The 56,658-nt window shown below is 63.4% G+C and carries 53 protein-coding genes and 1 tRNA gene (1 of these 54 cut by a window edge); 15 read left to right on the forward strand and 39 right to left on the reverse strand.

Annotated features, from left to right (window positions below; genetic code table 11):
- The 6 genes from N7E70_RS19940 to N7E70_RS19965 all read right to left on the reverse strand — a co-directional run.
- Positions 1-54: the 5' portion of a MerR family transcriptional regulator gene (locus tag N7E70_RS19940; RefSeq protein WP_067966704.1), read on the reverse strand. The gene continues 486 nt to the left of window position 1, outside the view; the window shows 54 of its 540 coding nt (coding positions 1-54); the start codon lies at positions 52-54; its stop codon lies beyond the left edge, outside the window.
- Between the two features lie 117 nt (positions 55-171).
- Complete coding sequence (locus tag N7E70_RS19945) at positions 172-495, reverse strand: integration host factor subunit alpha (RefSeq protein ID WP_067962942.1); 324 nt, start codon at positions 493-495, stop codon at positions 172-174.
- A 128-nt stretch (positions 496-623) separates the two neighbouring features.
- Positions 624-1,595 (reverse strand): beta-ketoacyl-ACP synthase III, encoded by a 972-nt coding sequence (locus N7E70_RS19950; RefSeq protein ID WP_182575608.1) that lies wholly within the window; start codon positions 1,593-1,595, stop codon positions 624-626.
- An 11-nt stretch (positions 1,596-1,606) separates the two neighbouring features.
- Positions 1,607-2,674: a phosphate acyltransferase PlsX gene (plsX, locus tag N7E70_RS19955; protein ID WP_182575607.1), complete on the reverse strand. Its 1,068-nt coding sequence runs from the start codon at positions 2,672-2,674 to the stop codon at positions 1,607-1,609.
- 105 nt (positions 2,675-2,779) lie between these two features.
- Positions 2,780-3,334: a YceD family protein gene (locus N7E70_RS19960; RefSeq protein ID WP_067962952.1), complete on the reverse strand. Its 555-nt coding sequence runs from the start codon at positions 3,332-3,334 to the stop codon at positions 2,780-2,782.
- A 13-nt stretch (positions 3,335-3,347) separates the two neighbouring features.
- The gene (locus tag N7E70_RS19965; protein ID WP_067962955.1) at positions 3,348-3,890 is read right to left on the reverse strand and encodes a ubiquinol-cytochrome C chaperone family protein; all 543 of its coding nucleotides are present in this window, start codon (positions 3,888-3,890) and stop codon (positions 3,348-3,350) included.
- Between the two features lie 113 nt (positions 3,891-4,003).
- Between N7E70_RS19965 and N7E70_RS19970 the strand changes: the two genes are divergently transcribed.
- A complete protein-coding gene (locus N7E70_RS19970; RefSeq protein ID WP_185910153.1) occupies positions 4,004-4,534 on the forward strand; it encodes an outer membrane protein assembly factor BamE in 531 nt (176 codons plus the stop codon).
- Between the two features lie 159 nt (positions 4,535-4,693).
- On the opposite strand, the gene N7E70_RS19975 is transcribed toward N7E70_RS19970, so the two are convergent.
- On the reverse strand, positions 4,694-6,841 hold the full coding sequence (locus tag N7E70_RS19975) for a sodium-translocating pyrophosphatase (protein WP_067962958.1): 2,148 nt from the start codon (positions 6,839-6,841) through the stop codon (positions 4,694-4,696).
- A 278-nt stretch (positions 6,842-7,119) separates the two neighbouring features.
- Positions 7,120-7,614, reverse strand: coding sequence for a DUF2165 family protein (locus N7E70_RS19980; protein ID WP_067962961.1), 495 nt, complete (start codon positions 7,612-7,614; stop codon positions 7,120-7,122).
- Positions 7,615-7,702: 88 nt separating this feature from the next.
- Here N7E70_RS19980 and N7E70_RS19985 point away from each other — a divergent pair, with 88 nt between their 5' ends.
- Positions 7,703-7,924 carry a hypothetical protein gene (locus tag N7E70_RS19985; RefSeq protein ID WP_263007373.1) on the forward strand — a complete coding sequence of 74 codons (222 nt, stop codon included), beginning with the start codon at positions 7,703-7,705 and terminating at the stop codon, positions 7,922-7,924.
- 5 nt (positions 7,925-7,929) lie between these two features.
- Here the strand turns inward: N7E70_RS19985 and N7E70_RS19990 are convergent, their stop codons facing one another.
- From N7E70_RS19990 to glyA, 11 genes are all read right to left on the reverse strand, one after another.
- Positions 7,930-8,676, reverse strand: a complete 747-nt coding sequence (locus N7E70_RS19990) for an ABC transporter permease (RefSeq protein ID WP_263007374.1) — start codon at positions 8,674-8,676, stop codon at positions 7,930-7,932.
- A complete protein-coding gene (locus N7E70_RS19995) occupies positions 8,673-9,611 on the reverse strand; it encodes an ABC transporter ATP-binding protein (RefSeq protein ID WP_263007375.1) in 939 nt (312 codons plus the stop codon). Before N7E70_RS19995 ends, N7E70_RS19990 begins: the two co-directional genes overlap by 4 nt.
- The gene (locus N7E70_RS20000; RefSeq protein WP_263007376.1) at positions 9,608-10,819 is read right to left on the reverse strand and encodes an ABC transporter permease; all 1,212 of its coding nucleotides are present in this window, start codon (positions 10,817-10,819) and stop codon (positions 9,608-9,610) included. Before N7E70_RS20000 ends, N7E70_RS19995 begins: the two co-directional genes overlap by 4 nt.
- Before the next feature lie 114 nt (positions 10,820-10,933).
- Positions 10,934-11,842: a glycine betaine ABC transporter substrate-binding protein OsmF gene (osmF, locus tag N7E70_RS20005; RefSeq protein ID WP_263007377.1), complete on the reverse strand. Its 909-nt coding sequence runs from the start codon at positions 11,840-11,842 to the stop codon at positions 10,934-10,936.
- A 173-nt stretch (positions 11,843-12,015) separates the two neighbouring features.
- Entirely contained in the window at positions 12,016-13,218 is a 1,203-nt protein-coding gene (locus N7E70_RS20010) for an MFS transporter (protein WP_263007378.1), read from the reverse strand.
- Complete coding sequence (nusB, locus tag N7E70_RS20015; RefSeq protein WP_331461944.1) at positions 13,215-13,622, reverse strand: transcription antitermination factor NusB; 408 nt, start codon at positions 13,620-13,622, stop codon at positions 13,215-13,217. The genes N7E70_RS20010 and nusB overlap by 4 nt, the downstream gene beginning before the upstream one ends.
- Before the next feature lie 89 nt (positions 13,623-13,711).
- Positions 13,712-14,176, reverse strand: a complete 465-nt coding sequence (gene ribH, locus N7E70_RS20020; RefSeq protein WP_067962980.1) for a 6,7-dimethyl-8-ribityllumazine synthase — start codon at positions 14,174-14,176, stop codon at positions 13,712-13,714.
- A gap of 127 nt (positions 14,177-14,303) precedes the next feature.
- Positions 14,304-14,921 carry a riboflavin synthase gene (locus N7E70_RS20025; protein ID WP_067962983.1) on the reverse strand — a complete coding sequence of 206 codons (618 nt, stop codon included), beginning with the start codon at positions 14,919-14,921 and terminating at the stop codon, positions 14,304-14,306.
- Positions 14,921-15,997: a bifunctional diaminohydroxyphosphoribosylaminopyrimidine deaminase/5-amino-6-(5-phosphoribosylamino)uracil reductase RibD gene (gene ribD / locus N7E70_RS20030; protein WP_269441410.1), complete on the reverse strand. Its 1,077-nt coding sequence runs from the start codon at positions 15,995-15,997 to the stop codon at positions 14,921-14,923. Before ribD ends, N7E70_RS20025 begins: the two co-directional genes overlap by 1 nt.
- 51 nt (positions 15,998-16,048) lie before the next feature.
- Positions 16,049-16,513, reverse strand: coding sequence for a transcriptional regulator NrdR (nrdR, locus tag N7E70_RS20035; RefSeq protein WP_067962991.1), 465 nt, complete (start codon positions 16,511-16,513; stop codon positions 16,049-16,051).
- A gap of 126 nt (positions 16,514-16,639) precedes the next feature.
- On the reverse strand, positions 16,640-17,941 hold the full coding sequence (gene glyA / locus N7E70_RS20040; RefSeq protein ID WP_067962994.1) for a serine hydroxymethyltransferase: 1,302 nt from the start codon (positions 17,939-17,941) through the stop codon (positions 16,640-16,642).
- 238 nt (positions 17,942-18,179) lie between these two features.
- Here glyA and N7E70_RS20045 point away from each other — a divergent pair, with 238 nt between their 5' ends.
- A complete protein-coding gene (locus N7E70_RS20045; RefSeq protein WP_263007380.1) occupies positions 18,180-18,623 on the forward strand; it encodes a hypothetical protein in 444 nt (147 codons plus the stop codon).
- Between the two features lie 114 nt (positions 18,624-18,737).
- Here the strand turns inward: N7E70_RS20045 and N7E70_RS20050 are convergent, their stop codons facing one another.
- From N7E70_RS20050 to N7E70_RS20065, 4 genes are all read right to left on the reverse strand, one after another.
- Positions 18,738-19,991 (reverse strand): L,D-transpeptidase family protein, encoded by a 1,254-nt coding sequence (locus N7E70_RS20050; RefSeq protein WP_192317024.1) that lies wholly within the window; start codon positions 19,989-19,991, stop codon positions 18,738-18,740.
- Between the two features lie 313 nt (positions 19,992-20,304).
- The gene (ldtR, locus tag N7E70_RS20055; protein ID WP_154385581.1) at positions 20,305-20,820 is read right to left on the reverse strand and encodes a transcriptional regulator LdtR; all 516 of its coding nucleotides are present in this window, start codon (positions 20,818-20,820) and stop codon (positions 20,305-20,307) included.
- 318 nt (positions 20,821-21,138) lie between these two features.
- Positions 21,139-21,531, reverse strand: a complete 393-nt coding sequence (locus N7E70_RS20060; protein WP_442866522.1) for a DUF6163 family protein — start codon at positions 21,529-21,531, stop codon at positions 21,139-21,141.
- Between the two features lie 26 nt (positions 21,532-21,557).
- A complete protein-coding gene (locus tag N7E70_RS20065; protein WP_263007410.1) occupies positions 21,558-22,595 on the reverse strand; it encodes an enoyl-CoA hydratase/isomerase family protein in 1,038 nt (345 codons plus the stop codon).
- Between the two features lie 143 nt (positions 22,596-22,738).
- On the opposite strand from N7E70_RS20065, the gene hemB reads away from it, so the two are divergent.
- The 4 genes from hemB (at position 22,739) to N7E70_RS20085 (ending at position 26,202) form a co-directional block, all read left to right on the forward strand.
- On the forward strand, positions 22,739-23,770 hold the full coding sequence (hemB, locus tag N7E70_RS20070) for a porphobilinogen synthase (RefSeq protein WP_263007382.1): 1,032 nt from the start codon (positions 22,739-22,741) through the stop codon (positions 23,768-23,770).
- Positions 23,771-23,886: 116 nt separating this feature from the next.
- Entirely contained in the window at positions 23,887-24,357 is a 471-nt protein-coding gene (locus N7E70_RS20075; RefSeq protein ID WP_154385584.1) for an RDD family protein, read from the forward strand.
- A gap of 140 nt (positions 24,358-24,497) precedes the next feature.
- Complete coding sequence (locus tag N7E70_RS20080; protein WP_067963014.1) at positions 24,498-25,253, forward strand: arginyltransferase; 756 nt, start codon at positions 24,498-24,500, stop codon at positions 25,251-25,253.
- Between the two features lie 52 nt (positions 25,254-25,305).
- Positions 25,306-26,202, forward strand: coding sequence for a DMT family transporter (locus tag N7E70_RS20085; RefSeq protein ID WP_263007383.1), 897 nt, complete (start codon positions 25,306-25,308; stop codon positions 26,200-26,202).
- A 44-nt stretch (positions 26,203-26,246) separates the two neighbouring features.
- Here N7E70_RS20085 and N7E70_RS20090 read toward each other — a convergent pair whose 3' ends face one another.
- Positions 26,247-27,407 (reverse strand): AI-2E family transporter, encoded by a 1,161-nt coding sequence (locus N7E70_RS20090; RefSeq protein ID WP_154385618.1) that lies wholly within the window; start codon positions 27,405-27,407, stop codon positions 26,247-26,249.
- 264 nt (positions 27,408-27,671) lie between these two features.
- Complete coding sequence (parC, locus tag N7E70_RS20095) at positions 27,672-29,978, reverse strand: DNA topoisomerase IV subunit A (RefSeq protein ID WP_263007384.1); 2,307 nt, start codon at positions 29,976-29,978, stop codon at positions 27,672-27,674.
- Positions 29,979-30,240: 262 nt separating this feature from the next.
- Between parC and N7E70_RS20100 the strand changes: the two genes are divergently transcribed.
- Positions 30,241-31,434: a hypothetical protein gene (locus N7E70_RS20100; protein WP_067966715.1), complete on the forward strand. Its 1,194-nt coding sequence runs from the start codon at positions 30,241-30,243 to the stop codon at positions 31,432-31,434.
- A gap of 232 nt (positions 31,435-31,666) precedes the next feature.
- Here N7E70_RS20100 and aspS read toward each other — a convergent pair whose 3' ends face one another.
- Together aspS and N7E70_RS20110 are read right to left on the reverse strand one after the other, a co-directional pair.
- The gene (gene aspS / locus N7E70_RS20105) at positions 31,667-33,457 is read right to left on the reverse strand and encodes an aspartate--tRNA ligase (protein WP_067963025.1); all 1,791 of its coding nucleotides are present in this window, start codon (positions 33,455-33,457) and stop codon (positions 31,667-31,669) included.
- Between the two features lie 138 nt (positions 33,458-33,595).
- Entirely contained in the window at positions 33,596-34,012 is a 417-nt protein-coding gene (locus N7E70_RS20110) for a GNAT family N-acetyltransferase (protein ID WP_263007385.1), read from the reverse strand.
- A gap of 193 nt (positions 34,013-34,205) precedes the next feature.
- Between N7E70_RS20110 and N7E70_RS20115 the strand changes: the two genes are divergently transcribed.
- Positions 34,206-35,450 (forward strand): MFS transporter, encoded by a 1,245-nt coding sequence (locus tag N7E70_RS20115; RefSeq protein WP_067963033.1) that lies wholly within the window; start codon positions 34,206-34,208, stop codon positions 35,448-35,450.
- 84 nt (positions 35,451-35,534) lie between these two features.
- Positions 35,535-36,692: a ribonuclease D gene (rnd, locus tag N7E70_RS20120; RefSeq protein WP_192317032.1), complete on the forward strand. Its 1,158-nt coding sequence runs from the start codon at positions 35,535-35,537 to the stop codon at positions 36,690-36,692.
- An 18-nt stretch (positions 36,693-36,710) separates the two neighbouring features.
- On the opposite strand, the gene N7E70_RS20125 is transcribed toward rnd, so the two are convergent.
- The 3 genes from N7E70_RS20125 to guaB form a co-directional block, all read right to left on the reverse strand.
- Complete coding sequence (locus tag N7E70_RS20125; RefSeq protein WP_192317034.1) at positions 36,711-37,130, reverse strand: MAPEG family protein; 420 nt, start codon at positions 37,128-37,130, stop codon at positions 36,711-36,713.
- 327 nt (positions 37,131-37,457) lie between these two features.
- Positions 37,458-37,967, reverse strand: a complete 510-nt coding sequence (locus tag N7E70_RS20130) for a hypothetical protein (protein ID WP_331461841.1) — start codon at positions 37,965-37,967, stop codon at positions 37,458-37,460.
- A gap of 70 nt (positions 37,968-38,037) precedes the next feature.
- Positions 38,038-39,540 (reverse strand): IMP dehydrogenase, encoded by a 1,503-nt coding sequence (gene guaB / locus N7E70_RS20135; RefSeq protein WP_263007386.1) that lies wholly within the window; start codon positions 39,538-39,540, stop codon positions 38,038-38,040.
- Positions 39,541-39,943: 403 nt separating this feature from the next.
- Between guaB and N7E70_RS20140 the strand changes: the two genes are divergently transcribed.
- Positions 39,944-41,353: an MFS transporter gene (locus N7E70_RS20140; RefSeq protein WP_263007387.1), complete on the forward strand. Its 1,410-nt coding sequence runs from the start codon at positions 39,944-39,946 to the stop codon at positions 41,351-41,353.
- On the opposite strand, the gene N7E70_RS20145 is transcribed toward N7E70_RS20140, so the two are convergent.
- Both N7E70_RS20145 and N7E70_RS20150 read right to left on the reverse strand, forming a co-directional pair.
- Positions 41,348-42,070 (reverse strand): RlmE family RNA methyltransferase, encoded by a 723-nt coding sequence (locus N7E70_RS20145; RefSeq protein ID WP_154385590.1) that lies wholly within the window; start codon positions 42,068-42,070, stop codon positions 41,348-41,350. The genes N7E70_RS20140 and N7E70_RS20145 overlap by 6 nt on opposite strands.
- Positions 42,067-43,485, reverse strand: coding sequence for a Ppx/GppA phosphatase family protein (locus N7E70_RS20150; protein ID WP_442866468.1), 1,419 nt, complete (start codon positions 43,483-43,485; stop codon positions 42,067-42,069). Before N7E70_RS20150 ends, N7E70_RS20145 begins: the two co-directional genes overlap by 4 nt.
- A gap of 236 nt (positions 43,486-43,721) precedes the next feature.
- Between N7E70_RS20150 and N7E70_RS20155 the strand changes: the two genes are divergently transcribed.
- From N7E70_RS20155 to N7E70_RS20170, 4 genes are all read left to right on the forward strand, one after another.
- Entirely contained in the window at positions 43,722-44,666 is a 945-nt protein-coding gene (locus tag N7E70_RS20155) for a lysylphosphatidylglycerol synthase transmembrane domain-containing protein (protein WP_263007389.1), read from the forward strand.
- 109 nt (positions 44,667-44,775) lie between these two features.
- Positions 44,776-44,849, forward strand: a tRNA-Gln gene (locus N7E70_RS20160).
- Between the two features lie 889 nt (positions 44,850-45,738).
- Complete coding sequence (locus N7E70_RS20165) at positions 45,739-47,334, forward strand: AAA family ATPase (RefSeq protein WP_263007390.1); 1,596 nt, start codon at positions 45,739-45,741, stop codon at positions 47,332-47,334.
- Between the two features lie 3 nt (positions 47,335-47,337).
- Entirely contained in the window at positions 47,338-48,297 is a 960-nt protein-coding gene (locus N7E70_RS20170; protein ID WP_263007391.1) for a hypothetical protein, read from the forward strand.
- 335 nt (positions 48,298-48,632) lie between these two features.
- On the opposite strand, the gene N7E70_RS20175 is transcribed toward N7E70_RS20170, so the two are convergent.
- From N7E70_RS20175 to N7E70_RS20205, 7 genes are all read right to left on the reverse strand, one after another.
- Positions 48,633-49,733, reverse strand: coding sequence for a helix-turn-helix domain-containing protein (locus N7E70_RS20175; RefSeq protein WP_263007392.1), 1,101 nt, complete (start codon positions 49,731-49,733; stop codon positions 48,633-48,635).
- A 250-nt stretch (positions 49,734-49,983) separates the two neighbouring features.
- Positions 49,984-51,009, reverse strand: a complete 1,026-nt coding sequence (locus N7E70_RS20180) for an AI-2E family transporter (RefSeq protein ID WP_263007393.1) — start codon at positions 51,007-51,009, stop codon at positions 49,984-49,986.
- 64 nt (positions 51,010-51,073) lie between these two features.
- Positions 51,074-51,439: a Kazal-type serine protease inhibitor family protein gene (locus N7E70_RS20185; RefSeq protein WP_263007394.1), complete on the reverse strand. Its 366-nt coding sequence runs from the start codon at positions 51,437-51,439 to the stop codon at positions 51,074-51,076.
- A gap of 109 nt (positions 51,440-51,548) precedes the next feature.
- Positions 51,549-52,052 carry a DUF1269 domain-containing protein gene (locus N7E70_RS20190; RefSeq protein ID WP_263007395.1) on the reverse strand — a complete coding sequence of 168 codons (504 nt, stop codon included), beginning with the start codon at positions 52,050-52,052 and terminating at the stop codon, positions 51,549-51,551.
- Positions 52,053-52,122: 70 nt separating this feature from the next.
- Positions 52,123-53,367, reverse strand: a complete 1,245-nt coding sequence (locus tag N7E70_RS20195; protein WP_263007396.1) for an arginine deiminase — start codon at positions 53,365-53,367, stop codon at positions 52,123-52,125.
- Between the two features lie 19 nt (positions 53,368-53,386).
- Positions 53,387-54,820: a basic amino acid/polyamine antiporter gene (locus N7E70_RS20200; protein WP_263007397.1), complete on the reverse strand. Its 1,434-nt coding sequence runs from the start codon at positions 54,818-54,820 to the stop codon at positions 53,387-53,389.
- A 316-nt stretch (positions 54,821-55,136) separates the two neighbouring features.
- Positions 55,137-56,567, reverse strand: a complete 1,431-nt coding sequence (locus N7E70_RS20205) for a basic amino acid/polyamine antiporter (RefSeq protein WP_263007398.1) — start codon at positions 56,565-56,567, stop codon at positions 55,137-55,139.
- Between the last annotated feature and the right edge of the window lie 91 nt (positions 56,568-56,658).

The following is a 56,658-nucleotide window of genomic DNA, read 5'->3' on the forward strand; positions in this document are numbered from 1 at the left end:
AAGGTCTTCGGCAACTTCGCTGATGGTGCGGAAGGCGTCGGGGCTCTTGTCCATGGTCGCCACTTTCGCAAAAAACGATTCGTGATCCATTTCAGCGCTTTGGGCAACAACATTCAAGCCCGGTGCGAATCACGCACCAGGCTATCAACCGGATTATCGGGAGCTGGCTGCCTACTTCGAGGCCTTGGACTTGCCGTTCTGGTGAGCCCGCAGGATGCGGCTCTTGAGCACGTTGGATGCCTTGAAGGTCATCACCCGGCGCGGCAGGATCGGCACTTCTTCACCCGTCTTGGGGTTGCGGCCGACACGTTCGTTCTTGTCGCGAACGTGGAAGGTGGCGAAAGACGACAATTTCACCGTCTCGCCACGCACGATTGCTTCGCAGATTTCGTCGAGAACGGTTTCGACCAGCTGCGCCGATTCCGTGCGCGACAGGCCGACTTTCCGATAGACGGATTCAGCGAGGTCGGCACGTGTCAGTGTCTTTCCCCCCATGCGACGGGCCCCATCCTCAATATCTGAAATCCAGCAACGCGCCGGAGGTTAAGTAATTGATCCGTCAAGGTCAAGGACCGATCCGATGACCTTTTCAAGACACCGCGCGGAGGCCTGAGCCTGCGCGCTCACCACCTCACGAGCACGGCGCCCCAGGTGAAACCGCCGCCCATCGCCTCAAGCATGACAAGGTCGCCCTTCTTGATGCGTCCGTCGGCAACGGCAGCCGAAAGCGCCAGCGGCACCGAGGCGGCCGACGTGTTCCCGTGCAGATGCACCGTCACGACGGCCTTTTCCTCGGCAATGCCGAGCTTCTTGGCCGAGGCATCGATGATGCGCTTGTTGGCCTGGTGCGGCACGAACCAGTCAAGTGTGTCGGCTGATACACCGGTCTGGGCGAAGACGTCCTCGATCACGTCGGTGATCATGCCCACCGCATGCTTGAAGACCTCGCGGCCTTCCATCTTGAGATGGCCGACAGTGCCGGTGGTGGACGGACCGCCATCGACATAAAGCTTGTCCTTGTGCGTTCCGTCGGAGCGCAGGCTGGCGGCCAGCACGCCGCGGTCGGCGATGGTGCCCGCACTTTCTTCAGCTTCCAGCACCAGCGCTCCGGCGCCGTCGCCAAACAGCACGCAGGTCGAGCGGTCGGTCCAGTCGAGAATGCGCGAAAACGTCTCGGAGCCGATCACCAGCACGCGCCTGGCAAGGCCGCCCTTGATGTAGAGGTCGGCGGTGGTGACGGCGTAGACGAAGCCACTGCACACGGCCTGCATGTCGAAGGCGAAGCCATGGCGCATGCCGAGCCGGTTCTGGATCTCGACGGCTGTGGCGGGAAAGGTGTTGTTCGGCGTCGAGGTGGCGAGCACGATCAGGTCGATGTCGTCAGGCGTCAGGCCGGCATTGTCGAGCGCTGCGCGGGCCGCAGCCTCACCGAGCGAGGCCGTCGTCTCGTCGTCGGCGGCGATGTGGCGCTGGCGGATGCCGGTGCGCTGGGCGATCCACTCGTCCGAGGTCTCGACCATGCCTTCGAAATCGGCGTTCTTCATGATGCGGCGGGGCAGCGCCGAACCAATGCCGCGCACAACTGATCTGATCACGTTGAAAAATCCTATTCCTGATCTTCGACCGCGGCCGCGGGGCGACCCATTGCAGCATGCGGGTTGCGTGCATGAAACAGGTCGAGGTCTGCTTCGATACGGTCGAGCAGCCGGTTCCGGACCATATCATAGGCCATTTCGATGGCAGCGGCGAAGCCGTCGGCGTCAGCGCCGCCATGGCTTTTCACCACGATACCGTTGAGGCCGAGGAAGACGCCGCCATTGGCGCGGCGCACGTCCATCTTCTCGCGCAGCCGGTCGAAAGCGCCCTTGGCAAAGAGATAGCCGATCTTGGCCATCAGCGTGCGGCTCATCGCTTCGCGCAGATAGCCGGCGATCTGGCGTGCCGTGCCTTCGGCGGTCTTGAGCGCGATGTTGCCGGAAAAGCCCTCGGTGACGACCACGTCGGTGGTGCCCTTGCCGATGTCGTCGCCTTCGACGAAACCCTGGTAGTTCATCGAGGCCATGTTGGCCTCGCGCAGCATGCGCCCGGCTTCCTTGACCTCTTCCTGGCCCTTGATCTCTTCGACGCCGACATTGAGCAAGCCGACAGTCGGCCGATCGATGCCGAACAGGGCGCGCGCCATGCCGGTGCCCAGAATGGCGAAATCGGTGAGCTGGTGCGCATCCGCGCCAATGGTGGCGCCGACGTCGAGCACGACGCTCTCGCCGCGCGCCGTCGGCCACAGGGCGGCGATTGCCGGGCGGTCGATCGTCGCCATGGTGCGCAGGCAGAATTTCGACATCGCCATCAGCGCGCCGGTGTTGCCGGCGGAGACGCAGGCGTCCGACGTGCCCGACTTGACCGCTTCGATCGCCTTCCACATCGACGACTTCCAGCGCCCCTGGCGCAGCGCCTGGCTCGGCTTGTCGTCCATGCGCACGGCGACCTCGCAGTGCACGAACTCGCTGACGGCAGCAAGCTTGGGATACTTGGCCAGCTCGGGACGGACCACTTCTTCGCGGCCATAGATGATGAAGCGAATATCGGTGCGCCTGATGGCGACCTTGGCCAGGGCAGGAATGATCACGGAAGGGCCGTGATCGCCACCCATGGCATCAATGGAAATCTTGATCACGCGTCGGTCATCTCACTGTTGGCGTAGCTGGGCACGCAAAAGTCCGGCGAAAGTAACGGTTTTGGGCAACCGCACAACCGGGATTACGCGAAACGGCAGGCGTTTTCAAAGCTTCTTGGATATTAGGCGGAGCTTTTTCTGGAATTCGCTCTCGACTGGCTCGACATCGTCATCGTCAGTACTGGCGACCGCGACGCCGGTCTTGCGCGGATAAGGGTCGATGGCGAGGCCGAAGAACTCCTCGGCCAGCGCGCCCGCATCGATGGTGTCGCCGGTGAAGGTTTCGGGCGCGTCGGGGCCCTCGGCGTCGAGCAGGATTTCGCCGGCCGCGTTGAAGCCCTGCCTGGCAAGCTTGGAGTCCTCGGGCAGGAAAACGCCCTCGACATCCTCGTCGATCACCGCCTCGACAGGCTCAAGCGTGACGACGCAGGCCTGGGTGATCGCTGCCTGGACCCGACCGCGGACCTTGACGCCATTGCGCTTCCACTTGGTGACAAGCAGGTCCGCCTTGTAGCGTTCGACCGACGTCAGGCCATGCACCTCAGCCAATGCGGCACGCTGGGCGGCATCGGCATCGACTGTTACAGCCATGCCCTTCTGCGGCAGCCTGGCGACATTGACCTTGAAGGAAACCGGACTCTGGGTCTCGTCAGGCATCATGGGGTGGCCTCCTTCAGGCTGCCTGTGGCGCCGGATATGACAATTTGCCGGCACATATGTCTTCCGATGGCTGCTCGGCAAGAGCGCGATTCGCCGCAAAGACATATTCGGCGAGTGCTGCGGCTTCCGGCCAGTCCTGCACCTCGGGGCGGACATTGCGCAAAAGTGCTGCGGCAAGCGCCGGATGATCATCGCCTTCGAGCGCGTTCTTGTAGGATTCTGTGCGGCCGTAAAACATCTTGGCCAGCTTCTTCATGCGCTTGGGCACGCCGACGTCGCTGATGCCGAGCTCGCGCAGCGAATGGTCGACATCGAGGAAGAACTCGTCGATCAGGCGCTGGGCGATGTCGGCCGCAGCCCCCGGCTCGCCGCGCAAACGATGCTGAAACAGGAACATGTGCAGCGAAAGCATCTCGAAACGGCCAAGCGGCGTGTCGGGAACATTCCATGCGGAATAAAAAGGTTCCTGCCGCGCGGCTGCCACGATTCGTGTATAGAGCGCCTCGGTGATGGCGCGATTGGCCTGGCGTTCACGGCCAAACAGACGCTTAAACATTTTGAGGGCGGTCTCCCGGGGACCCGTTTCGCTTAGTGGCCTTGTTGCATCGGCGCGCAAGCTGGTTTACCGGTTTTGCGGCTTCGCGCAAGCAGGGGCTCTGGCACGACAGGATGGAGTTGTTGTTGCACTCGCTGAAATTCAAGATGCCATTTTCGTTGCGTCCGGCTGGCGCCGTGTCGCTGATCGTGGCCGCTGCCGCGCTGTCGGCATGCAACACCTCGAAGACGTTCGGTGACCTGACCCCCAGCGAGACGCTGACCCAGGGCTATGTCATCGACCAGCAGTCGATCGACTCCGTGCCGGTGGGCTCGAGCCGCGAGCAGGTGCTGCTCGCTCTCGGCACGCCGTCGACGACGGCGACCTTCGACAATGAGGTGTTCTACTACATCTCCCAGACGCGCCGGCGCGCCGTCGCCTTCGCCAAGCCGAAGCTGATCGAACAGCGCGTGCTGGCCGTCTATTTCGGCGCCGACGGCCGCGTCTCGAACATCGCCAATTACGGCCTGCAGGAAGGCAAGGTGTTCGACTTCATCTCGCGCACGACGCCGACCGGCGGCAAGGACCAGAACTTCCTCGGCCAGCTGCTTTCGGGCGCGGGCAAGATGGGGTCGAGTGCTGCCAGCAGCATCTTCGGCAACTGATCCGCCCACTGAGGTTCAGAAATCTCAGGCAACAGGACCCGCGGAAGCAATTCCGCGGGTTTTTCTTTGGGCTGGACAAGGCCTACGAAAAACCCCGCCCGCAGAGGCTGCGGACGGGATCAATGGTTCTGCCTCAGAGAGGCAAGCAGTTCGAAAGGATCAGCCGCCGCTGTGCGCGAGCACGGCAAGCAGCAGAAGGGCGACGATGTTGGTGATCTTGATCGCCGGGTTCACTGCCGGGCCGGCAGTGTCCTTGTAGGGATCGCCGACGGTATCGCCTGTCACAGAGGCCTTGTGGGCCTCGGAGCCCTTCAGGTGCTTGACGCCGTCCTTGTCGGTGAAGCCGTCCTCGAACGACTTTTTGGCGTTGTCCCAGGCACCGCCGCCTGAAGTCATCGAAATCGCAACGAACAGGCCGTTGACGATGACGCCGAGCAGCGAGGCACCGAGGGCGGCAAAGGCCGAGGCCTTGGAGCCCGAGATCAGCAGCACGCCGAAATAGACGACGAGCGGCGCCAGCACCGGCAGCAGCGACGGAATGATCATTTCCTTGATCGCCGCCTTGGTCAGAAGGTCGACGGCGCGGGCGTAATTGGGCTTCGAGGTGCCCTTCATGATGCCCGGATCCTCGCGGAACTGCTTGCGCACCTCCTCGACGATCGAGCCTGCGGCACGGCCGACGGCGGTCATTGCGATGCCGCCGAACAGATAAGGAATGAGGCCGCCGAAGATCAGGCCGGCGACGACGTAGGGGTTGGACAGATCGAACGACACCGTGCCGATGTCGGCGAAATACGGGAACTGCGCGCTGTTGGCGGCAAAGTACTGCAGGTCGTAGCTGTAGGCGGCAAACAGCACCAGAGCGCCGAGACCGGCCGAGCCGATGGCGTAGCCCTTGGTGACGGCCTTGGTGGTGTTGCCGACCGCATCAAGCGCGTCGGTCGAATGACGCACTTCCTTGGGCAGGCCGGCCATTTCGGCAATGCCGCCGGCATTGTCGGTGACCGGGCCGAAGGCATCGAGCGCCACGATCATGCCGGCAAGGCCGAGCATGGTGGTGACGGCAATGGCCGTGCCGAACAGGCCGGCAAGCTGAAAGGTGGCGATGATGCCGCCGACGATGACGATGGCCGGCAGCGCCGTCGATTCGAGCGATACGGCCAGGCCCTGGATCACGTTGGTGCCGTGACCGGTGACCGACGCCTGGGCGATCGAATTGACCGGGCGCTTGTTGGTACCGGTGTAGTATTCGGTGATGACGACGATCAGCCCTGTTACCACCAGGCCGATCAGGCCGCAGATGAACAGGTTCTGACCCGTGATCACGACACCACCCCCGGTGCCGATTTCACCCCAGCCGACAGTCAGCGAGGTCGCCGCCCCCAGGCCGACGATCGAGAGAAGGCCGGTGACGATCAGCCCCTTGTAGAGCGCGCCCATGATCGAGCCGTTGGAGCCGAGCTTGACGAAGAACGTGCCGACGATCGAGGTGATGATGCAGGCGCCGCAGATGGCGAGCGGGTAGAGCATCACGTTGGAGAGAACCTCGGTTCCGCCGAAGAAGATGGCGCCGAGCACCATGGTGGCGACGACGGTCACGGCATAGGTTTCGAACAGATCGGCGGCCATGCCGGCGCAGTCGCCGACATTGTCGCCGACATTGTCGGCGATGGTTGCGGGGTTGCGCGGATCATCCTCGGGGATGCCGGCTTCCACCTTGCCGACGAGATCGCCGCCGACATCGGCACCCTTGGTGAAGATGCCGCCGCCGAGACGGGCAAAGATCGAGATCAGGGAAGCGCCGAAACCGAGCGCCACCAGCGAATCGATGACGACGCGGTCGGCAGGCGCATGGCCCATCGGGCCGGTCAGAACGAGATAGTAGACGGAGACGCCAAGCAGAGCGAGGCCGGCCACCAGCATGCCGGTGATCGCACCCGACTTGAAGGCGATGTCGAGGCCGGCGGCGAGGCTGTTGGAGGCGGCCTGCGCAGTGCGCACATTGGCCCGGACCGAAACATGCATGCCGATGAAGCCGGCAGCACCTGAAAGCACTGCACCAATCAAAAAGCCGATCGCCGCGGTCGCGGAAAGCAGCCACCATGCGAGCAGGAACACGACGACGCCGACGATGGCGATGGTGGTGTATTGGCGCGCCAGATATGCCTGCGCACCTTCTCGGATGGCGGCGGAGATTTCCTGCATGCGCGCATTGCCCTGGTCGGATGCAAGCACCGACTGAGTCGCCCAGATGGCGTACAGGACAGATAGCAGGCCGCAGGCGATGACGACGTAAAGCATTGTCATTGCCAATTTCTCTTCCCTGATTGTGCCCGGAATTCCCCTCCCCGGGCTAGTGAACGAGACCGGCAGCCTCTCATTGGTTTCCGGCCCCTGGCGAACAATCCGAAACAGGGCAGCGCACGTCAAGATATCGAAAAGGTGTTTCTCGGCTTTCGCCGCCCCGTTATTGCCGACAACAGAGCTTTGGAGCGCCGTGCGTCCGGATAGACGCACAAACAACGCGCCAACTCATCAGCTCTGCGCATCATGCTTTCCGAACATCGATTCCGATTTTCGGAGCATCAGGCCAGATCACGATCCGGCTGATTGACGAAGATCAGCACCGCCAGCATGGTCATGTAGAATTTGAAGGCGGCGTCCTGGCCGTTCCATGTGCTTGACTGCCACATGGCGAACCATTCGCCGCCAACGACCATGAAGCCCAGGAACCAGACCAGGAAACCCATGGTGGCGCCGATGACGACGAAGCCCTTGGCGTCATCGAACTGCCGGCCCGAACCCTTGCGTGCCTGCCAGAGTTGCAGTGCGGCGATCAGGAACAGCACGCAGGTCAGCGCCTCGCCGAAGATGATCAACCAGTAGCCGACGGTCCACAATGTCGGACTGGTGATCGAGCGATACATCAGCGCGTTGCCCGGGAAAGTGGTGTCCATGCTCAGGACGTGCTGGACGAAGGCGAAGTTGGAGCCGTAGTCGGTGATATTGCCGAACGCCACCAGAAAGGCGAAAGCTGCAAGACAAAGACACATCACGATCTTAGAGAGACGCCAAACCATGGCAAAAACTCCTTCAAATGGCAGACCGGGGCATCAGCCAGATCAATCACCGAGTCTCGGCGGCGGCGCAACTGCCGAGACGATCGAGGTGACGTTGACCGGCTCGGCGCGGATCCATGCCGGCAAGGCGGGGTTGGAGGGTGTGCTCGGCACGCTTGCGCTTTCGCCACAGTGCCAGACGGGCGACGTGGTGACGGTGTCGGCAGACGGCGCCAGTCACGACTTTGCCGTGCTGCGCCGCCGCTGGATCGTTGGTGCAGCGGGCAACCGGCTCGAGATCAAGCTCGACTATCCGGCGCGTGGCCGGTAGGCCGCTCAGGCCACCTGCCCCATGCGCCGCGCCGCCATGCGCTCCAGCGCCGACAGCGCGTCATAGATCAGAACGGCAAGGGCCGCGACGATCAGCCCGCCCTGCAGGACGAAGGCCAGATTGTTGGATTGCAGCCCGGCGATGATGACCTCGCCGAGGGTCTTTGCGGCAACGGTCGAGCCGATGGTGGCAGTGGCGAGACTGATGACGACCGACAGCCGGATGCCGGCGAGCATGACCGGCAGGCAAAGCGGCAGCTCGACCTTGCTGAGGCGCTGCCAGCCGGTCATGCCGGCGCCGCGGGCCGCCTCGACGATGCTGGGCGGCGTGGTGGTGAGGCCGGTCAGCGTGTTTTCGAAGATCGGCAGCAGGCCGTAGAGGAACAGCGCAATCAGCGTCGGCTTCTCGCCGAAGCCGACGGCGGGAACGGCAAGCGCCAGCACCGCGACCGGCGGAAATGTCTGGCCGATATTCACCAGGCTGCGCGACAGGGGCAGGAATTCGGCGCCGATTGGCCGGGTGACAAGGATGGCGAGCGCAACCGCAACGACGATCGCCGCAGCGGTGGCGATGGCGACGGTGCGCAGGTGCAGCAGCGCCAGCGACAGCAGGCTGCCCTGGTTGTAGATCGCCGGTGCGCCATTCTGGGTCAGCGGCCTGAGCAGCGGCTCGAACCACAGCGGATTGCTCAGGAACGCCACCAGCAGTGCCAGCAGGCACAGCCGCAGCAGCAGCGGAAGCCAGGCCTTCATTGCGGCCTCGCGGCACGTTTCACAAGGCCTTCGACCGTCACGCGGCCAAGGGCAGCACCATTTTCGCCCGTCACCGGCATGGCGGGGCGTCCCGACCACAACAGCTCGGCGAGCGCATCTCGCTGGCTTGCCCCGGCACGGATGCCCTCGCCTGCCGCCGGTCCCGGCTCGACGGCATCACCGACGGTGCCGAGCGACAGAAGCTTGAACGGACGGTCGAAGGCACCGATTAGCGTCTCGACGAAATCGCTGGCGGGATTGGCCAGGATCTCGGCCGGTGTCGCATACTGGACGAGCTTGCCGGCATCCATGACGGCGATGCGGTCGCCGAGGTGAACCGCCTCCTCCATGTCGTGGGTGACGAGGATGATGGTGGTGCCGAAGCGCTTCTGGATCGCGAGCAGGTCTTCCTGCGCCTTGGTGCGGATGATCGGGTCGAGCGCGCCGAAAGGTTCGTCCATCAGAAGCACGTTGGGCTCGGCGGCGAGCGCGCGGGCGACGCCGACACGCTGCTGCTGGCCACCCGACAACTCATGCGGATAACGCGGGCCAAAGGCTGCGGGATCGAGTTGCAGCAAGGCCAGCAACTCGTCGACCCGCGCCTTGATGCGCGCGGCGTCCCAGCCGAGCAGCGCGGGAACGGTGGCGATGTTCTGCGCCACGGTACGGTGCGGAAACAGACCATTGCCCTGGATGGCGTAGCCGATGGAGCGGCGAAGCTCATGGCCCGGCACCGAGCGGTTGTCGATGCCGTCGAGCCTGATCGTGCCGGAGCTCGGTTCGACCAGACGGTTGATCATGCGCAACAGCGTCGTCTTGCCCGAACCGGAGGTGCCGACGATCACGGTGACCGTGCGCGGCTCGATGACCATCGAGACGTCGTCGACGACAGTGGTCTCGCCGTAGCGCTTGGTGATGTGGTCGATTTCGATCATGCGGCAGCCACTTCGGTGGATTTGCGGGTCGCAACGGTTTCGACCACTGCGTCGAGAATGATGGCGGCGGCAAAGGCCAGCGCCACGGTCGGCACGGCGCCGAGCAGGACAAGATCCATCGCCGTCTGGCCGACGCCCTGGAAAACGAAGACCCCGAAACCGCCGCCGCCGATCAGCGCGGCGATGGTGGCAAGGCCGATGTTCTGGACCAGCACGATTCGGATACCGGTCAGAATGACGGGAAAGGCGAGCGGAAACTCGACGCTGCTGAGCCGCTGCCAGCCGGTCATGCCCATGCCGCGCGCCGCGTCATTGGCTGCACGCGGCACGCCGGCAAGACCGACGACGGTGTTGGCGACCACCGGCAGCAGCGAATAGAGAAACAGCGCGACGAAGGCCGGTGCAGCACCTATGCCGCGAATGCCGAGTACTGAGGCGCCGGGAACATTGGCGGCGACCCAGCCGAGCGGCGCGATCAGGATGCCGAACAGCGCAATCGACGGAATGGTCTGTATGATGTTGAGCACGTTGAGCACGCCGTCCCGCAGCGCCTGGACACGGTGACACAGGATGCCGAGCGGCAGGCCGACAAGGGTGGCGGCAAAAAGCGAGCCGAGTGCCAGTTCGACATGACGCCGCGCCTCGTTCCAGAAACTGTCGGCGCGATTGGCGTATTCCCTGAGGATCGACAGACTGTCCCATTGGCCCGAGGCGAGCAGAAGCCAGATTGCCGCGGCGGCGATGCCGAGCACGACGACGCGCCCGACCGGCGACAGCCGCAAGCGGGTCAGGACATCGGCGAGCAGAAGCGTGAAGGCAAAGATCAGGAGCCAGAAGCCGGAAGCCGGCGATATCCGGGCGAAGCTGTTGCCTTCGGGCGTCAGGTGGCTGCCGGCGACGCCGATCAGCAGGGCGAGCGACGCAAGCGCCACGACAGCAGCACCAAGCCGTGCCGCCAGAGGCGTCCTGAACAGCGCAACGAGGCCGGCGGCAACCAGAATGGCAAGCAGTATCGCGCCGAGCGGCTGCGGCAGGGCCTCGATGATCGAACGCGGCTCGCCAGCGACGATGCGGTTGGCGCGGAAAATGGCAAATGGCGCCCAGAAGGCGCCATGACAGGCGATCAGGGCGATCACCACGCCAAGCTTGTCGAACCTGATGCTCACGACTGCGATGCGTCCCCTCTTCCCTTGGCGCCCCCGATGCATGCCCCCGTCAATCCTGCGATTGTCTCACGGGATCAGGCACGCGGTGCCTGTCCTGCAGCGCCGGGCGTCCGAACAGGACACACGGCACCGCAAGCGAGCACGCGCCTGAAGAGCTTACTTCAGAAAGCCGTTCTTCTTCAGGAAATCTTCGGCGACGGCCTTGGCCGGTTCACCGCCGACCTGGACGCGGCCGTTAAGCTCCTGCAGCGTGACCAGATCGAGCTTCTCGAACACCGGCTTGAGCAGCGTTTCGATCTCCGGATGCTCCTTCAGCACGGCCTCGCGGATGATCGGCGCCGGCTGGTAGACCGGCTGCACCCCCTTGTCGTCGTCGAGCACGACGAGGCCGGACGGCGCGATGCCGCCGTCGGTACCATAGACCATGGCGGCATTGGCGCCGTTGGTCTGGTTGGCGGCCGCACCGATCGTGGCGGCAGTATCACCGCCGGAGAGCGTGATCAGCTGTTCGGGCTTGAGGGTGAAGCCATAGGTGGTCTGGAAGGCCGGAAGGGCTGCGGCCGAGTTGACGAATTCGGACGACGCGGCCAGCACGACGGTGCCGCCGCCGGCGACATATTTGCCGAAGTCGCTGAGCGTGGCGAGCTTGTTGGCCTCGGCCACGTCCTTGCGCAGGGCGATCGCCCAGGTATTGTTGGCGGGCGACGGCGACAGCCAGACGATCTTGTTGGCGTCATAGTCGAGCTTCTTGGCGGTCTCGAAACCCTTGGCGGCATCCTTCCACAGCGGATCGTCGGCCTTTTCGAAGAAGAAGCCCGCATTGCCGGTGTATTCGGGATAGATGTCGATCTCGCCTGCGGTGATCGCCTTGCGCACGACGGGCGTCGCCCCGAGCTGGATGCGGTCGGTGGTGGCGATGTTGTTGGCGTCGAGCACTGCCTTGATGATGTTGCCGAGCACGCCGCCTTCGGTGTCGATCTTGGACGACACCACCACCTGGGCGCTCGCGGCACCCGTGGAGAGGCCGAGCGCGATCGCCGCAGCCGCGATGGATTTCTTGTACATAATGAAAAGCCCCTTCTCACTTCAGGATTTCGGTGGCCGCATATGAGCATGGCGACCCAGCTTCCGTCGGAGCACACGGTTTCACAATGCGGCGGGGCTGCGCAATATTTTTTTGAGTATCAAAGAAAATCGGGAGGAGATCCTCCCGACAACGTCTTGTCAGGAGCCGCCTGTCAGGAGGGCTGGCGGCGCTGTGCGAGGGACAGCGTGGCGAGTGCCGCAAGACAGATGGCGCAGACCGGGAAGACGATCCAGTTGAGCGTGTCCCAGCCATAGGCGTTGTAGACCGCGCCCGACATCAGCGAGGCGAAGGCGACGGCGCCGAACAGGACGAAGTCGTGGAACCCCTGGACCTTGCTCTTCTCGGACGGGCGGTAGGCGGTCGAGACGATGGCGGTGGCGCCGATGAAGCCGAAATTCCAGCCGAGGCCGAGCAGGATCAGCGCCGTCCAGAACTGCCACAGTGCGATGCCCGACAGGGCGACGATGGCGCAGGCGATCAGCAGCAAAAGGCCGAAAGCGACGACACGCTCGGCGCCGAAACGCTGGATGACGCGGCCGGTGAAGAAGCTGGGACCGAACATCGCCATGACGTGCCAGGAAATGCCCAGCGTCGCCTCGTCAGGCGAAAAACCGCAGCCGACCATGGCCAAGGGCGCGCCGGTCATGACGAAGCTCATCAGCGTGTAGCTGCCGACGGCGCAGGTGAGTGCAGCGGCGAAACGTGGTTCGGTGACGATCTCCTTCAGCGGCCGCGCGCCGGCCTCCGAAGCTGGCTGGTGATCGTGAACCGGTTCCTTGACCCTGAGGAAGGACAGGATGATGGCGCCGACGGCGGCCAGGCCGATGATCGAGGCGAAGGAGCCGGCAAACATCACGGGCGCGAACAGCTCGCGCGTGAAGATGACGATCTGCGGCCCGATGATGGCGGTGATGATGCCGCCAGCGAGCACGAAGGAGATCGCATTGGCCTTGAACTGGGGCGGCGCATTGTCGGCGGCGGCGAAGCGGAATTGCTGGACGAAGGCACCGCCGGCGCCAAGCAGCACGAGGCCGAAGACGAAGAGCCAGAACTCGGCACGGAACAGCGCGAGCGTGGCGACCGCGCCGCCGATGGCGGTGACGGCGGTGCCGAACATGAAGCCGCTGCGCTGGCCGATCCTGCGGATGATGGCCGCCGCCGGCAAGGCGCCGATCGCCAGACCCAGGCTGAAGCCGGTGATGGGAAGGGTCGCCAGCGACTTGTCGGCGTCGAGCAGATAGTAGCCGGCGAGACCGCCGATGGCGAAGGAGATCGGGGCGGCGGAACCGATGATGGCTTGCGATGCGGCGAGAATATAGGCAGTTCGCCGCGCTTCGCGTTCGCCACCGGTCATAATGCGTCCTTGCCCTTGCCTTCGCCGCGCAGCTTGCGCGAGACACGATCCAGTACGGCGTTGACGAGCTTGGGCTCGTCTTCGATGTAGAATGCCTTGGCGATGTCGACATATTCCGACACGATCACCGCCACCGGCACGTCCTGGCGCTTCATCAATTCATAGACGCCGGCGCGCAGGATGGCGCGTAGTGTCGAGTCGAGACGCGACAGCGGCCAGTCCTCGGTCAGCGACTGGCGGATGACAGGATCGACGACCTTCTGATTTTCGACGACGCCGGCAAGGATAGCGCGGAACCACTGGGCGTCGGCCTCGCGGTAGAGCGCGCCGTCGACTTCCTTGCCGAGGCGGAACGCCTCGTATTCGGCGGTGATTTCGAGCAGGCCGCTGCCGGCCACGTCCATCTGGTAGAGCGCCTGGACGGCGGCCAGACGGGCAGCGCCGCGCTTGTTGGCGTGGCGGACTGGCGGCTGACCGTTATCTTCGGAAGACGTCACGAGCGGGCTGCTCCGAGTTTTTCGCGCACGGCGATCATAGTCAGGGCCGCGCGCGCGGCAAAGCCACCCTTGTCGCCTTCGGTGCGGCGGGCACGCGCCCAGGCCTGGTCGTCGTTTTCGACCGTCAGAATGCCGTTGCCGATGGCAATCGACTCGCCGACCGACAGATCCATGATGGCGCGGCAGGATTCGTTGGCGACGATGTCGAAATGATAGGTCTCGCCGCGGATGACGGTGCCGAGGGCGACGTAACCGTCATAATGGGTGCCCTCGTCGTCGGCCGCATCGAGCGCGAACGAGATCACGGCCGGGATTTCAAGCGCGCCGGGAACCGTGATCACGTCATAGCCCGCGCCGGCGGCATCGAGTGCGGCCTTGGCGCCGTCCAGCAGCGCGTCCGAAAGGTCGTCGTAGAAGCGCGCCTCGACGATGAGGAGCTTCAGTTTCTTGTCGTTGGCCATGTAAAATCTCCGGCAGGAGCGGCTGACTTAGGCCGAACCGGATGAGTTCGCAAGCGAAGTGTTAAGGCCTGTGGCAGGAAACCGCTGTCCAGCGAGCGGCGCCAGTGTCCGGCGTCAGCGCCCGGCGTCAGAGCCCTTCCCTTGCCGCCTCGGCCAGGCGCGCGGCATAACGCGCCATGGTGTCGATCTCGAGATTGACCCGGTCGCCGACCTTGCGCTCGCCCCAGGTCGTCACCTGCAACGAATGATGGATCAGCAGCACGTCGAAGCGGGTGGCCTCGACCTTGTTGACGGTCAGCGACGTTCCGTCGAGCGCAACCGAGCCCTTGGGCGCGATGAACCTGGCCAGCTCGCGCGGCGCCTCGAGGCGGAAGCGCACCGCTTCGCCCTCGTCCTCGCGGGCTATGATCTCGGCCATGCCGTCGACATGGCCCGACACGATGTGGCCGCCGAGCTCGTCGCCGATCTTCAGCGCCCGCTCGAGATTGATCCTGCTGCCGGCCTTCCAGTCGCTCGCCGTGGTCAGTCGCAGCGCCTCTTCCCAGGCCTCGACCTCGAACCAGCGGGCGTTTGAGGTTGCCTCGGGCAGCGCGACCACGGTCAGGCAGACGCCGGAGCAGGCAATCGAGGCGCCGATGTCGATGGTCTTCGGATCATAGGCGGTGTCGATACGCAGGCGCACGCCCTGGTCGAGCTGGGCTGCGGACGCGACTGTGGCCACGTCGGTGACGATCCCGGTAAACATCAGATTTCCCTTATCCATTCGGCGAAGCTGTCTTCGCCGTAGCGCGCCTCGCGCACGAGCGTGAACTCTGCCGGTATATGGTCGCGGCCGATGGGGGCCGCAATACCGTCGGCGCCGATGGCCTCGGGGCCGTAGAACAGTGCGATACGGTCGACCAGCCCCTCGTCGAGGAAGGCGCGCGCGGTGTCGGCGCCGCCTTCGACGATGATGCGCGACATGCCCTGGTTGCCGAGATCCTCGAGCAGCTCCGGAAGGGCGACGCGGCCATCATAGGTCTCGGTGGCCAGGAACTTCACCCCGGCGCGTTCCAGCTCCGCCCTGTTGGCGGCGTGGCTCTCGGAACAGGCGGCGACGATGACCGGAACGTCGGAGGCCGAGCGCGCCAGTTTCGAAGTCGCGGGCAGCCGGATGAGCCGGTCGAGCACGATGCGGGCCGGCGACCGGCTGCGCAGCCCGGGCAGGCGCACGGTGAGCTCGGGGTCGTCTGCGATGGCGGTGCCGATGCCGATCAGGATGGCTTCGCATTCGGCGCGCATGACATGGACCTGGCGGCGGGCGATCTCGCCAGTGATGCCGATCTGCCCCTCGCCGCGGCGGCCGATCATGCCATCGGCGGAAAGCGCAAGCTTCAGAATCACTTCCGGGCGCTTTCTCATCGAACGATTCATGTAACCGGCGAGCTGGTCGGCGGCCTCGCGGGCCAGAACGCCCTCTTTGACTTCGATGCCGGCTGAGCGAAGGATCGCGTAGCCCTTGCCGGAAACACGCGGGTCGGGATCGCTGGCGGCGCCGACGACACGGGTAATGCCCGCGTTGACAAGCGCGTTGGCGCAAGGCGGGGTGCGACCGTGATGGGCACAGGGCTCGAGCGTGACATAGGCGGTGGCGCCGCGCGCCAGCTCACCCGCCTCGGCGAGTGCTTCGGCTTCCGCATGCGGCCGCCCGCCAATGGCGGTGACGCCGCGGCCGACGATGACGGGCCCATTGCCGTCATCACGGACGATGAGCGTGCCGACCGCCGGATTTGTCGATGTCAGTCCGAGATGCTTGCGCGACAGCCTGATTGCGGCCGCCATGAAACGGCGGTCTGTCCTGTCTTGCCCGGATGCACTGATATCGACCATCGTTCAGCTGGCTTCCTCGTCGCCCTTCAGTTCGCCCAGCACCTCATGGAAGTCCTTGGCCTCGCGGAAATTGCGGTAGACGGATGCAAACCTGACATAGGCGACGTCGTCGAGCGTCTTCAGCGCCTCCATCACCAGGCGACCAATCTCGCCCGACGGAATCTCGGTTTCGCCGGAGCTTTCGAGCTGGCGGACGATGCCGGTCACGGCGCGCTCGATGCGCTCGGGATCGACATTGCGCTTGCGCACCGCGATCTCGACCGAGCGAGCCAGCTTGTCGCGGTCGAACGGCACCTTGCGGCCGGTCTTCTTGAGCACGACGAGGTCGCGCAGCTGGACCCGCTCGAAGGTGGTGAAGCGGCCGCCGCAGACCGGGCAGATGCGCCGGCGACGGATCGCGGCACCATCCTCGGCCGGACGCGAGTCCTTCACCTGCGTGTCTTCAGACTGGCAATATGGGCAACGCATCGTTCAGCCTTGTCATTCGAATCCCCGACTGGAAAAGGCTTAATGCATCCTCCGGAAAAGCAGAAGCCCCATGCCGGGATGACCGGCACGGGGCTTCGAAATGTGGAAGGCCCTTATGGCCCCGGATCAGCCGAGATAGGGATAGAGCGGGAAGCGCTCGGTCAGGCTGACGACCTTCTGCTTGACCGCCGCTTCGACGGCAGCGTTGCCCTCGTCCGAATTGGCGACCTTGAGGCCGTCCAGCACTTCGGTGATCAGCTGGCCAATCTCGCGGAACTCGGCTTCGCCGAAGCCCCGCGTGGTGCCTGCCGGGGTGCCGAGACGCACGCCCGAGGTGACGAAGGGCTTTTCCGGGTCGAAGGGAATGCCGTTCTTGTTGCAGGTGATGTTGGCGCGGCCCAAAGCTGCCTCGGCGCGCTTGCCGGTGGCGTTCTTGGGGCGCAGGTCGACCAGCATCAGATGGTTGTCGGTGCCGCCCGAAACGATGTCGAGGCCGGTATCCTTGAGGCTTGCGGCCAGCGCCTTGGCGTTGGCAACGACATTGGCGGCATAGGTCTTGAACTCGGGCTTCAGCGCTTCGCCGAAGGCAACGGCCTTGGCGGCGATGACATGCATCAGCGGGCCGCCCTGCAGGCCGGGGAACACGGCCGAGTTCATCTTCTTGGCGATGTCCTCGTCATTGGTCAGGATCATGCCGCCGCGCGGACCGCGCAGCGACTTGTGCGTGGTGGTGGTGACGACATGGGCGTGCGGCAGCGGCGACGGATGCACGCCGCCGGCGACGAGACCGGCGATGTGGGCCATGTCGACCATCAGATACGCGCCGACTTCATCGGCGATCTCGCGGAAGCGCTTCCAGTCCCAGATGCGGGAATAGGCGGTGCCGCCGGCGAGGATCAGCTTCGGCTTGTTCTCGCGGGCAAGGCGCGCGACCTCGTCCATGTCGAGCAGGTTGTCGTCCTTGCGCACGCCATAGGAGACGACCTTGAACCACTTGCCGGACATGTTGACCGGCGAGCCGTGGGTCAGGTGACCGCCCGAATTCAGGTCGAGGCCCATGAAGGTGTCGCCCGGCTGCAGCAGCGCCAGGAACACTGCCTGGTTCATCTGGCTGCCGGAGTTCGGCTGGACATTGGCGAACTTGCAGTCGAACAGCTTCTTCGCGCGCTCGATGGCGAGCTCTTCGGCGACGTCGACGAACTGGCAGCCGCCATAATAGCGCTTGCCGGGATAACCCTCGGCATATTTGTTTGTCATGATCGAGCCCTGGGCCTCGAGCACGGCGCGGGAAACAATGTTTTCCGAGGCGATCAGCTCGATCTCGTGGCGCTGGCGACCGAGCTCGTTGCGGATCGAGCCGAAGATCTCGGGATCAGCCTCCTCAAGCGGGGTTCCAAAGAAGGTTTCGAGGTGTTTCGAAGCGGCCATCGGTTCTGATCCTTGCTGTTCCGGGGACTGGTCCGGAGGGGCATCGGGGAAGTTCGGCGGCCATTAACATACTTGCCCCAGCGTCGCCACGTGCGGTGCGAAATTTCGTGGTCGCATTTGGACCAAACGGCCACTGCGACCGAAAAAGGGGCAGGTCCACGGAGCGATAGCGCGGGATAACGCCGGGACCGCCTTGCGATGAGCTTGACCTGCAAGGCCCCCCAAGCAGTATGCCGCCATGCAAAAGATGTCGCTCGAATTGATGCTGCGCGGCGAGCAGCAAAGCCCGCTCTGGCCTGACAGCACGCTGGGGAAAATCGGGCGCTTCCTCGGAACACCGGATCGCTGGGACTTCGCGAACGAAAGCTTCTTCTCGTGCCAACTTGGTTACGCTGACTTCGAGATCAATCTTCAGGCACGCGACAACCAGGTTGTCGTGACCAGGTTCTGGGTGGAACTTTGGGAAACGCCGGAAGGCGAACCGTCACCCAAGAAGACACGCATCCGCCTCGCACGCGGGATCAAGGTGGAGCTGGGCCGCGTCCAGCCCGGGCTTGCGCTTGCCGATGCCCGGACTTTGCTGAGTTCGATCGCAACGACGCATCCGAAATTGTCAAAGAGTTCAGGACAGCGTCAAACGCCGAGCTGTTGTTCTTCCGGGGGCAGGATGCGCCGGTGCTGATGGAAGTGCACTTCTTCTCGGCGGACGAGCAGCAGCATCCATTCGCCAATGTCGGCACCGATACGAAAAAGGCCGCCCCGAGGGACGGCCTTTCGAAAGGTCGCTGCGGCCCGGTCAGAGAGCCGAGGTGATCTGCAGCTCGTCGACGCCGTCGCGGCCATAGATGTCGTCGCGGAACTGCACGACACCATCGCCGGTCGACCATGCCGAGACGTAGGTGAAATAGACCGGCACCGGGTTGGTGACGGGGACCGGGGTGTTTTCGCCCGACTTGATGGCCTGCTCGAAATGCGAGCGACTCCAGCCCGGCGTGTCGCGCAGGATCCAGGTGACGAGGTCGCGCACGTTCTGGACGCGGACGCAGCCCGAGGAATCGAAGCGCATCAGCTTGCCGAACAGGCTCTGCTGCGGCGTATCGTGCATGTAGACGCCATCCGGGCTCGGGAAGTTGATCTTCACCGACGCCATGGCGTTGTTGGCGCCCGGATCCTGGCGAAAGCGGTACTTCGCCGCCTCTTCGGTCGACCAGTCGACATTCATCGGATCGACTTCGCTGCCATCCGGCGCAAACAGGCGGATCTTGTTGTCGGTCAGATAGTTCGGGTTCTTGCGCATCAGCGGGATGATGTCCTTGCGGACGATCGACACCGGTGCGTTCCAGTACGGGTTGACGACGATCTCGTTGATCTTCGAATTGACGATCGGCGACTGGCGGTCGACCTTGCCGACGATTGCGGTGTGGCGCAGCACGACGCGGTCGTTTTCGACAGCTTCGACCTGGGCGGCCGGAATGTTGACGTTGACATAGCGCTGGCCGAGCGTGCCGGCCTGGGCCTGGATGCGGCCGAGATTGGTCTCGAGCTGGCCGAGGCGGATCTGGGCGCTGATGTTCATCGCCGCATAGGTGTACTGGCCCATGACGCCATCGTCAGGCAGGCCGTGGCGTGCCTGGAAGCGCTTGAGGGCGGCATCGACATAGGTGTCGAACGAATCGGAAAGGCCGGCGCGCGGCGACAGGTCGCCCGAAATCATCAGGCGCTTGCGCAACACCTGGACATCGGGATCCTCGACGCCGAGGCGGAGCTTCTTGGTCGCCGGAACGACCGGCCAGCCGCCCTGGGCGACGATGTTCTGATACTGGGCAATCGCCTGCTGGGTAAAGGCTGCTGTCTGCGCGGTGAACACCGGCAGCGTGCTGGCGACCTTGGCGCCCTGGCTGACGCGGGCATCGAACTGGTCGTCCCAGTTGCCGCGGCGCGACGAGCCGAGAACTTCGCCGATCACGTCCTGGGCACTGGCTGCCCCCGACAAGGCTGCCATGGCGATCGCGCCGGCACCGGAGAGAAAGAAACGGCGGCTAGTTTTCATGGACGTTCCAGACATATTCGCGCAACACAACCGGCAGGAAAACTCCCGCGACGACGATATGACGGCCATACTTAACAATTAGCCAACCATAACCCGGCATCACCGACACGTGAAACGCGACTTCATCGCACGGGTTGCTGACGGCCGAACAGGCAGATCTGGCACATCACAGCTTTTCCGATAGTCATTCGAATATGGCGGCAACATGGCTGGCGCACCTTCCATTGGATGTCGGCGCGCTAAAAAAGGAAGGACCGGTGCATTTCTGCAACCGGCCCTGCGACTGGAGGTCGTTCCTTTTGGGTGGAAACGCTTACATGCGGTAAGCGATGGTGTCGTTCCAGAAGCGGTCGAGGCGCTGCAGGGCGCGGTTCATCTGCTTGAACTCGTCGGTGTTGATGCCGCCGACATGCTCGATCGAACCGACATGGCGGTCATAGAGGCCGGCAACGACCTCGGCCACGTCCTGGCCCTTCGGCGTCAGGCTGACACGGACCGAGCGACGGTCGATGCGCGAGCGCTGGTGATTGATGAAGCCGAGCTCGACAAGCTTCTTGAGATTGTAGGAGACGTTCGAGCCGAGATAGTAGCCGCGTGAGCGCAATTCGCCGGCGGTCAGTTCCGCATTGCCGATGTTGAAGAGCAGCAGAGCCTGGATCGCATTGATGTCGCTGCGGCCGTTGCGATCGAACTCATCCTTGATAACGTCAAGAAGACGACGATGAAGTCTTTCAACAAGCTGCAGGGATTCCATGTAAAGCGAACGGATCGCTTCGTTACGGTCCTCGGAAACCATGGCGGGCTTGGCCGCCTGACGCGAATTGATCATTGTCTTTGCCTCTCTGTTTTCGCCTGGTGACTTTTTTGTTTGATGTCACCTTGATCGCGAACTTATCGAATACCCATAAAATTCGACTTAAACGTCAGGCTTAACAAGGGCTTACCGAGGACAGGTTTCGAAAGAGGGTTAACGAAACCCACTTCGAGTAAGAATAATTAACCTTGTATTTTACGGAGTGTCGGCCAACGCACTGAAAGCGTTGGCCGGAGCAATTCCAGGAAAGCCGTGAGGCGGCATTCCGCCCGGAGTTGCGCGAAACAAAAAAAGACGGAGATCGTCCGCGGTCCGAAGGAAAGCGGAAACGCCCTAATGCGCGGCGCGGCGCCTTTTCAGGTGCAGGACAACGCGGAAGGCCGCGTAGATCAATGCCACAGCAATGTGGGAGACGACGATCAGCGGCCTGTTGCCGAACAGTTCGGGGAAACCGGCATACATCACGACTTCGGTCGCAGCGCAGATGAACCAGATGACCGGCCCCCAGGATGACAGCATCCACAGGCCGATGGCGGCAAAGGGGAAAAACACCGACAGCGTCACCGCCGCGACCTGCCAGTGGATCGGCATCAGGTCGAAACGCCAGAGCGGGCCGTCATAGAGACCGATCAGGCGCACCCAGTAGAGGATGCCGAACAGCAGGCAGTAGCCGGCCACCACACGCAGGAACAGGGCGAAGGCGCTTTCTATCGCCGACGGGTGCATCTCGCGCAGGCGGCTTGCACTGTCGGTCACAGGGCAAGTTCCCGGTCGCCGAGCGTTTCGAAATAACGGTCGATGTCGAGCGGGTCGACATCCTCGAGCCGGGCCGGATGCCATTGCGGCGTCGAGCCCTTGTCGATGAGCACCGCGCGGATGCCTTCATAGAAGTCGCGGCCGGCGAGCATGCGGTTGAGGATGCGGAACTCCATCCGCATGCAGTCCTTCATCGACATGGTCAGGCCGGCCCTGACCTGCCGGAAGGCAACCGACAGGCTGGTGGGCGAACGCTGCAGGATGGTGGCGAGCGTCTTTTTGGCGAACTCGCTCGAATCCGTCTCCAGGCTGGCGATGACGTCGGACAGCATGGGCGCGGAGAAATGCTGGGCAATCGCTTCCAGCGTCTCGCGCTCGGTCTCGCGCTTGGCCGGCCGGAAGAAGTTGCGCAGCACCGCCTCCGTGTCGCCGGTCTCGCACAGCCGCTCCAAGAGCCCGATCTGGCCGTCGGCCGAGATCGTGTGCGTCGCCAGCCCCGACCACAGCGCGTCGCCGTAGCGGATCCTGTTGCCGGTCAGCGCCAGATACATGCCGAAATGGCCGCCGAGGTCGGGCAGAAGATGGCTGCCGCCGACGTCGGGGAAGAAGCCGATGCCGACTTCGGGCATGGCGAACTGCGCATTTTCGGTCATCACCCGGTGCGAGCCGTGACAGGAGATGCCGACCCCGCCGCCCATGACGATGCCGTCGATGAAGGAAATGTAAGGCTTGGGATAGCTCTGGATCTGGGTGTTGAGCCGATATTCGTCGGCGAAGAAGTCGACCGGCGGATTGCCGGCGAGACCGGCGTGATAGACGTGCAGAATGTCCCCCCCGGCGCAAAATGCCCTGCCCTCGGCCTTGACCACGACGATGGCCACGTTGGGGTCGACTTGCCAGGCGGTGAGCGCGCGCGACAGCGCCAGGACCATCTTGTGGGTCAGCGCGTTCAGCGCCTGCGGCCGCGTCAGGGTGACGATGCCGGCGGCTCCGGAGCGCTCGAAGCGGATTTCGTCGTCGCCGCCAAAGTCCATGTCCACTGGAATCCCTCACATCAGGCTGAGTGTGCAGAGCTAATGGGCAGCGCATGGGTGCGTCAATGCCGCAGGTCACATCCTGCATCTTGGTCTTGGGCAAACCGGCATGCTAAAAACTGCACAATTGCCGGAGACTACCGATGAACAAGTTTACCCCAGCCAAGCCAGCGGGCGCCCGCAGCGTCGACGAGATCACCGGCAGCCGCCGCCTGCGCCGCATGCGCAAGGCCGACTGGTCGCGCCGGCTCGTCCAGGAAAACCGCCTGACGGTCGACGACCTGATCTGGCCGATCTTCATCATCGACGGTGAGAATCGCAAGGAACCCATCCCGGCCATGCCCGGTGTCTATCGCATGTCGGTCGATCTCGCCGTCAAGGAAGCGGAGCGCGCGGCAAAGCTCGGCATTCCGGCACTTGCCACCTTCCCCAATGTCGAGATGGGGCTGCGCGACCAGACCGGCGCGCACATACTGGAGCGCGACAACATCATCAACCGCGCCACCCGCGCCATCAAGGCAGCGGTGCCGGAGATCGGCATCATCACCGACGTCGCGCTCGACCCGTTCACCAGCCACGGCCATGACGGCATCCTGCGCGACGGCATCATCGTCAATGACGAAACTGTCGCCCAGGTGGCAGCCGCCGCCGTGCTGCAGGCCGCGGCCGGCTCCGACATCATCGCCCCTTCCGACATGATGGACGGCCGCATCGGCGCCATCCGCGACGCGCTCGACGACAACGGTTTCCATGATGTCGCGATCATGTCCTATGCGACCAAGTTCGCGTCGGCCTTCTATGGCCCCTATCGCGAGGCGATCGGCACGCAGGGCCTGCTCAAGGGCGACAAGAAGACCTATTACATCGACCACGCCAATTCGGACGAAGCGGTGCGCGAGGCCGAGCAGGACCTCGCCGAGGGCGCCGACATGCTGATGGTCAAGCCCGGTCTGCCTTATCTCGACATCACCCGCCGGCTGAAGGACGAGTTCCGCGTGCCGACCTTCGCCTATCAGGTGTCGGGCGAATATTCGATGATCAAGGCAGCCAGCGCCAATGGCTGGATCGACGGCGAAAAGGCGATGCTCGAAAGCCTGCTCGCCTTCAAGCGCGCCGGCTGCGACGGCATCCTGACCTATTTCGCGCCCGAAGTGGCCGAGATGCTGAAGGGCTGAGGCGAGAGCTTCCCCGACAGGATTTCTGCCCTCGCGCGCCGGGATTCTTGAATCCGGCGCGGCAATTCCCATTTGTTTTCCGGCGCGGGCAATCTCGTCCGCCGATAGAGGAAGTCATGACCGCACGCGTTCTGGACGGTGAAATCATCAACAGCAGGCTCGACGACAGCCGCGCCTATGACGGCGTGCGCACCCGCCGCATCCTGGCGTTCCTGGTCGACTATCTGATCGTCGGTCTCCTGATGATCCCCTTTGCCATCGTCATCTTCTTTCTTGGCGTGCTGACGCTCGGCCTCGGCTGGGCGCTGTTCGGCATCCTGTTTCCGGCTGTGGCCCTCATCTATATCTGGATGACGCTCGGCGGCCCGAACCAGGCCACCACAGGCATGCGCATGATGGGCATCCGGCTCGACCGCCTCGACGGCAGGCCGATCGACGGCCTTCTGGCGGTGGTTCATTCGGTGCTGTTCTGGGCCGGCAATGTCGTTCTGACGCCGCTGGTGCTCCTGGTGTCGCTGTTTTCCGACCGCAAGCGCACGCTGCATGACCTGCTGCTCGGCACGGTGGTCAGCCGCAGCGACAGCTAAAATTGCCATTCGGCGAGTCAAAACCGGCACTTGCGCCAAAATGTGAAGGCAAAGATTGGGCCTGCCTTCACATTCATGTTGAATTTTTCGCCGGCAGCGCCAAGCTAGGGAACATTGATTGGGAGTCTTCCTGACGCTCGATGACGCAGCATCCGACCCATTCCCCTCAGTTCTTCCTGACGGCGCCGTCCCCCTGCCCCTATCTCGAGGGTCAATTCGAGCGGAAGGTCTTTACCCATCTCGTCGGTGACAAGGCGCCCGAGATGAACGACCTGCTGACGCAAGGCGGCTTCCGCCGCTCGCAGAACATCGCCTATCGCCCGGCCTGCGAGACCTGCCGCGCTTGCGTCTCGGTCCGCATCCTGGCCCAGGAATTCAAGGCCACGCGCAACATGCGCCGGGTGATCGAGCGCAACTCCGACCTCGTCGGGGCGATGCACGACGCCGAACCCTCGACCGAGCAATATTCGCTGTTCCGTTCCTATCTCGATGCCCGCCACCGCAGGGGCGGCATGTCCGACATGACGGTGCTCGACTATGCCATGATGGTCGAGGACACCCATGTCACCACCAAGGTGATCGAATATCGCCGCCGCGGCCCCGATACCTTCATCACCGGCCAGGGCCAGGGCGAGCTGATGGCAGTGGCATTGACCGACCAGATGTCGGACGGCCTGTCGATGGTCTATTCCTACTACAATCCGGAAATGGACGAACGCTCGCTTGGCACCTTCATGATCCTCGATCATATTGCCCGCGCGCGCGCCATGGGCCTGCCCCACGTCTATCTGGGCTACTGGGTCAACGGTTCGCGCAAGATGAACTATAAGGTACGCTTCACACCTCAGGAGCATCTCGGCATGAAGGGCTGGGAGCGCTTCGAAGGCGACATCTGAGCACGTCCGGCCCGTTTCCACGCTGCCGTCGACCATCTGGCAGGGGAAAACAGTGGCGGACACCCAATCGAACCACTCCAAGGGACTGCTGCTGACCGGCATCGGCGGACTGGCGCTGACCGTCGACATCCCGCTGATCAAGCTCGCCGACGGCAACAACTGGTCGATCCTGCTGATGCGCAGCGGCACGACCTTCATCGCCGCCATCATCATCTGGCTGGTCTGGCGCGCGCTGAGCCCGAAGGCGCCGCAGCTCATCCCGGGCCGCGCCGGCCTCCTCGTCGCCGGCCTCTACGGCATCGGCTCGATCACCTTCATCACCGCCGTCTACAACACCTCGACCGCCAATCTGGTGTTCATCCTCGCCTTCAACACGGTATTTGCCGCCGTGCTGTCGTGGATGTTTCTGCGGGAAAGGCCGCGGCCGGCAACGCTGCTGGCCATGCTGGCGATGGTCGGCGGGGTGTCGATCATCGTCGGCAGCTCGATCGGCACCGGCCACCTGTTCGGCGACCTGATGGCGGTGTGTTCGGCCTTCTGCATCGCCTCGGCCATCACCATCTCCCGCTTCAGCGGCAGGGACATGGGTTTTACCGCGCTTGTCGGCGTGCTGCTGCCGGGGCTGGTGGCGGCCTATATGGTGTCCAAGACCGGCTTCAGGGTCGATGCACCGTGGTGGATCATCTTCAACGGCGCGGTGATCATGCCGATCTCGTTCTTCTGCCTCGCCAACGGCCCGAAATACATTTCCGGGCCGGAGGTTGCGATGTTCTACCTGCTCGAGACGGTCATGGCGCCGATCTGGGTGTGGATGATCTTCGCCGAGGTGCCGACCCGCAACAGCCTGATCGGCGGGGCGATCCTGATCATCACGCTGATCGCCCACTCGGCCTGGCAATTGTCCGAGGGGCGCAGGCGCCGGGCGAGCCTGGCACGACAGCTGGCGTAGCCAGCCGGCCCTTTCAATGCCGGGGCCGCAGGAACTGCCCGCCCCTAGCCGGCCTGATTGGTCGGCACGTCGTTGCGGATCGCCTCGATGCTGCGCGGCGTGTCGCTCTCAGGCAAGGCGTTGGCTGCGGCCAGCATCGCCGCCTCGTCGGTCAGCTCGACCTCGCGCAGCCATTCGCGCCAGATCGCGACAAGCAGCGCCATCAGCACCGGGCCGATGAACAGCCCGAGAAAGCCCATCGTCTTGACGCCGCCGATGAGGCCGAAAAAGGTGGGCAGGAACGGCAGCTTGATCGGCCCGCCGACAAGCTTGGGGCGCAGCGTCTTGTCGACGATGAACAGCTCGATCGAGCCCCAGGCAAACAGCGCGACACCGGCAATCGGCGAGCCGCTGGCAACCAGATAAACCGAGACGAGGGTGAACGACAAAGGCGCGCCGCCGGGGATCAGCGCCATGAAGCCGGTGAGCACGCCGAGCGTCACCGGCGACGGCACGCCGGCCACCCAATAGGCAAGGCCCAGCACCACACCCTCGCCGATGGCGATCAGCGTCATGCCGGTGACGGTGGCGCTGATGGTCTTGGGCACGACGCGCGAAATGCGCTCCCAGCGCATCGGCAGGATGCGCTCGCCGAGCCGGTCGAGTTGGCCGACGAAGGTTTCACCGTCGCGATAGGTGAAGAACAAAGCGATCAGCATGAACAGCAGCGTCAAGAGGATGCCGAAGGCGCTGCCGCCGGCAGCAAGCACGCCGCGATAGATGCTGCCGATGTTGGCGCCGCTGAGCAGTTGGGCCAGTTCGCCGATGGCGCCGGGATGGCCGACATAACGCGTCCATTGCTCGTTCAGCCACTCGCCGACAACCGGCAGGTTGTTGATCCATTGCGGCGTCGTCGCGCCGTGACGATTGGTTTCGACGGCCCAGCCGACCCAGTCGCGGATTTCGTTGACGGCGTAGGTCGCAGCAAATGAGATCGGCACGACGAGGAAGGCGATGATGAACAGCAGCGCAAGCGTGGCGCCAATGGTCCTGTTGCCGTCGACGGCGACGAGCAGCCTGCGGTAGAGCGGCCAGCTGGCGAAGGCAATGACGAGCGCTGCCAGCACCGGCACCAGGAAGCCATGGAAGAAATAGATACCCGCCGCGACGATCAGCACGAGCAGCCAGCGCGCCGCCGAAAGCGGCGGCACCAGAGCGGCACGCATCGGCTGGGCCGGGCCGAACAGCCTCTGCTCTCGCTCCGGCTTACGGGGATTGGTCACGTTCAAGTGCCTGGATCTCCTCGGCCCTGAAGTGGACCCGATTGATGCCCGGCGCGCGGTTCGGCGCCGGTGGGGAGATCATAGAGGCTAATGCGGTGCCGCGCACGAAAACTTTGCCGCACCGCACGCGTTCATTCCCTCATTCCGGATTCCTTGTCCTTGCGCAATTCCCGGGAAACCCGCGGCACGGTTTCCCCAGGACTTGCGCTAGCCGAAGCGGCCGGTGCGCGGAAAGCCCTTGGGGACCATGCGTCCGGCGGTGGCGCGGGTGCCAATCCACTCGAGCAGTTCCTCGCGCGACCGGGTGAAGGTGCGCTCCGCCGAATCCAGCCAGCTCAGGCCGGCCTCCATCGTGAAGGTCTTCACGTCGAGCACGCCGCCGTCCTTGTATTTCTGGAGCCTGACGCCCTTGCCACGCGTCATCTCGGGGATCTGCTCGAGCGGGAACACCAGCATCTTGCGGTTCTCGCCGACGATGGCGAGATGATCGCCAGTCAGTGGGATGCAGCGCTTGGCTTCGTCGGGCGCCTTGACGTTCATCACCTGCTTGCCCTTGCGGGTGTTGGCGATGACCTCTTCCTCGGGCACGGTGAAGCCGTTGCCTTCATGGCTGACCAGCAGGAGCTTGCGCTTGGGCTCGTGGACGAAGGCGGTGACGATGTCCTGGTCGTTGTCCATGTCGACGATGATGCGGATCGGCTCGCCATGGCCGCGCCCGCCCGGCAGACGGTCGGCGCCGATGGTGTAGAACTTGCCGCCCGTGGTGAAGACCAGGATCTTGTCGGTGGTCTGGGCCGGGAACGCCAGCTTGAGGCTGTCGCCCTCCTTGAAGGTGAGCTGGGAATAGTCGGCCAGATGCCCCTTCATCGCGCGCAGCCAGCCCTTTTCCGAGACGACGACCGTTACCGGCTCCTTCTCGATCATGGCGTGGTGGATGTCGGTCAGGTCATGGTCCGGCGCTTCGGCAAAAACGGTACGGCGCTTGCCCAGCTCGGTCTCGGGACCGTAATGCTTGCGGACCTCGCTCACTTCCCACTTGATCGTCGCCCACTGCTTGGCATCGGACGCCAAGAGCGCCTCGATCTGCTTCTTCTCAGTGCTGAGCGCGTCATGCTCCTTGCGGATCTCGAATTCCTCGAGCTTGCGCAGCGCCCTGAGGCGCATGTTGAGGATGGCTTCGGCCTGATTGTCGGTCAGGTCCCAGCGCGCCATCATCGTGCGCTTCGGCTCATCCTCCTCGCGGATGATGCGGATCACCTCGTCGATGTTGAGGTAGGCGATCAGGTAGCCGCCGAGAATCTCGAGGCGCTTTTCGATCTCGCCGAGGCGGAACTTCGAGCGGCGGACGAGCACCTCGCGCCTGTGGTCGAGCCATTCGCGCAAGACGCTCTTCAGCGACAGCACGTTCGGCACCTTGCCGCGCGACAGCACGTTCATGTTGAGCGGGAAGCGGCTTTCGAGCTCGGTGAGCTTGTAGAGCGATTCCATCAGCAGGCCCGGATCGACGGTGCGGCTCTTGGGCACCAGGACGACACGGATGTCTTCGGCCGACTCGTCGCGGATGTCTTCGAGCAGTGGCAATTTGCGGGCGATCAGAAGCTCGGCGATCTTCTCGATCAGACGCGCCTTCTGGACGCCGTAGGGGATCTCGGTGACGACAAGGTTCCAGGTGCCCCTGCCCTGGTCTTCCTGCTTCCACATCGCGCGCACGCGGAAGCCGCCGCGTCCGGTCTCATAGGCGTTGACGATCGCCGCCCAGTCGTCGTCGATGCTGCCGCCGGTGGGGAAATCGGGCCCACGCACCTTGCAGGCGAAACGCAGTTCCGCATCGTCCTTGATACGCTCCCACTCGCCCGGCGAGGTCATCAGGTCGGTGACCGAGGCATCGGGATTGTCGATCAGGTGAAGGGCGGCACTGCACAGCTCGGCTGCGTTGTGCGGCGGGATCGACGTCGCCATGCCGACGGCGATGCCGGACGAGCCGTTGGCGAGAAGGTTCGGAAACGCGCCCGGCAGGACGACGGGTTCTTCGTCTTCTTCGTTATAGGTAAGGCGATAGTCGACGGCGTCCTCGGTGATGCCTTCGAGCAGCGACACCGACACATCGGTCATGCGCGCTTCGGTATAGCGCATCGCGGCAGCACTATCGCCGTCGATATTGCCGAAATTGCCCTGGCCGTCGATGAGCGGGTAGCGGACCGAAAAATCCTGCGCCAGGCGCACCAGCGCGTCATAGATCGACTGGTCGCCATGCGGGTGGAACTTGCCCATGACCTCGCCGACGATGCGGGCACATTTGGCGAATCCCTGGTCGGGATTGAGCCTGAGCAGCCGCATGGCGTGCATGATGCGGCGATGGACCGGTTTCAGTCCGTCGCGAACGTCAGGCAGTGCCCGGTGCATGATGGTCGACAGCGCATAGGCAAGATAGCGCTCTTCGAGCGCCTTCTTCAGATCGACCGGTTCAATATTGTCGCCGCCACCGTTTCCGGGCGGCACAAACCCTTTTCCCATGGTTTGGGACTAGCGGAACGGGCGATTCGCGACAAGCCTTATCGCCAAATGCAAGAGCCGTCGGCGTCGGAGTGCGACAAATCTGCCCGCTCGCTAAAGTAGCAATCACGCGATCAGGGGGTCATTCACCATTTTTGCGCGTGTTGCACTGCGGTGATTGCCTTTTGGATCGAATTGCGGCCATTGTCGTCACGTCGCCTTCTTCCGGTCCAGTTCGTGGCTGACGTAAGGCTGAATCATTTCAAAGTCTCAGGGATCTATGATGACGCAACACCGCTCTGCATTCCGCAAGCTCGCACTCACGACCTTCCTGTTCTCGCTTCCGCTCAATGCAGCGATGGCCCAGGATGCCACCGCTGTCGCCGAGCGGCTCAAGTCGGTGCTGGCCGGCCAGAGCCTGACGCTTGGCTGGAGCAGCGTCACCGGCGACGCGTCCGAAGCGGTCATCGAAGGTGCGACCATCGCCATGGACGGCGAAGGCAAGCCGCTGTCGATCGGCAAGCTCACGCTCAGCGGCATCACCGAGGAGAATCGCGGCTTCAAGATCGAAACGATCACCACCGAGCCCTACAGCCTCAACGAAGGCCCGACCAAGGTCGAGGTCAGCCCGCTGACGCTCGGCAACGTCACGCTGCCGGCCACCGACTCGACCGACATCCTGGCCTCGTTCCTGATGTATGAGACCGCCAATCTCGACACTGTCAGCGTCAAGGTCGGCGACAAGCAGGCCTTCCAGATGACCAATTTCGCAGCCGAGGTGACGCCTCCGGCCGACGGCAACGCCATGGAGTTCACCGGTTCGGCCGAAAAGTTCACCGCCGACCTGACCCTGGTGGAAGACCCGCAGTCGAAGGCTGCGATCGAGGCGCTCGGCTACCAGAACATCTCGGGCGACTTCCAGATGGAAGGCACCTGGCAGCCGACAGACGGCCGCATGGCACTGTCGAGCTACGACATCACCGTCGACAATGCCGGCACGCTCGGCATGACCTTCGACCTCGGCGGCTACACCGTGGAATTCCTGAAGTCGGTGCAGGAACTGCAGAAGAAGATGGCCGCCCAGCCGGAAGGCGCGGACAACTCGGCCCAGGGCATGGCCATGCTCGGCCTGATGCAGCAGCTGACCTTCAATGGCGCAACCGTGCGCTTCGACGACGATTCGGTAACCAACAAGGTTCTCGAATACGTCGCCAAGCAGCAGAACATGACGGCCAAGGACATTGCCAACCAGGCCAAGGCGATCGTGCCGTTCCTGATGATGGAACTGAACAATCCGGAGCTGTCGACCCAGGTGACGGCGGCCGTCACCGCCTATCTCGACGCGCCCAAGTCGATCGAGATCGCCGCCAAGCCAGCCTCGCCGGTCCCGTTCGCCCTGCTCGCCGCAAGCGGCATGTCGAACCCCAAGGACCTGCCCAAGACGCTCGGCCTGACGGTGACCGCAAACCAGGACTGATCCTGGCCGCGACATCAGGAAACGCGGAAGCCCGGCAGCGATGCCGGGCTTTTTTGTTGTGCCGCCAGGGTTTTTGTCGAGTCAAAAGAATCGCTTGCGCGGATCGCCTGAGCTTCTTTCCCGGCTGCCGCAGCAGACCAGGACCGATCCGGTCGCGACATCAGGAAACGAAAAAGCCCGGCAGCGATGCCGGGCTTTTCATTGAATCAAAAGAATCGCTTGCGCGGATCGCTTAAGCTTCTTTCTTGGCCACCGCGACGCGCAGCGACAGCTCGCGCAGCTGCTGCGGGGTGGCTTCCGACGGCGCATTCATCAACAGATCCTGCGCCTGCTGGTTCATCGGGAACAGCGTCACTTCACGCAGGTTCTTGGCGCCGACGAGCAGCATGATGACGCGGTCGACGCCGGCAGCCATGCCGCCATGCGGCGGGGCGCCGTACTGGAAGGCGCGGTAGAGGCCGCCGAACTGCTCCTCGACCTCCTCGCGCGTCTTACCGGTCAGCTCGAACGCCTTGACCATCAGCTCGGGCAGCTGGTTGCGGATCGAACCGGAGGCGATTTCGAAGCCGTTGCAGACCATGTCGTACTGGTAGGCCTTGATGGTCAGCGGATCCTGGTTGTTCAGCGCATCCAGGCCGCCCTGCGGCATCGAGAACGGGTTGTGGGCGAAATCGATCTTCTTTTCTTCTTCCAGCCATTCGTAGAACGGGAAGTCGATGATCCAGCACAACTCGAAGCGGTCGCGGTCGACGAGGTTCAGCTCCTCGCCGGCGCGGGTGCGGGCAGCACCAGCAAACGAGACGAACTTCTTGGGATCACCCGCAACGAAGAAGGCAGCATCGCCGTCGGACAGGCCAAGCTGCTGGCGGATGGCTTCGGTGCGCTCCTCGCCGATGTTCTTGGCGATCGGGCCGGCGCCTTCGAGCTTGTCGCCTTCCTTGCGCCAGAAGATGTAGCCGAGACCCGGCTGGCCCTCGCCCTGCGCCCACGAGTTCATGCGGTCGCAGAAGGCGCGGCTGCCGCCTGTCCTGGCCGGGATCGCCCAGACCTCGACCTTCGGGTTCGAGGCAATCATGCCGGCGAACACCTTGAAGCCAGAGCCGTCGAAATGGCTGGTGACTTCCTGGATCTCGATCGGGTTGCGCAGGTCGGGCTTATCGGTGCCATAGGTGCGCAGCGCCGTGTCATAGGGAATGCGGCGGAACTGTTGAGTGACCGGCTTGCCGTCGGCAAACTTCTCGAACACGCCGCGCATCACCGGCTCCATCGTGTTCCAGACGTCTTCCTGGGTCACGAAGCTCATTTCGAGGTCGAGCTGGTAGAATTCGCCCGGCAGGCGGTCAGCGCGCGGGTCTTCGTCGCGGAAGCAGGGCGCGATCTGGAAGTACCGGTCGAAGCCGGCGACCATCAGCAGCTGCTTGTACTGCTGCGGCGCCTGCGGCAGCGCGAAGAACTTGCCGGGATGGATGCGCGACGGCACCAGGAAGTCGCGCGCGCCTTCCGGCGACGAGGCCGTCAGGATCGGCGTCGAATATTCAGTGAAACCCTCGCCGGTCATGCGGTTGCGCATTTCGGCGATGATCTTGGTACGGGCGACGATGTTCTTGTGCAGCGTTTCGCGGCGCAGATCGAGGAAGCGGTACTTCAAGCGAATGTCTTCTGGATAGTCCGGCTCGCCGAACACCGGCAGCGGCAATTCCTTGGAGGCCGACAGAACCTCGATTTCCTGGGCAAAGACTTCGATCTCGCCGGTCGGCAGGTTGCCGTTGACGGCTTCCGCCATGCGCGCCTTGACCTCGCCGTCGACGCGGATGACCCACTCGCCGCGCACCGTCTCGGCGGCCTTGAAGGCGGGCGAATCGGGATCGGCGACGATCTGGGTCAGGCCGTAATGGTCGCGCAGGTCGATGAACAGCAGGCCGCCGTGATCTCGCACGCGATGCACCCAGCCGGACAGGCGAACGGCGGCGCCGACGTCGGATTTCCTCAATTGAGCGCAGGTGTGGCTGCGGTAACGATGCATGGCAAATTTTCCGGTTCAGGCTGTTTGGACGTCACGCCGGGGCGACAGCTGCGCCCGGGCCTAAAATTTGGCGCGAAAAGCGCATGGGTGCCCGGTTTTGTCAAGGTAAAGCGGTTTTAAGACCGCTCAGGCGCAGGGTCAAAACCGCTTCTTCAGCCAAACCCTGGAATGTCCGGCCGGGTAATCGTCGATGCGGCCGAACTCTTCATATCCCAATCGCTTGTAGAACTCCGGCGCCTGGAACGTATACGAATCGAGGTGAACGCCGATGCAGCCGCGCTGCCGTGCCACCTCCTCGGCCCGGGCAATCAGCCGCCGGCCAAGGCCCTCGCCACGATGAGCGCTGCTGATCCACAGCCATTCGACGAACAGCCAGGTGTATTCGGACGACCCTTTGAGGCCGCCGGCGACCGAGCCATCCTTGCCATGGGCGACGATCCAGAGATCCTGGTCGTTGTGCGGACCGGCGGTGTCGAAATTATAGGCGTTCAGCCCCTCGCCGATGAAGCGGGCCGTTTCCTCGTCGATGCTGGTGCTCACTGTCAATGTCGTCATCGCGGCCTCGTCTGTCCCTCACAATCCAGCCAGCGGTCCACTTGTCAGGGATGAACCGGGCCGCGCGCGCACGCTAGACGCTGCCGCGGCAGCGACGTTGGCGCAGTCGACGGAATATGTCGCACCAGCGGCTGTCCGGCATTGACCGATCGGGCAAACTGTAGCCACCTCAGCTTTTGTACTGCGTTGCCTGATGTCCTCCATACGCCCCCTCATCCCGCTCCTGATCACCGCCGGCATCCTGTTGGGCGGCAACGGCCTGCAAAGCACCTTGATTGCGCTGCGCGGCGCACAGGAGGGATTTACTGCCTCGACCATCGGCCTGATGGGGACCTGCTATTTCGTCGGGTTCCTGCTCGGCTGCCTGTTCATCTCACGCATCATGAAGGCCGTCGGCCACGTCCGGGCTTTCGCGGCACTCGCCGCCATCGCCGCCTCGGCAACGCTGACTTTGGTTCTCGTCATCGACCCGGTCATGTGGTCGGTGATCCGCTTTGCCACCGGCTTCTGCTTCGCCGGACTGTTCACGGTCATGGAGAGCTGGCTCAATTCAGGCGTCTCCAATCACGACCGCGCCCGCATCCTGGCGATCTACCGCATCATCGACATCGGCTCGGTGACCGGCGCGCAGTTCATGATCCCGGTCTTCGGCGCCGGCGGCTTCACCATCTTCGCCATCATGTCGATCATGATCACACTGTCCTTGGTGCCGGTCTCGCTGGGCGACCGCTCCAATCCGACACCGCCCGAAGACGTCAAGCTCGACCTCAAACGCGCCTGGCAGATTTCGCCACTCGGCAGCATCGGCTGCATCTTCGTCGGCGTCACCAACAGCGCCTTCCGCACGCTGAGCCCGATCTATGCCGAGCAGATCGGCCTGTCGGTGACCGACGTCGTCACCTTCGTCAGTGTCGGCATCATCGGCGGCGCGCTGGTCCAGTACCCGCTCGGCTACATGTCCGACCTGTGGGACCGTCGCAAGGTGCTGCTCGTCACCACTGCCGGCGCCATGGCCTCCGCGCTGATGCTGGTCTTCCTCGCCGGCAATTCGCCGCTGGCCAACTTCGTCTTCGTCTTCATCTTCGGATCGTTCGCCATGCCGCTCTATTCGCTGTCGGCAGCACATGCCAACGACCGCGCCGAAAAAGGCGAATTCGTGCTGATCAACGCGGCATTGATGCTGTTCTATTCCGTCGGTGCCATCGCGGGACCCTTCGTTGCCTCACTGGTGATGGAAAAGTTCGGCCCGCATTCGCTGTTCAGCTTCAGTGCGGCCGTCTATGTCGTGTTCGTCGCCGTCATCATCTACCGTATGGGCTCGCGCTCGCCGGTGCCGGCCGGCCACCGCGGACGCTTCATCGCCCTGTTGAGGACGTCCCCGATCTTTGCCCGGCTTGCAGGCCGAAACAGCGCTGCAAACGGCAGCGATGAGGGCTAGACTCCGTGATCGGACGTGCAAGTGCTTGACGAAAGGGCGCTCGGCTGAAATGGAAAGACAACGCGTTCTGATAAAAGCAATATTATGCATGTAATAACGACCCAGGACGAACTCGAAACCGTCATAGCCGCTCTCGAAAAGTCCAACTTCGTCACGGTAGACACCGAGTTCATTCGCGAAACCACTTTCTGGCCCGAGCTCTGCCTGATCCAGATGGCAGCGCCCGGCGTTTCCGCACTGGTCGATCCCCTGGCGCCCGACCTCGACCTCAAGCCATTCTTCCGGTTGATGGCCAATGAGGCGGTGACCAAGGTTTTCCATGCCGCCCGCCAGGACATCGAAATCATCTTCCATCTCGGCGCACTGATCCCGCACCCGGTGTTCGATACCCAGGTCGCCGCCATGGTCTGTGGCTTCGGCGACAGCGTCTCCTATGAGCAGATCGTGCAGAAGATCACCGGCGGACGCATCGACAAGTCATCGCGCTTCACCGACTGGCGCCACCGCCCGCTGTCGGAAAAGCAGCTCGACTATGCGCTGGCCGACGTCACCCACCTGATCGACGTCTACAAGCATCTCGTCACCGAGCTCGAGCGCGAGAATCGCGCCCACTGGCTCAATGAAGAGATGGAGGTCCTGACCTCACGCGAGACCTACGACCCGCATCCCGAGGACGCCTGGAAACGGCTGAAGATGCGCCTGCGCAAGCCGCAGGAACTGGCCATCGTGCAGGCAGTGGCTGCCTGGCGTGAGCGCGAGGCGCGCGAGCGCAACGTGCCGCGTGGCCGCGTGCTCAAGGACGACGCGATCTACGAAGTCGCCCAGCAGGCGCCACGCGATGCAACCGCACTTGCCCGACTGCGCACCACGCCCAAGGGCTGGGAACGTTCGTCGTCGGCGACGGCGCTGCTCACCGTCGTCAACGCGGCGCTCGAAATTCCGCGCGACCAGATGCCCAAGCTGCCCAAGACATTCCAGCCGCCGGAGGGCTCCAGTGCCGCCTCCGAGCTGCTCAAGGTCCTGCTGCGGCTCGTCTCGGAGAAGGAAGGCGTTGCCCCCAAGGTGCTCGCTTCGGGCGACGATATCGACCGTATCGCCGCAGAAGGCGAAGCTGCCGACGTCCCTGCCCTGCAGGGCTGGCGCCGTTCGGTGTTCGGCGAGGCAGCACTGAAGCTGGTGCGCGGCGAACTGGCCATCCGCTTCGACAAGCGCCGGATCTCGGTGTTCGAGGTCAACAGCTGAACGGCCTGTTCGGCGCGGTCAGACCGCGCCGGCAAGGTGGAGCGCAAACCAGATCCAGATCAGCGCCAGAAGCAGCGCGCCAAGAATGAAGGCCCTGCTGCGATACTTGACCCTGTTGGCGGTCAGGTGGAACCAGGCATGCGCATAGCGCGACGCCACGAACAGCCAGGCCAGCACCAGCGCCACATATGAAACGCCCGACGTCACATAGAGCGACAGGCAGGCGGCGTAGAACAGCACCGGCAGTTCGAACTGGTTGATGATGTTGTTGGCGGCGGTGACGCTGGATTCAGGTTCGGTGGACCGCGTCTTGAACTGATTGATCCGCGCTTCGCCGGACCGGACAGCATTCCTGCGCCTGGCCGAAAGTACGGCATAGACGATGTAGACCAGCAGGACCTGGGCAAGCATGGGCCAGAAAATCGTGGCCTGGTTCATAAGCATCCCCTGAATAAAAGCAGATAATCACAAGAATATCCGTCACAACAATTCATCTTGATTAACGGAGAATTCACTGGCGCGGACGAGACTAGGGACGAAAAGCACAGTCCCATGATCGGCCAAACATGATGCTTCCCGCAACCGCCAATCGCTTTCAGCCGGCCCTTTCGGTCATCCAGGCCCACGAACGCACGATACGCGAGGATTGACGGCCACGAACCGGCCGGGGGCGAAGGCACGTCACGGCTTGCTCGCCCGCTACCGAGTCACCGAGCCGGTCGAATCCGAGAAGAAACAGAAATGCTCGATACGGCTCCAAGCCTGTCAGCCAGCCCTGTGGCTTCCAACGTCGGCCGAATTTGATCGGTTGCGCTTCGCCGCCAGGGCAAAGGCAGCGATGACGACAACCGGCACCGCCAGAAATGCGAACTTGGTCACGACAAGCGCCGAGGCCAGCGACATCGACCTTGAGCCGGCCGATGCCGGGTCGGACAGGATGCGCGCAACGACGATGTTCTGGGCATAGTCTGATATCATATAGGGCAGCACCAGGGTCAAAGCCGTGACCGAGCGCATGGTTTCGGACAAGCTCGAAAAACGCTTGAGACGCTCGCCTGATTTCAGCATCAGGCTGACCAAAGTGGCTGACAGCAGTGCCGGGAAGATCAGATCGAAGGTCAAATAGTGCCAGACGAGAATGATCTCGGCACCCGGCCGCCCCATGGCCGCGATCCAGGCAAACCCCTCGGCCTCGGAGAAACCGAGAAAACGCAGGTCGAGCGACGGCAGGCCGCCGCTCAGGCTGCGGAAATAGAGGAACTCCAGCATCGTCATGGCGGCGAAGACCGCCGCCGTGGCCACACATAATGCGGCCGCGTGGCGCCGCAGCCGCAGCACCATCAAATCACATGCCGCCCGGATAGTTCGGGCTTTCGCGGGTGATGGTCACGTCATGCGCGTGGCTCTCGCGCAGGCCGGCGTTGGAGATGCGCACGAAGGTGGCGCGCTCGCGGAAATCGGTCAGGGTGCGACCGCCGACATAACCCATGGCAGCCTTGAGGCCGCCGGCGAGCTGGTGCAGCACACCGCCGACCGGGCCCTTGTAGGGCACCTGGCCCTCGATGCCCTCAGGCACCAGCTTGAGCGTGTCGCGCACCTCGGCCTGGAAGTAGCGGTCGGCCGAGCCGCGCGCCATGGCGCCCACCGAGCCCATGCCGCGATAGGCCTTGAACGAGCGCCCCTGGTGCAGATAGACCTCGCCCGGGCTTTCCTCGGTGCCGGCAAGCAGCGAGCCGATCATCGCAGCGCCGGCGCCAGCGGCAAGCGCCTTGGCCAGATCGCCCGAATATTTGATGCCGCCGTCGGCAATGACGGTGACGCCGGACTTCTGGGCAGCCTCGACGGCCGACATGATGGCCGAAAGCTGCGGCACGCCGACGCCTGCGACGATGCGCGTGGTGCAGATCGAGCCTGGTCCGATACCGACCTTGACGGCGTCGGCACCTGCATCGATCAGCGCCTGGGCGCCGTCGGCGGTGGCGACGTTGCCGGCCATGATGCGGACCGAGTTGGAAATCTTCTTGGCGCGGGCAACTGCGTCGAGCACGCGCTGCGAATGGCCATGCGCTGTGTCGATGACGAGCAGGTCGACGCCGGCATCGATCAGCCGTTCGGCGCGCTCGAAGCCGTCATCGCCGACGCTGGTGGCCGCTGCCGCCCTGAGGCGTCCCTGCGCATCCTTGGAAGCGTTCGGGTTGAGCTGCGACTTCTCCATATCCTTGACGGTGATGAGGCCGACGCAATTGCCATGCTTGTCGACGACGAGCAGTTTTTCGATGCGGTGCTGGTGCAGCAGGCGCTTGGCTTCGTCCTGCTCGACCGTCTCCTTTACGGTGATCAGGTTCTCGCGGGTCATCAGCTCGTAGACCTTCTGCGCCGGGTCGGAGGCAAAACGCACGTCGCGATTGGTCAGGATGCCGACCAGCCGGCCGGTCTGGTGACCGCCGGTGCCGCCATTCTCGACGACCGGAATGCCTGAAATGCCATGCGTGCGCATCAAGGTGAGCGCGTCGGCCAGCGTGGCATCCGGGCCGATCGTGACGGGATTGACCACCATGCCGGATTCGAACTTCTTGACCTGGCGGACCTGCTCGGCCTGTTCGACCGGGGTGAAGTTGCGGTGGATGACGCCGATGCCGCCGGCCTGGGCCATGGCAATCGCCAGCCGCGCCTCGGTCACCGTGTCCATGGCCGCCGAAATGATCGGCACGTTGAGGTCGATGTCGCCGGCAATGCGGGTGCTGATGTCGGTCTCGCCGGGCATGACCTCGGAATGGCCGGGCTGCAGCAGCACGTCGTCAAAGGTCAGCGCCAGAGCGCCGGTGGAGGATTCGATGATTTTTGCCATGGCCAACCTCGGAATGCGTGAAGGGACGCTGGAACCATTGGTATGCAGCGTCGACTCGTCTTTTCCCTTTCAGGATTGGCGGTGGCTGGTACCACGTCTTCGAAGCGATGAAAAGCGCATGATGACGGCCAATTGCACGCCGCGCAGATCGGCCGGCTTGCGCCCGGCACAACAAACATGGCGGCAAGGACGACAACGACTTCCTGTCGACACATCCGCCAACCCCGGAACGCATCGCCGAGACGATGCATTATGCCCGCGAGGTCGGCACCTCGAAGTATCTGGCCCTGAATTGCAAAGGGCGCTGGCTACGGACATATCAAGGCATCCGTGATAACGCTCGGTTGCGGTCGAACCAGCGCCCCCCTTGCGTCAGACTTCCTGCCCCCCGGACTTGCCCCGCGTGAATAGAACCACCCCGCTGATCCTTGCCGTCGCCCTGTTCATGGAGAACATGGATTCGACCGTCATCGCAACGTCCTTGCCGGCGATCGCCACCGACATCGGTACGAGCCCGATCGCGCTCAAGCTGGCGCTGACGGCCTATCTCGTCTCGCTCGCCATCTTCATCCCGATCAGCGCCTGGATGGCCGACCGCTTCGGCGCCAAGCTGGTCTTCCGCGTCGCGATCGGCGTCTTCATGCTGGGCTCGGTCGCCTGCGCCGTCTCTGGTTCCCTAGGCGAGTTCGTGCTGGCGCGCTTCCTGCAGGGCATGGGCGGATCGATGATGACGCCGGTGGCGCGCCTGGTGCTGGTGCGCACAACTGAAAAGAGCGGGCTGGTGTCGGCCATGGCGACGCTGACCATCCCTGCCCTCATCGGCCCACTGATCGGCCCGCCGGTCGGCGGCTTCATCACCACCTTCTTTGCCTGGCACTGGATCTTCCTGATCAACATCCCGATCGGCGCGATCGGCATCTGGCTGTCCGGGCGTTTCCTGCCCGAAATCCCGCCCGAGCCGACACGCCCGCTCGACGTCACAGGCTTCTTCCTCTCGGCCATCGCCGCCTCGGGCATCGTCTTCGGCCTGTCGGTCGTCAGCCTGCCGGCATTGCCGCCGGTCGTTGGCGTCGTGACCATCGGCATCGGCGTGATCAGCGCCCTGCTCTATGCCAGGCACGCCAGGGGCAGGGATTACCCGCTGCTGCAGCTCAAGCTGTTTTCCAACCCGGTGTTCCGGACGGCCATTGCGGGCGGATCGCTGTTCCGCATCGGCGTCGGCGCGACACCCTTCCTTTTGCCGCTGCTGCTCCAGCTCGGCTTCGGGCTGACGCCGTTCCAGTCCGGCATGATCACCTTCGCCACTGCTGCGGGCGCGCTGTCGATGAAGTTCGTAGCGCCGCGCATCCTGCGCACTGTCGGCTTCCGCACCGTGCTTCTGGTCGCCTCGGGCGGCTCGGCTTGCCTGATCGCCGCCAACGGCTTTTTCACGGCCGAGACGCCTTACCTGCTGATCCTGTCGGTGCTGTTCCTCGCCGGCTTCCTGCGCTCGATGTTCTTCACCTCCACCAACGCTCTGGTGTTCGCCGATATCGAGCCGGCGCAGAGCGGCCAGGCAACGGCGATTTCGGCGGCCGCCCAGCAGATCACGGTGGCGCTCGGCGTTGCCCTCGGCGGCGGCGCGCTGGAGTTGTGGAGCGTGTTCACAGGCCAGGCCATCGGCGGCGCAGGCTTCACCTTCGCCTTCCTGGTCATCGCCGTCATCACGGCCCTGCCGATGCTTTTGTTCGCGCGGCTGGCGCCCGACGCCGGCAAGGCCATTTCAGGTCATGGCGGGCAGAGGCCCACAGTCGAAGAGCCGCAACAGCTATGACGGGTCGGGGGCAGCCCTGCCCTTGAAGTCCTTGGCGAGCAAATAAAGCTCGGCCGATTCGTCGCGCGAGGCCGGCGGCTTGACGTGATGGACGCTGCGGAAATTCTGCTTGAGCAGGTTCAAGAGCTCGGCCTCAGTGCCGCCCTGGAAGGTCTTGGCCAGGAAGTGGCCGCCCGGCTTGAGCACCGAAATGGCAAAATCGGCGGCGACCTCGCACAGATGCATGGTGCGGATGTGGTCGGTGCGGCGGTGGCCCGTCGTCGGCGCCGCCATGTCGGAGAGCACGACGTCGGGGGCGCCGCCGAGCGTTTCCGAAAGCCGCTGCGGCGCGGCGTCATCCAGAAAATCCATCAGCAGCACGGGCGCACCGGGCACGGCATCCATTTCGAGATAGTCGATGCCGACGACATGCGGGTTCTCGGCGGTCGAGCCGGTGCGGGCCGCCGCCACCTGGCACCAGCCGCCGGGCGCGGCACCGAGATCGATGATCTTCATGCCGGGCTTGAGCAGATGATGCTTGTCGTCGATCTCGATCAGCTTGTAGGCCGCGCGCGAGCGGTAGCCGTCGGCTTTGGAGCGCTGGACATAAGGATCGTTCATGTGGCGCTCGAGCCAGCGGCGCGACGATTCCTTGAGGCCGCGCTTCTTCTTGATCTTGGTGCGCATGACGCGGGTCGCGCCTGCCGCCACCTCCGGCTTTGTCGGCTTCTTGGTCATCTCTGCTGTCCGTTCCGCCAGTTGCGGCGCCACACGCCGTCGTCGGCCATCAATTCGCTCAATATGCCTTCGCGCAAGCCCCTGTCGGCGACACGCAGCCTTTCCGACGGCCACACAGCGCGGATCGCCTCGAGAATGGCGCAGCCGGCGAGCACCAGGTCGGCCCGGTCGGCGCCGATGCAGGGATTGGCGACACGCTGCTGGAAATCCCAGCCGAGCACTTTTTCGACCATGCGATCGACGCTCGAGCCGTCCATCCACAGGCCATCGACGCGGCGACGGTCGTAGCGGTCGAGTTCGAGATGCACGCCGGCCAGCGTGGTCACCGTTCCCGACGTTCCCAGGAGATGGAATTTCGGGCTGGAGACGATGTGGCTCAGCCGGTTGCGCCCGTCGAAGGCACGCAGCCGCGCCGCGACATCCTCGACCATGGCGGCAAAGATCTCGCGCGTCACCGTGCGGCCGCCGAATCGCTCGGCGAGCGACACCACGCCGACGGGCAGCGAGGTCCACGAGACGATGTGATTCGCCAGGCGCGGCGAACGATGGCGCGAGACGTCGATCAGCGCGATCTCGGACGAGCCGCCGCCAATGTCGAACAGAACGACGCCGTCGGTGTCGCGCTCGACCAGCGAGCCGCAGCCGGACACGGCAAGCCGCGCCTCGGTCTGGCGGTCGATGATCTCGAGCTTGAGGCCCGCTTCGCGTTCGACGCGGTCGATGAACTCGGCCCCGTTCGCTGCCGTGCGGCAGGCTTCGGTGGCGATCAGCCGCGCCTGCCGGATCTTGCGGTTGCGCAGCTTGTCGCTGCAGACCTTGAGCGCCTCGACGGCGCGGTCCATCGCCGGCTGGCCCAGCCGCCCCGATGCCGACAGTCCCTCGCCCAGCCTGACGATGCGCGAGAAGGCATCGATGACACGGAACTGCCCGGGCCTGCCTGGTACGGCGACCAGCAAGCGGCAATTGTTGGTGCCGAGGTCGAGCGCGGCAAAGACCGGAAGCTCCGCCGTCGGCACGCGACGTGCCAGCTCGGCCTGATCCGGCCTGGGTGCGGGTTTTGGCGCGGGACCGGGAGCCGTGTTCGGCTTGAGCTGCGCCGGCGGGCTGGCTGTTTCAGCCTGTCCGCCAGCGGCAGCGGGTTGTGCACCATCGCGCGCAAAAACCTTGCGTCCGCGCCGGCGCTTGCGCCTTTTCCGGGTCTTTGCCTTGTGTTGCGCAGCGTCCCCTTGGCCGTGACCGTTGACCGGTCGCGCGGCGGCCTGACGGCCCTTCTGCGATCGGCCGGCGCTGTGACGCGACGGCCCATCCCCAGAGACACCCGCATCCGACGCGTCAGCGCCGGGCTCGCGGTCCTTCACCTTGCAACTTCCTTCTGGCGCCGCGCGAACCTTTCGGACGCTGCACGCGCATCTCATCTTGTGTTGCGGCCACACTATCAGCGTGCGCGCCGATCACCAAGGCCGCCTGCGTCGTAATTTGCCGCCCGACGTGCCGGACGCGCCGGCCTTGCGCACGGAAAACCGCCGCTCGGGTTGAATAGCCGGCTTTGATGGGGCAAAGCTGGAACCCCACCCGGTCGTGCGAGCGGACGCATAACCACAATACGAGGTACCGAAACGCCAGACCGAAAGGAGTGGGCAAGCGCAGCTGCATGAGAATCAAGGACTTTATCTGGCCCGTCATCGGGTTCGGCGCCGTCGCCGTTTCTGCCTGGCTGCTCTACAATGAGTGGCGCGAAATCTCCCTCGACGATGTCTGGAGCGGGCTCGCCGCCATCCCGCCGCATGGCTGGATCCTGTCGGCATTGAGCTCCGTCGTCGCTTATGCTGCGCTTGCCGGCTATGACCACATCGCCCTTCTGCACCTGCGCAAACGCGTGTCGTGGTTCTTCGTCACCGTCTGCTCCTTCACCACCTATGCGCTGTCGCACAATATCGGCGGCTCGGTGTTTTCGGGCGCCGTCATCCGCTATCGCGCCTACGCCAGCAAGGGGTTGAGCGGCCAGGACGTCGGCGTCCTTGTCGGCATCTGCTGGTTCACCTTCGTCTTGTCGAGCGTCTTTGTCGGCGCCGTGGTGATTCTGCTCGAGCCCGGCCTGCTCGACCGCTACACCGAAGGCAGCCATGAAGGCTGGTGGATCGCGCTCGGCATCGCCATGCTGGCCTTTGTCGCGGCCTATGTCTTCGGCAGCTGGCTGCATCTCAAGCCGCTCGCCATCCGCAGCTTCCGCCTCTATTATCCCTCTTTGCCGATCGTCGCACGCCAGCTGATCATCGGCCCGCTGGAGATCCTGGCGGCGGCTGCGATCATCTATTTCGCCCTGCCAACCGAGAACAATCCCGGCTACCTGATCGTGCTCGGCATCTTCCTGGTGTCGTTTGCGGTGGCGCAGGCCTCGCATGCGCCGGGCGGCCTCGGCGTGCTCGAAGTGGTGTTCCTCACCGGCCTGCCGGAAATGGACCCGGCCACCGTGCTTGCCGCGCTTCTGGTTTTCCGCCTGTTTTATCTCATCATTCCGCTCATCCTCGGCATCGTCGCCGTGCTTGCCTTCGAGCATTCGCAGTTCGGACGCAGCGGCATCAAGGACAAGAGCTGAAATGCAAAATTGCCGCCGCCTGTGGGGTTGACTATTTCCCGGCGGCGGCTAAAAGGCGCGCACCGGCGGCGTTGAACAAGCGTCGCGGCCGACACCAGATCGGCCTTGCTGGGGAATAGGTTAACGGTAGACCCACGGACTCTGACTCCGTTAGTCCTGGTTCGAATCCAGGTTCCCCAGCCAATTTTTTTCACCTCTCAGAAGCTGTGAAAGCTGCAGTATCCACGGCCGTTCGTAAGGTCATCGTTTCACTTCGAATCGGCCTTCCACAATTGGTGCCCACGACGGATTTGCAAAGCTGGTGTCCAGACGGCCTGGACAAGCGGAGCAGGATCGGGCGGCAGTCGCGTCCTGCGACAGTGGGCAGGATACGCATGGCGCGGTAGACCGGCTGTTGCTCGATGATCCCCGTAACCCCTCCGATGAGCGTCACGTCGCCTTCCCAGGTGACGCTAGTCCCGGCACGGCCAAGCGCGCCGGCAAGGTGGGCCGTCTGCTTCTCCAGCGTCCGGGAAGCCGCCTGTCGCTTCGCCCACGACACCGAGTCCATGAACCACCCGGTATTAGCCCGCAGCACGTCATTGTGCGTCCGCCGTGCTGGTGGGGCAGTGGACATTTCCAACGCTTCGATCTGCGCGGCGACCTGTCGGCCTATGCTTCGTGGAGCGTTGCCAACAATTTGGTTTGGAAAGATATGGTTCGGCTCGGGCTTCAGAGGTGGAATAACCGAGCTCGGCGCTCAAGCCGTCGTCAACGGCGGTTTTACATTTTCAACATAGTCGTTCAACAATTTGGAACACCTTGTAAAAACCGCGGAGGGTTGCGCGCCCTGTGATAGGGGTTTTTCTATGCTCAATCGTCGGCGCGCGCTGGTCAAGAACGAACCACGGTTCTGCCTGCCCGGAACATCACTCACAATGAGATTACCAGAAGCCCGGCTATCATGCAGAACAGCGCTTTCATTTCTGTTGTTTCTCTCGGATTGCCTACGCTTGTTGCAAGCTCTCGGAACATCTGGAAAGTTATCGCGGCTTGCGCTCCACTTCCGCGACCATGATTCTGGGAGTTTCCCTTGCGAATTCTATCCGCGCATCTAAGCAAGTTCCGTCGCTTCGCTGACCTTCGAATACAAAACATCCCGGATACAGCCAAACTCGTTATTCTGGCTGGACCAAACGGCTCAGGAAAATCGTCTCTGTTTGATGCATTTCTCTTGCGCTATCGAATGGACACTGGCTTTGGATGGAACGGTGATACTAAGTACTACGATCGGCCCAAAGACGTGGCTACCGAACTCGGTGCACGCGTTACTATCACGTCCGACAACGGACAGAGGTTCACTCGTGGCGGTGTTTACGTGCGCTCCGCATACCGGAATGACCATGAGTTCGCGATGAAGTCGCTGACTCGCCAAGGCGCGATCCTGGACACCATAAATCTGAACAGGATGATCGAACCTGATGCTACGGTCAGCGCCAACTACGGCAGACTTGCCGCTCAGGCGATGGAGGACGTCTTCGTCAATGAAGATGCCAAAACGACCATGGGTGATTATCGGGAGAAGATGATTGGGGAGGTTCGAGAACCGCTGAAGCGACTGTTTCCCGATCTCACCTTCGTGGGTGTTGGAAACCCCCTCGACCAGGGTACCTTTCAATTCGATAAGGGGACATCGAAGGGGTTCGATTACAAGAATCTTTCCGGTGGCGAGAAAGCATCGTTCGACCTGATCCTTGACTTCGTTGTGAAGCGTCGCAACTACGCCGACGCGATTTACTGCATCGACGAGCCTGAGGCGCACATGAACACCAAGTTGCAGGGGGCCCTTCTCGGTGAACTGGTGGAGCTGTTGCCCGGCAACTCACAGCTTTGGATCGCATCGCACTCGATTGGAATGATGAGGAAGGCACGCGAATTGTACAATCTGGATCCGAACTCGGTAGTCTTCCTCGATTTCGGCGACAGAGACTTTGATCAGCCTGTTGTTATGCCCCCATCGAAGCCGACACGAGCCTTCTGGGAAAGCGTCATGCACGTTGCGCTGGACGATCTCGCCTCCTTGGTTGCCCCGCGTCAGGTCATGATCTGCGAGGGGAATCCCATGGGTCCACTTCCCGGCAAGAACGCCGAGCACGATGCGCGCATCTACGAAACAATCTTCGCTGAAGAGTTCCCAGACGTGACCTTTATTTCAGCTGGGAACGCGAAGGAGGTAGCTGGCGACTTTCTGGGACTTGCGGCTATCCTACCCAAGGTCGCGGCAGGGATGAAAGTATCTAGGTTAATCGACCATGACGACCATGCGCAGTCCGAAGTGCAGAAATTCAATCAGGACGGCATCAAGGTACTGAGCCGTCGTCATCTGGAAGCCTACATCTATGATGATGAGACGCTGACTGAACTGTGTGCGTCCGTTGGAAAGCCGGAGAGCGCGTCGGACGTGATTGCAGCCAAAACCAAGGCGATCGCCGACAGCGTCCGGCGCGGCAATCCTTCTGACGACATCAAATCCGCCGCAGGGAGAATTTACACTGAAACGAAGCGCCTCTTGGCATTGACTCAGGTAGGCAATGATCAGATGGCCTTTGCACGCAGCACGCTCGCGCCTCTTATCAAGCCAGGGATGACAGTCTACGCGGAACTCAAAGCCGACATTTTTGGTGGATAGCCGATGAACGACAAGCCAGAGCACAACAAACTGGAGAGCGACGATTGCGTGCTTCCGCCTGACCACCCGCTACCGGCCGACCAACTTGGCCGATACAGCCCGGAACGAGACTTCTACGCTGAGCGAGACATTGCAGACTATGTCGAAGGCCAGGCTCGTGGCGAAGAAACTGTGCTGAACGTGGAGCGTGTGAAGACCGAATACGTCCTGGGTGATGCATACGAAATTTGGGATGTCCATACGGACAAAGACCGTTGGTGGGTCATTACTCACCCGACCAACCTCTACTCTCAAAGACATTTCCCGAGCCTCGATTACACGCTGTCGTTTCACATCGGGCTCATGATGAGGGTGATGAGCCGATCTGAGAAGGACGGTGATGACGAGGGATCGCCATTCGATGAAGTGATGCGCCGCCAGGTGCAGGCGGCAAAACTACTTGAAAGAGCGATCGAGGCCGTCGACTTCCAATCTGTCGGGATGCAGCTTCGCGAATGCCTGATCTCACTGGTCAGTGCTGTGAGAAGGAGGGTGGAACTTGAGGCGGAAGCTGAGCGGCCAAAGGACGCAGATGTCATCGGCTGGAACCGCCTTTTAACCAGCAAGATGTGCCCTGGTGAGAGGAACGACGAACTCCGCAACTACATGCGAGCAGTTGTCGAAAAGGCTTGGCCCCTGGTCAACTGGCTTACTCATCATCGGAATGCGAACAAGACCTCGGCACTTATTGCGCTGGATGCCGTGGATGCTATCGGCAAGCACTACATGCGACTGCTCAGCCGAGAACGGCATGACCGAACCGATCAGTGCCCAAGGTGCGCCTCTCGAAATTTGCGGACATTCTTCGACATAGCGATCGCCCCCGAGGGAGCCTACTTCGAATCCTGCGCCGAATGCGGCTGGGATAGCCATCCGGGTAATCCCGATGACGAAGAAGATCAAGAAGAGGTCGAGTCGCTGTAATTTTCAAGGCAGAGTTCGCCGTCGCCGCGATGCCCCCTCCATCTAATTGTTGACACCCCCCTTCAAGGAGGCTGACCACTACTACGAGAGCGGCCTGCGCAAGACGGACGGCTCGACGAACAAGGGAGCGTTCGGCCGCGCTGTCAGAAACATCTCCGACACCGAGTATGACCTGATACTCGCCGCCGGCTTCGCGCATGTGCTTGGGAAACGTGAGCGCGAGAGGCCGACGCCGGATCCAGTCGAGGAAGCGCGCCTCGGCTTTGGCGACAATCCGCAGGCCACCTATGAGATCGACCGCTGCCCTTGCGGCAGCAGATGCGAACCTGCGGAACCTAACTCTGCAAGCGCCGGAGAAGTTGGCCGAGGCGTTCAACCGGCTCCAGCGCAGCCAGATCCGCCAGCGGCCTGGCCGGTATCGCCCCCATCCCCCGCGACCTGACCTCGCTCGGGCTGTAGCCGAACTCGCGCCGGAAGGCCCGGCTGAATTCGGCACCGTCGTTGAAGCCGCGCTGCTCGGCTATCTCGAAGATGCGCCGGGTCTCGGCAGGATCGGCAAGCTTTGAATGGGCATCGAGGAGGCGGCGATGGAGAATGTAGCGCATGACACCGCCGCTCGGCTCGAACAGGCGGTAAAGCCGCGTGCGCGAAATGCCGAGCGCCCGGCAGAGCATGTCATTGTCGAGGTTCGGGTTGTACAGGTTGGCATTGATGTATTGCCGTGCCCGCTCCAGCAGCATGATCGATATCGGTGCCTTCGCCTCGTCGAGGTGATCGGGCGACGGCGAGATGCAGGCAAGGATCATGGCGCGCGTTGCCGCAGCGATCGCGGGAAGGTCGGCGACCGTCAGCCTCGGCAATCGCCTGGCCAGCCCGATGATGTAATCGGCAAGCAGCAAGCCCATGCCGCCGCCGAGCGTCGAGAACTCGGCCAGGCTCAGGGCGCCGGCTTGCTCCTGGAAGAAATCCCTTGGGATCAGCAGCATCAGCATGTGGCTATCGGTGACGTGGCCCTCGAAGGGCTGACCCAGTGGGTGAAGCTGCACTTCGCCGGCACCACCTTCGAAGGACCTTTCGCCTGCAACGGTGCTCGCCTCGCCGTCCAGGATCAGTGTCAGCATCCAATGGTCGAGCGCATCTCGGCGGACGCGGCCCGGCAAGCTGGCGAAATGCAGCGCCTCGGTGCTGATGGAGGTGAAGGCCAGGCAGCCGAGATCCCAGATCACCTGGCGGCCGACCATGAGATCGGGCCTGTCGCCCGTCGGCGTGAGATCGAGCATCGGCGCGAAATTGTGACGCCAGGCGTCGAACTGATCGGCCTGAGACAGTTCATCCGTCGAGAATTCGAAATGCGGAATTGGTCCGTCTTGCTGGCCTTGCGAGGCAAGAAGGCCGTCCGGGCCTTCGGCTACAAGGCGTCCACCTGCTGCAACCATGCCTACCCCTCTGTGGGGATGCGACATGCGCGTCCCGGTAGTCTTCAGTTGTCTTCGGCCAGCGACCCGCCGCAACTCCAGCAACTCCAAGTCAGCTGGAGTCATCATCCGTTGCGATCGTCCAAAAGTACCGCATGCAGGGAAGTCGTACAATGAAGTCGCAAGGCGACGGTTAATTGTGGAGCTTGCGCCCGTAAGACTTGGCAGGTCCGCCTGGCGGCATCGGACCTTCGGGACAGAATGCAGCATGTCAGTTGCCGCTCTGCGCCGGCTGCCCCTCGACCTTGCCGGAGGCGAGAAGTGCGGCGATCCAGCGGGACGACGGCGCCTGGTCGCAGTAGACGGTGAAGGCGATCAGGATAGGCACGCCGATGAAGGCGCCCGAGATGCCCCACATGAAGCTCCAGAAGAAGACGGCGAAGATGACCGCGAAGGGCGAGATGGCCAGCGAAGCGCCGGTGAGGATCGGCTCGAGATAGCTGCCGATGATGAACTGGATCAGATTGAGGCTGACGAACACGACGAAGGCCATCTGCCAGGACTCGAACTGGGCAATGGCAAACATCGTCGGGAACATCGTGGCGAAGAACGGCCCGAGAAACGGAATGTAGTTGAGCGCAAAGGCGATGGCGCCCCATGCCGCGGCAAGTTCGAGCCCGGCCACCAGCGCAAAGGCCCAGACCACGAGCCCCGTCAGCACGCTGGCAAAGGTACGCACGGCCATGAAGCGGCGCAGCTTGATGCCGATCTCGCGATTGGCCGCCCGGATGCGCGCGCCATAGGGCTGGGCGGCCGGGGATGCGAGGCGCCGGTTGAAGTCCTCGACCTCGAGCAGGCCGAGCATGACGAGGACAAAAACCAGCAGTGCCAGCCCGGCAAAGCTGTTGAGGCGTCCGGCTATGCCCTGGGTGAAACCGACCAGCCAGTTGACGTCGAAACGGTCGGCCAGCGGCCCAGCGACCGCCACGCCGCGTTCCTCCAGCCATTGCGTCCAGTCGACATAGATCGCCTGGAAACGCCCGGCATTGACGAACAGCCATTGGCCGAGCCGGCCGAACCCCCAGACGACCGAGGAGCCGACGGCGAGCACGACCGAAATGGTGATGCCGAGGGTAACGAAGAGCGCCAGCAGCTTCGGCAGGACACGCTGGAGTGCCGCCTGGATCGGCCAGACCAGCGCAATGACGAACAGCGACACCGCAAGCGGAACGAAGATCGAGTCCCCGACCCGCAGCAATGCCAGGACCAGGATGCCGGTGGCCAGATATGCGTTCATGCCACCGCTGCCCCGCGCCTGCTGCCCATCACCGCCGCGATCGGATCACTTCGACAGGCTGTCGTCAACGGCAGCGCCCCTGGTGCATGACCCGGAAATTGCCGGCACGCGCCAGGCAGCTGTTGGAGAAAGTGCGCCAGCGCGCGCCGCTGACGGCGCAGACCGGCATGTAGATCGCCGGGCAGACGGTCGGCTGCTCGGGCCTGCGGCACTGGCCGCTGTGGATCACGCGGAAGCCGTCGGCGCGGGCCATGCAGGAATTGGAGAAGCTGCGGGTGCGGTCGCCGCGCTGTCCGCAGACGGGCGCATATTCGAAGGTACAGGCCTGCGGGCGCGACGGGCCCGGTGCCGGCGACTGGGGAACGCAGGCAACAAGCGCGCCCAGGGCCATGAGCAGCACTGCGACAGGATGTGCGACGAGACGGATCATGATGCCAACTCCCCCTATGTCGTGCAGGTCCGGACAGCCGCTCCGCCCGGCCGCGCGGCGAGCAATGCAGGGGCCGGGATGCGGCCCCTGAAGGTTCAGATCAGGCCGGTCACGCGGCCGGCGGAGCCGAGGCCTTCTGCAGCGCGTCGCGTAGAGCCTGTTCCTTGGTTTCGTCGAGCGACGTCTTGAGGACCACGCCGCCGAAGCCGGAGATCTCCTTCAGCACCTTGTCCGCCGTCATCTCCTTGACGAGAACAAACAGCGCGCCATTGCCGGGCTGAAGGCTGCCTGAGAGATCCTTCATGAAGGCATCGTTGATGCCGAAATCGCTGAGGGCGCCGCCGAGCGCGCCCGATGCGGCGCCAACGGCAACACCGAGCAGCGGATTGAGGAACAGGACGCCGACCAGGAGCCCCCAGAAGCTGCCCGACACGGCGCCGGCAGCTGTCGTGTTGACCAGCTGGTTCAGCTTGATCTTGCCGGCATCGTTCTTGGTCGCGATGACCGCGTCGTTGAGGGTGATGAGATATTGTTTCTGCAGCTCGAAAAGGCGTTCCCGCACCTCTTCGGCCTTGGCTTCGGTCGGATACACGATGACGATGAGGTCAGACATGGTAACTCCTTCTGGTACAAAACCGGTTGGCTGGTACAAAACCGGTTGGCTGGTGCAAACCGGCTGACGATCAGTAGTCGACCGCGTCGCGGATGATCGGGCAGGTCATGCAGTGACCGCCGCCACGGCCGCGGCCAAGCTCGGCGCCGGTGATGGTGATGACCTCGATGCCCTCCTTGCGCAGCAGCGTGTTGGTGTAGGTGTTGCGGTCATAGGCAAAGACGACGCCCGGCGACGCGCAGACGAGGTTGGCGCCGCTGTCCCATTGGGTGCGTTCGCGCATGTAGTCGTTGCCGCCGGTCTCGACGACGCGCATCTTCTTGAGGCCCAGCGCGTCGCGCACCGTCTCGACGAAGCTGCCCTTGTCCTTGTGCAGTTCGACGCCGCCCTTGCCATCCGGCCTGTAGGAGAAGGCGTCGATGCCATTGACGATGTCGGGGTAGAGCAGCACGCAGTCGCGGTCGGCGAAGGTAAAGACCGTGTCGAGATGCATGGCCGCGCGCAGCTTGGGCATGGCCGCCACGATGACACGCTCGGCCGCCCCCTTCTCAAACAGCGCGGCAGCCACCTGGCTGATCGCCTGGCGCGAGGTGCGCTCGCTCATGCCGATCAGCACGTTGCCCTTGCCGATCGGCATGACGTCGCCGCCCTCGAAGGTGGCAAGCCCCCAGTCCTTGGTCGGGTCGCCCCACCAGACATTGACCTTGCCGGCAAAGTCGGGGTGGAATTTGTAGATCGCGGTGGCAAGGATCGTCTCCTCGTGGCGTGCCGGCCAGAACAGCGCATTCAGCGTCACGCCGCCATAGATCCAGCATGTGGTGTCGCGGGTGTAGAGCGTGTTGGGCAGCGGCGGCAGCAGATATTCGTTGACGCCGGCGGCGTCGCGGATCAGCGCCAGCTGTTCGCCGCCGATGGCTTCGGGAAACTCGTGGGTCGACAGCCCGCCGATCAGGGTTTCGGCGAGTTCGCGGTGGGAGAGCCCTTCGAGATAGGAACGGACTTCGTCGAGCAGGCCCAGCCCGATCTGGTTCGGAACGACCTGATGATCGAGAATCCACTTCTTGGCGTCGGGGTTGGCAACCGTCTCGGCAAGCAGGTTGTGCATCTCGACGACCTCGACGCCGCGGTCGCGCATCTTGGTCATGAAGTCGAAATGATCGCGCTTGGCGTTGTCGACCCACAGCACGTCGTCGAACAGCAGATCGTCGCAATTGGAAGGCGTCAGGCGCTGGTGCGCCCGGCCGGGCGCACACACCATGACCTTGCGGAGCTGGCCGACTTCGGAATGAACGCCGAGAGGAGTGTTGTTTGTCATGACGTAGCTGCCTTTCCGTTCAATGTGTGATGATACCCGTCAAAAGGCCGTAGCCCCCGACCAGTCCGGCAATCAGGGTAACGGCGAACACGATGAGTTCGGTTGATGTGAACAGCTGCAGTTTCTGTTCGCGGCGCGCCCAGACGTAGAGGATCGTGCCGGGAACGAAGAGGACGGCGACGAGCAGCACGTATTTCAGCCCGGCAGCGATGAACATGAAGACCGTGTAGATCGCCGCGATCCAGGCGATGATCTGGTCTCGCCCGCGGTCGCCCTGGGAAGTCTCGTAGCCTTCCCCGCTGCGCGCGATCAGGATGCCGTAGCCGGCAACCAGGAGATAGGGCAGCAGCGCCGTGACGCTCGTCATGTCGAGCATGAAGTTGAAGGCATCGCGCGACCAGTAGGTCGAGATGACGAACAGCGAGACGACGATGTTTGTCAGCCACAGCGCGTTGGCCGGCACCCGGTTGCCGTTCTGGATGGCGAAAAGCCTCGGCATGTCGTCGGACCTGGCCGCAGCAAACAGCACTTCGGCGCAGATCAGCGACCAGGCGAGATAAGCGCCCAGCACCGATACCAGCACGCCGATGGAAATGAACACGGCCCCCCAATGGCCGACGACGGCCCCGAGCACGCTCGCCATCGACGGTTGCTGGACGGCCGCGATCGCCGATTGCGGCATCGCCGCATAGGGCAGCAGGGTGACGGCCACCATCAGGCCGGTGACGCCGACGAAACCGAGGATCGTCGCCCTGCCGACGTCGGAGCGCTCCTTGGCGAAGCGCGAATAGACGCTCGCGCCTTCGATGCCAAGGAAGACGAAGACGGTGATCAGCATGGTGTCGCGCACCTGCGCGATCAGCGGCTTGGCCGGCATGTCGGCGCCGCCGAAGAAATTGTCGGAGAACTGGGCGTAGTTGAAGGCGAGAACCAGCAGGAGGATGAAGACCAGGATCGGGACGATCTTGGCGATGGTGACGATGGTGTTGATGAAGGCGGCCTGCTCGACCCCGCGCAGGATCATGAAATGGAAGGCCCAGATGCCGATCAGCGACACGATGATCGCAGTGGCGCTGCTGCCGTCGCCGAAGATGCCGGGAAAAAAACGGCCCAAGGTCGAGCCGATCAGCACCCAGTAGAAGACGTTGCCCAGGCAACTGCCGAGCCAGTAGCCGAAGGCCGACAGGAAACCCATGTAGTTGCCGAAACCTGCCTTGGCATAGGCGAAGACGCCGGAATCGATGTCCGGCTTCTTCTCGGCCAGCGCCTGGAACACGCGGGCCAGCATGTACATGCCCGTTGCCGCGATGGCCCAGGCGATGATGGCACCGAATGGCCCCGTCGCCGCACCGAAGCGGCCGGGCAGGTTGAAGATGCCCGCGCCGACCATCGAGCCCACGACCATGGACGTGAGCGCAAACAGCGACAGCTTCTGATTTTCGCCTGAAGCCATGGTTCCCCTCTCCTGGTCTGCGAACCCAGGTTCGCGGTAGGCTGCGAAAGCAGCCCTTGGGGAAGTATAGGATTGTGGAGGCGGAGCTGTGATCAGCAGGGAATCCCATGTCTATGCTCCACGTCCCAAAGTGCTGCGGTGCAGCGGGGCGCGGGACTGAACCGCGCATCCGGAAAGATCGCGCGAGAACAAGCAGATGGTCTGATCCGCTGCCATGCCGCCGAAATGGCGCTGCAACCTGCCGCCTCGGGACCCGTCTCCGGATACCGATCGACCTGCCGGCGCATGCAGGCTTGGAACAGGGACGCCAACGCTACTAGACGGCGATGATGCCGGCAACGATGCCATAGATCGCGGCAGCCGCACCGATCGCAGCGATGGCGAACATCGCCGCTTCAGCCGGCGTGAACACCCGCCGCCCCTGCTCCATGCGCGCCATGAAGAACAGGATCGTGCCGGGCCCATAGAGCGCCGCCGACAGAAGCAGGTGCTTGGCGCCCGCCGCATAGATCAGAAAGGCGGTGTAGATCAGGGCGATCGCGGCGATTGCGAACTCGCCACGCCGGGCCGCGGCGTCGTTTTCGTAGCTTTCACCTGTCCAGGCGAGCTTGAATCCATAGGCCGCGACAAGGAAATAGGGAATGAGGATCATGGAGCTGGTCAGCTCGAGCGCCAGCCTGAAGGCATATTGCGCAAACAGCGTCAGGATCAGGAAGGTCTGTACGACGGCATTGGTGAGCCACAGCGCATGCGACGGCACGCCGTTGTTGTTCTCGTGGGCGAGAAAGCGCGGCATCGTTTCGTGGCGGGCGGCGGTGAACAGGATCTCGGCCGCCAGCAGCACCCAGGACAGATAGGCGCCGGCAACCGAGATCAGCAGGCCGAGGCTGACGAATTTGGCGCCCCATGGACCGACAACGGCCTCGAGCACGCCGGCCATGGACGGGTTGCGCAACGCTGCCAGATCAGGGCGCAGCATGATGCCGTAAGACAGCATCGTCACCAGCACGAGCAGGCAGAGCACGCCGAGGAAGCCGAGCAGCGTTGCCACGCCGACATCTAGGCGATTTCTGGCGTAGCGCGAGTAGACGCTCGCCCCCTCGATGCCGACGAACACGAACACCGTCACCAGCATGGTTCCGCGCACCTGGCCGGCCACGCCGCGAAGGCTCACCTCCTCGCCGCCCCAGAAATTGGCGGCGAAGATGTCGGCGCTGAAGCCGTAGATGACAAACACGATGAACAGCAAGATCGGGATGATCTTGGCAAAGGTGACGATGGTGTTGATCGCCGCCGCCTCCCTGACGCCGCGCAGGATCAGCGAATGCACGACCCAGAGCAGCATCGAGGAGATGACGATGGCCGTCATCGTGTTGCCATCGCCGAACACCGGGAAGAACAGGCCGAGCGTCGACTTGATCAGCACGAAATAGGAGACGTTGCCGAGCAGCGCCGCCGACCAGTAGCCGAGCGCGGACAGGAAGCCGAGATAGTTGCCGAAACCGGCCTTGGCATAGGCGTAGATACCGGCGTCGAGATCCGGCTTGCGCCGTGACAATGTCTGGAACACGAAGGCCAGCATCAGCATGCCGACGCCGGCGATGGCCCAGGCGATCAGGGCGCCTAACGGTCCGGTCGCGCGGCCGAAAGCCTGCGGCAGCGAGAAGATGCCGGCACCGACCATCGAGCCGACGACCATCGCCATGAGCGTCCAGACCGAGAATTTCTGCTGCGTGGCTGTATTCATCGAAGCGCGTGTCACCGATTATCCTGGCCAGCGGCAGCCTGACATGTTGCGTCCGCCATCGACGCTATCTAACGCGAGCCCGGCGGCGCTG

The organism is Aminobacter sp. NyZ550 (assembly GCF_025628925.2).
Lineage (GTDB): Bacteria > Pseudomonadota > Alphaproteobacteria > Rhizobiales > Rhizobiaceae > Aminobacter > Aminobacter ciceronei.

Coding starts and splice junctions, on each gene's coding strand:
- N7E70_RS20145 (WP_154385590.1), bottom strand. CDS start 42,070: ATGACCAAGAAGCCGACAAAGCCGGAGGTGGCGGCAGGCGCGACCCGC.
- N7E70_RS20025 (WP_067962983.1), bottom strand. CDS start 14,921: ATGTTTACCGGGATCGTCACCGACGTGGCCACAGTCGCGTCCGCAGCC.
- N7E70_RS20175 (WP_263007392.1), bottom strand. CDS start 49,733: ATGGTTGCAGCAGGTGGACGCCTTGTAGCCGAAGGCCCGGACGGCCTT.
- N7E70_RS20170 (WP_263007391.1), top strand. CDS start 47,338: ATGAACGACAAGCCAGAGCACAACAAACTGGAGAGCGACGATTGCGTG.
- guaB (WP_263007386.1), bottom strand. CDS start 39,540: ATGGCAAAAATCATCGAATCCTCCACCGGCGCTCTGGCGCTGACCTTT.
- N7E70_RS20125 (WP_192317034.1), bottom strand. CDS start 37,130: ATGAACCAGGCCACGATTTTCTGGCCCATGCTTGCCCAGGTCCTGCTG.
- N7E70_RS20000 (WP_263007376.1), bottom strand. CDS start 10,819: ATGCATCGGGGGCGCCAAGGGAAGAGGGGACGCATCGCAGTCGTGAGC.
- N7E70_RS20185 (WP_263007394.1), bottom strand. CDS start 51,439: ATGATCCGTCTCGTCGCACATCCTGTCGCAGTGCTGCTCATGGCCCTG.
- N7E70_RS20100 (WP_067966715.1), top strand. CDS start 30,241: ATGACGCAACACCGCTCTGCATTCCGCAAGCTCGCACTCACGACCTTC.
- N7E70_RS20010 (WP_263007378.1), bottom strand. CDS start 13,218: ATGACCGGTGGCGAACGCGAAGCGCGGCGAACTGCCTATATTCTCGCC.
- N7E70_RS19990 (WP_263007374.1), bottom strand. CDS start 8,676: ATGAAGGCCTGGCTTCCGCTGCTGCTGCGGCTGTGCCTGCTGGCACTG.
- N7E70_RS19960 (WP_067962952.1), bottom strand. CDS start 3,334: ATGATGCCTGACGAGACCCAGAGTCCGGTTTCCTTCAAGGTCAATGTC.
- N7E70_RS20090 (WP_154385618.1), bottom strand. CDS start 27,407: ATGCGTGCCGCTCTGGTGCCGCCGCTTTCGGCGGCGCGCTGGCTGCTC.
- N7E70_RS20065 (WP_263007410.1), bottom strand. CDS start 22,595: ATGGACTTTGGCGGCGACGACGAAATCCGCTTCGAGCGCTCCGGAGCC.
- N7E70_RS20180 (WP_263007393.1), bottom strand. CDS start 51,009: ATGAACGCATATCTGGCCACCGGCATCCTGGTCCTGGCATTGCTGCGG.
- rnd (WP_192317032.1), top strand. CDS start 35,535: ATGCATGTAATAACGACCCAGGACGAACTCGAAACCGTCATAGCCGCT.
- aspS (WP_067963025.1), bottom strand. CDS start 33,457: ATGCATCGTTACCGCAGCCACACCTGCGCTCAATTGAGGAAATCCGAC.
- N7E70_RS19970 (WP_185910153.1), top strand. CDS start 4,004: ATGGAGTTGTTGTTGCACTCGCTGAAATTCAAGATGCCATTTTCGTTG.
- N7E70_RS20080 (WP_067963014.1), top strand. CDS start 24,498: ATGACGCAGCATCCGACCCATTCCCCTCAGTTCTTCCTGACGGCGCCG.
- N7E70_RS19995 (WP_263007375.1), bottom strand. CDS start 9,611: ATGATCGAAATCGACCACATCACCAAGCGCTACGGCGAGACCACTGTC.
- N7E70_RS19965 (WP_067962955.1), bottom strand. CDS start 3,890: ATGTTTAAGCGTCTGTTTGGCCGTGAACGCCAGGCCAATCGCGCCATC.
- nusB (WP_331461944.1), bottom strand. CDS start 13,622: ATGGACGTGGCCGGCAGCGGCCTGCTCGAAATCACCGCCGAATACGAG.
- N7E70_RS20205 (WP_263007398.1), bottom strand. CDS start 56,567: ATGAATACAGCCACGCAGCAGAAATTCTCGGTCTGGACGCTCATGGCG.
- N7E70_RS20050 (WP_192317024.1), bottom strand. CDS start 19,991: ATGAAAACTAGCCGCCGTTTCTTTCTCTCCGGTGCCGGCGCGATCGCC.
- N7E70_RS20110 (WP_263007385.1), bottom strand. CDS start 34,012: ATGACGACATTGACAGTGAGCACCAGCATCGACGAGGAAACGGCCCGC.
- parC (WP_263007384.1), bottom strand. CDS start 29,978: ATGGGAAAAGGGTTTGTGCCGCCCGGAAACGGTGGCGGCGACAATATT.
- N7E70_RS20115 (WP_067963033.1), top strand. CDS start 34,206: ATGTCCTCCATACGCCCCCTCATCCCGCTCCTGATCACCGCCGGCATC.
- N7E70_RS19945 (WP_067962942.1), bottom strand. CDS start 495: ATGGGGGGAAAGACACTGACACGTGCCGACCTCGCTGAATCCGTCTAT.
- ldtR (WP_154385581.1), bottom strand. CDS start 20,820: ATGATCAATTCGCGTCAGGCGGCCAAGCCCGCCATGGTTTCCGAGGAC.
- N7E70_RS20150 (WP_442866468.1), bottom strand. CDS start 43,485: ATGAGATGCGCGTGCAGCGTCCGAAAGGTTCGCGCGGCGCCAGAAGGA.
- N7E70_RS20060 (WP_442866522.1), bottom strand. CDS start 21,531: ATGCACCCGTCGGCGATAGAAAGCGCCTTCGCCCTGTTCCTGCGTGTG.
- N7E70_RS20195 (WP_263007396.1), bottom strand. CDS start 53,367: ATGACAAACAACACTCCTCTCGGCGTTCATTCCGAAGTCGGCCAGCTC.
- nrdR (WP_067962991.1), bottom strand. CDS start 16,513: ATGCGTTGCCCATATTGCCAGTCTGAAGACACGCAGGTGAAGGACTCG.
- N7E70_RS20075 (WP_154385584.1), top strand. CDS start 23,887: ATGACCGCACGCGTTCTGGACGGTGAAATCATCAACAGCAGGCTCGAC.
- N7E70_RS19975 (WP_067962958.1), bottom strand. CDS start 6,841: ATGACAATGCTTTACGTCGTCATCGCCTGCGGCCTGCTATCTGTCCTG.
- N7E70_RS20155 (WP_263007389.1), top strand. CDS start 43,722: ATGAGAATCAAGGACTTTATCTGGCCCGTCATCGGGTTCGGCGCCGTC.
- hemB (WP_263007382.1), top strand. CDS start 22,739: ATGAACAAGTTTACCCCAGCCAAGCCAGCGGGCGCCCGCAGCGTCGAC.
- N7E70_RS20200 (WP_263007397.1), bottom strand. CDS start 54,820: ATGGCTTCAGGCGAAAATCAGAAGCTGTCGCTGTTTGCGCTCACGTCC.
- N7E70_RS19980 (WP_067962961.1), bottom strand. CDS start 7,614: ATGGTTTGGCGTCTCTCTAAGATCGTGATGTGTCTTTGTCTTGCAGCT.
- ribH (WP_067962980.1), bottom strand. CDS start 14,176: ATGGCCAACGACAAGAAACTGAAGCTCCTCATCGTCGAGGCGCGCTTC.
- N7E70_RS20045 (WP_263007380.1), top strand. CDS start 18,180: ATGCAAAAGATGTCGCTCGAATTGATGCTGCGCGGCGAGCAGCAAAGC.
- ribD (WP_269441410.1), bottom strand. CDS start 15,997: ATGGCGGCCGCAATCAGGCTGTCGCGCAAGCATCTCGGACTGACATCG.
- N7E70_RS20130 (WP_331461841.1), bottom strand. CDS start 37,967: ATGACGATGCTGGAGTTCCTCTATTTCCGCAGCCTGAGCGGCGGCCTG.
- glyA (WP_067962994.1), bottom strand. CDS start 17,941: ATGGCCGCTTCGAAACACCTCGAAACCTTCTTTGGAACCCCGCTTGAG.
- N7E70_RS20190 (WP_263007395.1), bottom strand. CDS start 52,052: ATGTCTGACCTCATCGTCATCGTGTATCCGACCGAAGCCAAGGCCGAA.
- osmF (WP_263007377.1), bottom strand. CDS start 11,842: ATGTACAAGAAATCCATCGCGGCTGCGGCGATCGCGCTCGGCCTCTCC.